The 49127-nt window shown below is 47.2% G+C and carries 48 protein-coding genes, 1 tRNA gene, 1 rRNA gene, 1 other RNA gene and 1 riboswitch; of the genes, 13 read left to right on the top strand and 38 right to left on the bottom strand.

Going from position 1 to position 49127, the window contains the following annotated elements; translation table 11 throughout:
• Positions 1–354 precede the first annotated feature (354 nt).
• From AC3WQ3_RS27365 to rpoE, 14 genes are all read right to left on the bottom strand, one after another.
• Complete coding sequence (locus AC3WQ3_RS27365) at positions 355–624, bottom strand: pro-sigmaK processing inhibitor BofA family protein (protein WP_492474211.1); 270 nt, start codon at positions 622–624, stop codon at positions 355–357.
• Positions 625–653: 29 nt separating this feature from the next.
• Complete coding sequence (locus AC3WQ3_RS27360) at positions 654–881, bottom strand: DUF2508 family protein (protein ID WP_095293491.1); 228 nt, start codon at positions 879–881, stop codon at positions 654–656.
• Between the two features lie 257 nt (positions 882–1138).
• Positions 1139–1738 (bottom strand): recombination mediator RecR, encoded by a 600-nt coding sequence (gene recR / locus AC3WQ3_RS27355; RefSeq protein WP_336784381.1) that lies wholly within the window; start codon positions 1736–1738, stop codon positions 1139–1141.
• Positions 1739–1772: 34 nt separating this feature from the next.
• Positions 1773–2084, bottom strand: coding sequence for a YbaB/EbfC family nucleoid-associated protein (locus tag AC3WQ3_RS27350; RefSeq protein WP_095293487.1), 312 nt, complete (start codon positions 2082–2084; stop codon positions 1773–1775).
• A gap of 54 nt (positions 2085–2138) precedes the next feature.
• Positions 2139–3893, bottom strand: a complete 1755-nt coding sequence (dnaX, locus tag AC3WQ3_RS27345; RefSeq protein ID WP_127541113.1) for a DNA polymerase III subunit gamma/tau — start codon at positions 3891–3893, stop codon at positions 2139–2141.
• Positions 3894–4068: 175 nt separating this feature from the next.
• Positions 4069–4336, bottom strand: an RNA gene (gene ffs / locus AC3WQ3_RS27340) — signal recognition particle sRNA large type.
• Between the two features lie 138 nt (positions 4337–4474).
• Positions 4475–4672 carry a 50S ribosomal protein L31 gene (rpmE, locus tag AC3WQ3_RS27335; RefSeq protein ID WP_095293485.1) on the bottom strand — a complete coding sequence of 66 codons (198 nt, stop codon included), beginning with the start codon at positions 4670–4672 and terminating at the stop codon, positions 4475–4477.
• Between the two features lie 103 nt (positions 4673–4775).
• Positions 4776–6050 (bottom strand): radical SAM family protein, encoded by a 1275-nt coding sequence (locus AC3WQ3_RS27330; protein ID WP_095293484.1) that lies wholly within the window; start codon positions 6048–6050, stop codon positions 4776–4778.
• A 95-nt stretch (positions 6051–6145) separates the two neighbouring features.
• Entirely contained in the window at positions 6146–7468 is a 1323-nt protein-coding gene (gene rho / locus AC3WQ3_RS27325) for a transcription termination factor Rho (protein WP_492474210.1), read from the bottom strand.
• 472 nt (positions 7469–7940) lie between these two features.
• Positions 7941–9194, bottom strand: a complete 1254-nt coding sequence (gene murA / locus AC3WQ3_RS27320; RefSeq protein WP_095293482.1) for a UDP-N-acetylglucosamine 1-carboxyvinyltransferase — start codon at positions 9192–9194, stop codon at positions 7941–7943.
• A 147-nt stretch (positions 9195–9341) separates the two neighbouring features.
• Positions 9342–10196 carry a class II fructose-1,6-bisphosphate aldolase gene (fba, locus tag AC3WQ3_RS27315; protein WP_095293481.1) on the bottom strand — a complete coding sequence of 285 codons (855 nt, stop codon included), beginning with the start codon at positions 10194–10196 and terminating at the stop codon, positions 9342–9344.
• Between the two features lie 260 nt (positions 10197–10456).
• Positions 10457–10843, bottom strand: coding sequence for a response regulator (locus tag AC3WQ3_RS27310; protein ID WP_095293480.1), 387 nt, complete (start codon positions 10841–10843; stop codon positions 10457–10459).
• Between the two features lie 250 nt (positions 10844–11093).
• Positions 11094–12698 (bottom strand): CTP synthase, encoded by a 1605-nt coding sequence (pyrG, locus tag AC3WQ3_RS27305; RefSeq protein WP_095293479.1) that lies wholly within the window; start codon positions 12696–12698, stop codon positions 11094–11096.
• Between the two features lie 490 nt (positions 12699–13188).
• The gene (rpoE, locus tag AC3WQ3_RS27300; protein ID WP_153976472.1) at positions 13189–13761 is read right to left on the bottom strand and encodes a DNA-directed RNA polymerase subunit delta; all 573 of its coding nucleotides are present in this window, start codon (positions 13759–13761) and stop codon (positions 13189–13191) included.
• Positions 13762–14188: 427 nt separating this feature from the next.
• On the opposite strand from rpoE, the gene AC3WQ3_RS27295 reads away from it, so the two are divergent.
• Both AC3WQ3_RS27295 and AC3WQ3_RS27290 read left to right on the top strand, forming a co-directional pair.
• Positions 14189–15343, top strand: a complete 1155-nt coding sequence (locus tag AC3WQ3_RS27295; protein WP_492474209.1) for a S8 family peptidase — start codon at positions 14189–14191, stop codon at positions 15341–15343.
• Positions 15343–15657 carry a hypothetical protein gene (locus AC3WQ3_RS27290; RefSeq protein ID WP_492474208.1) on the top strand — a complete coding sequence of 105 codons (315 nt, stop codon included), beginning with the start codon at positions 15343–15345 and terminating at the stop codon, positions 15655–15657. The genes AC3WQ3_RS27295 and AC3WQ3_RS27290 overlap by 1 nt, the downstream gene beginning before the upstream one ends.
• Here the strand turns inward: AC3WQ3_RS27290 and argS are convergent.
• The 5 genes from argS to AC3WQ3_RS27265 form a co-directional block, all read right to left on the bottom strand.
• Positions 15561–17240: an arginine--tRNA ligase gene (gene argS, locus AC3WQ3_RS27285; protein WP_154896990.1), complete on the bottom strand. Its 1680-nt coding sequence runs from the start codon at positions 17238–17240 to the stop codon at positions 15561–15563. The two genes, AC3WQ3_RS27290 and argS, sit on opposite strands and share 97 nt — an antisense overlap.
• Entirely contained in the window at positions 17237–17662 is a 426-nt protein-coding gene (locus AC3WQ3_RS27280; protein ID WP_095293474.1) for a YwiB family protein, read from the bottom strand. The genes argS and AC3WQ3_RS27280 overlap by 4 nt, the downstream gene beginning before the upstream one ends.
• A gap of 260 nt (positions 17663–17922) precedes the next feature.
• Positions 17923–18222: a DUF6171 family protein gene (locus AC3WQ3_RS27275; protein ID WP_154896991.1), complete on the bottom strand. Its 300-nt coding sequence runs from the start codon at positions 18220–18222 to the stop codon at positions 17923–17925.
• A gap of 4 nt (positions 18223–18226) precedes the next feature.
• On the bottom strand, positions 18227–19708 hold the full coding sequence (locus tag AC3WQ3_RS27270) for an alpha-N-arabinofuranosidase (protein ID WP_336784385.1): 1482 nt from the start codon (positions 19706–19708) through the stop codon (positions 18227–18229).
• Between the two features lie 195 nt (positions 19709–19903).
• Positions 19904–21115 carry a WD40/YVTN/BNR-like repeat-containing protein gene (locus tag AC3WQ3_RS27265; RefSeq protein WP_492474207.1) on the bottom strand — a complete coding sequence of 404 codons (1212 nt, stop codon included), beginning with the start codon at positions 21113–21115 and terminating at the stop codon, positions 19904–19906.
• A 280-nt stretch (positions 21116–21395) separates the two neighbouring features.
• Here AC3WQ3_RS27265 and AC3WQ3_RS27260 point away from each other — a divergent pair, with 280 nt between their 5' ends.
• Positions 21396–21527: a hypothetical protein gene (locus AC3WQ3_RS27260; protein ID WP_260504323.1), complete on the top strand. Its 132-nt coding sequence runs from the start codon at positions 21396–21398 to the stop codon at positions 21525–21527.
• A 389-nt stretch (positions 21528–21916) separates the two neighbouring features.
• On the opposite strand, the gene speB is transcribed toward AC3WQ3_RS27260, so the two are convergent.
• The gene (gene speB / locus AC3WQ3_RS27255; RefSeq protein ID WP_492474206.1) at positions 21917–22786 is read right to left on the bottom strand and encodes an agmatinase; all 870 of its coding nucleotides are present in this window, start codon (positions 22784–22786) and stop codon (positions 21917–21919) included.
• 14 nt (positions 22787–22800) lie between these two features.
• Positions 22801–23628, bottom strand: coding sequence for a polyamine aminopropyltransferase (gene speE / locus AC3WQ3_RS27250; RefSeq protein WP_336784388.1), 828 nt, complete (start codon positions 23626–23628; stop codon positions 22801–22803).
• Positions 23629–24041: 413 nt separating this feature from the next.
• On the opposite strand from speE, the gene AC3WQ3_RS27245 reads away from it, so the two are divergent.
• Positions 24042–26120, top strand: coding sequence for a transglycosylase domain-containing protein (locus tag AC3WQ3_RS27245; protein ID WP_492474205.1), 2079 nt, complete (start codon positions 24042–24044; stop codon positions 26118–26120).
• 183 nt (positions 26121–26303) lie between these two features.
• Here the strand turns inward: AC3WQ3_RS27245 and AC3WQ3_RS27240 are convergent, their stop codons facing one another.
• Positions 26304–26807 carry a YwhD family protein gene (locus AC3WQ3_RS27240; RefSeq protein ID WP_095293467.1) on the bottom strand — a complete coding sequence of 168 codons (504 nt, stop codon included), beginning with the start codon at positions 26805–26807 and terminating at the stop codon, positions 26304–26306.
• A gap of 101 nt (positions 26808–26908) precedes the next feature.
• Here AC3WQ3_RS27240 and AC3WQ3_RS27235 point away from each other — a divergent pair, with 101 nt between their 5' ends.
• The 5 genes from AC3WQ3_RS27235 (at position 26909) to AC3WQ3_RS27215 (ending at position 31940) form a co-directional block, all read left to right on the top strand.
• Entirely contained in the window at positions 26909–28900 is a 1992-nt protein-coding gene (locus AC3WQ3_RS27235; protein ID WP_492474204.1) for a M1 family metallopeptidase, read from the top strand.
• 10 nt (positions 28901–28910) lie between these two features.
• On the top strand, positions 28911–29753 hold the full coding sequence (locus AC3WQ3_RS27230) for a hypothetical protein (RefSeq protein ID WP_492474203.1): 843 nt from the start codon (positions 28911–28913) through the stop codon (positions 29751–29753).
• 260 nt (positions 29754–30013) lie between these two features.
• Positions 30014–30151, top strand: a riboswitch (cyclic di-AMP (ydaO/yuaA leader).
• 3 nt (positions 30152–30154) lie between these two features.
• Entirely contained in the window at positions 30155–30625 is a 471-nt protein-coding gene (locus tag AC3WQ3_RS27225; RefSeq protein WP_095293464.1) for a C40 family peptidase, read from the top strand.
• A gap of 291 nt (positions 30626–30916) precedes the next feature.
• The gene (locus tag AC3WQ3_RS27220; protein ID WP_492474212.1) at positions 30917–31429 is read left to right on the top strand and encodes a GNAT family N-acetyltransferase; all 513 of its coding nucleotides are present in this window, start codon (positions 30917–30919) and stop codon (positions 31427–31429) included.
• A 154-nt stretch (positions 31430–31583) separates the two neighbouring features.
• Positions 31584–31940, top strand: a complete 357-nt coding sequence (locus AC3WQ3_RS27215) for a c-type cytochrome (protein WP_095293462.1) — start codon at positions 31584–31586, stop codon at positions 31938–31940.
• Positions 31941–32012: 72 nt separating this feature from the next.
• On the opposite strand, the gene rbsK is transcribed toward AC3WQ3_RS27215, so the two are convergent.
• The 4 genes from rbsK to AC3WQ3_RS27195 form a co-directional block, all read right to left on the bottom strand.
• Positions 32013–32996: a ribokinase gene (gene rbsK / locus AC3WQ3_RS27210; RefSeq protein ID WP_336784392.1), complete on the bottom strand. Its 984-nt coding sequence runs from the start codon at positions 32994–32996 to the stop codon at positions 32013–32015.
• Positions 32997–33041: 45 nt separating this feature from the next.
• Positions 33042–33338, bottom strand: a complete 297-nt coding sequence (locus tag AC3WQ3_RS27205; protein WP_095293460.1) for a 4a-hydroxytetrahydrobiopterin dehydratase — start codon at positions 33336–33338, stop codon at positions 33042–33044.
• A 98-nt stretch (positions 33339–33436) separates the two neighbouring features.
• Positions 33437–33577, bottom strand: a complete 141-nt coding sequence (locus AC3WQ3_RS27200) for a hypothetical protein (protein WP_336784393.1) — start codon at positions 33575–33577, stop codon at positions 33437–33439.
• A gap of 23 nt (positions 33578–33600) precedes the next feature.
• The gene (locus AC3WQ3_RS27195) at positions 33601–33894 is read right to left on the bottom strand and encodes a hypothetical protein (RefSeq protein WP_095293459.1); all 294 of its coding nucleotides are present in this window, start codon (positions 33892–33894) and stop codon (positions 33601–33603) included.
• Between the two features lie 235 nt (positions 33895–34129).
• On the opposite strand from AC3WQ3_RS27195, the gene motA reads away from it, so the two are divergent.
• On the top strand, positions 34130–34930 hold the full coding sequence (motA, locus tag AC3WQ3_RS27190) for a flagellar motor stator protein MotA (RefSeq protein WP_095293458.1): 801 nt from the start codon (positions 34130–34132) through the stop codon (positions 34928–34930).
• A complete protein-coding gene (gene motB / locus AC3WQ3_RS27185; protein WP_221807746.1) occupies positions 34917–35735 on the top strand; it encodes a flagellar motor protein MotB in 819 nt (272 codons plus the stop codon). Before motA ends, motB begins: the two co-directional genes overlap by 14 nt.
• 147 nt (positions 35736–35882) lie before the next feature.
• Here the strand turns inward: motB and rluF are convergent, their stop codons facing one another.
• Both rluF and AC3WQ3_RS27175 read right to left on the bottom strand, forming a co-directional pair.
• The gene (rluF, locus tag AC3WQ3_RS27180; protein ID WP_095293456.1) at positions 35883–36584 is read right to left on the bottom strand and encodes a 23S rRNA pseudouridine(2604) synthase RluF; all 702 of its coding nucleotides are present in this window, start codon (positions 36582–36584) and stop codon (positions 35883–35885) included.
• Positions 36585–36602: 18 nt separating this feature from the next.
• On the bottom strand, positions 36603–38942 hold the full coding sequence (locus AC3WQ3_RS27175) for an ATP-binding protein (RefSeq protein ID WP_336784394.1): 2340 nt from the start codon (positions 38940–38942) through the stop codon (positions 36603–36605).
• Between the two features lie 331 nt (positions 38943–39273).
• Here AC3WQ3_RS27175 and tadA point away from each other — a divergent pair, with 331 nt between their 5' ends.
• Positions 39274–39774 (top strand): tRNA adenosine(34) deaminase TadA, encoded by a 501-nt coding sequence (tadA, locus tag AC3WQ3_RS27170; RefSeq protein WP_492474202.1) that lies wholly within the window; start codon positions 39274–39276, stop codon positions 39772–39774.
• Positions 39775–39811: 37 nt separating this feature from the next.
• Complete coding sequence (locus tag AC3WQ3_RS27165) at positions 39812–40381, top strand: GNAT family N-acetyltransferase (protein WP_492474201.1); 570 nt, start codon at positions 39812–39814, stop codon at positions 40379–40381.
• 79 nt (positions 40382–40460) lie between these two features.
• Here AC3WQ3_RS27165 and AC3WQ3_RS27160 read toward each other — a convergent pair whose 3' ends face one another.
• From AC3WQ3_RS27160 to rrf, 10 genes are all read right to left on the bottom strand, one after another.
• Positions 40461–41555, bottom strand: a complete 1095-nt coding sequence (locus AC3WQ3_RS27160) for a hypothetical protein (RefSeq protein ID WP_095293453.1) — start codon at positions 41553–41555, stop codon at positions 40461–40463.
• Between the two features lie 268 nt (positions 41556–41823).
• Positions 41824–41976 carry a small acid-soluble spore protein P gene (locus AC3WQ3_RS27155; protein WP_095293452.1) on the bottom strand — a complete coding sequence of 51 codons (153 nt, stop codon included), beginning with the start codon at positions 41974–41976 and terminating at the stop codon, positions 41824–41826.
• A 23-nt stretch (positions 41977–41999) separates the two neighbouring features.
• The gene (locus AC3WQ3_RS27150) at positions 42000–42176 is read right to left on the bottom strand and encodes a hypothetical protein (protein WP_347385086.1); all 177 of its coding nucleotides are present in this window, start codon (positions 42174–42176) and stop codon (positions 42000–42002) included.
• Positions 42177–42199: 23 nt separating this feature from the next.
• On the bottom strand, positions 42200–42541 hold the full coding sequence (locus AC3WQ3_RS27145; RefSeq protein WP_095293451.1) for a hypothetical protein: 342 nt from the start codon (positions 42539–42541) through the stop codon (positions 42200–42202).
• 182 nt (positions 42542–42723) lie between these two features.
• Positions 42724–42812, bottom strand: a tRNA-Ser gene (locus tag AC3WQ3_RS27140).
• A 147-nt stretch (positions 42813–42959) separates the two neighbouring features.
• Positions 42960–44243, bottom strand: a complete 1284-nt coding sequence (serS, locus tag AC3WQ3_RS27135) for a serine--tRNA ligase (RefSeq protein WP_336784398.1) — start codon at positions 44241–44243, stop codon at positions 42960–42962.
• A 276-nt stretch (positions 44244–44519) separates the two neighbouring features.
• Positions 44520–45110, bottom strand: coding sequence for a pyridoxal 5'-phosphate synthase glutaminase subunit PdxT (pdxT, locus tag AC3WQ3_RS27130; RefSeq protein ID WP_127541152.1), 591 nt, complete (start codon positions 45108–45110; stop codon positions 44520–44522).
• A gap of 325 nt (positions 45111–45435) precedes the next feature.
• On the bottom strand, positions 45436–46824 hold the full coding sequence (locus tag AC3WQ3_RS27125; RefSeq protein ID WP_419720077.1) for a D-alanyl-D-alanine carboxypeptidase family protein: 1389 nt from the start codon (positions 46822–46824) through the stop codon (positions 45436–45438).
• A gap of 419 nt (positions 46825–47243) precedes the next feature.
• On the bottom strand, positions 47244–48701 hold the full coding sequence (gene guaB, locus AC3WQ3_RS27120; protein WP_095293447.1) for an IMP dehydrogenase: 1458 nt from the start codon (positions 48699–48701) through the stop codon (positions 47244–47246).
• Between the two features lie 353 nt (positions 48702–49054).
• Positions 49055–49127 (bottom strand): 5S ribosomal RNA (rrf, locus tag AC3WQ3_RS27115); the annotation flags it as partial.

Below are 49127 nucleotides of genomic sequence, written 5' to 3'. Positions count from 1 at the left end.
ATTGAAAAGAGCGATTAGCTCATTTTGAATCTGACGAGATTAAAAATCTCATTGTTGTTCCAGTTTTCATACAGTCAAATGACATGCACCAAAAACCTTCACGTTCATCCTGCAAGCAGGATGATTACTCACTCGTTGTTCAGTTTTCAAAGATCAAACATTCATTCATTGTCGTCACCATTTTCTCTCAGCGGCGACTTTTATAATATACCATACTTCGTTTGTTTTCGTCAAGCACTTTTTTGAAGTTTATTTTCAAAGCTCTTAGCGAACTCTGTTTTATCTTCAAAGTTTCTCGACCAAGCAAGCAAAGCAACGAGATATAATGTACCATAATTCTCTGTACTGAGTCAACTACCCAAACAAAGAAATTTTCAACCCCAGCAAAAGCCCTACTCCTGGCAGGCCCAAAATACTTACTGTACCGATTGTGGCAGGATTCAGCGGTATGTAGGCACCCGTAATCCAACCGGAATAATTGACAACATAGATTCCGATCGCAGCCAAAGCCAGATGTATCCCAAATGATGTTACCCACGACAATCCGATTCGCTTTCTGAACAATATGATCACCAGCGCCAGTAATGAAACCACAAACACGCTTCCTAGAATCACACTTTTCATATTAAGCACCTCCCTGTCTTATTCTTTCATCACACACTCATGCCCCGATCCATTACAGCTGACTTCTTCATTCCTGCCCGTTTCGCCCGCTTCAGATGAATCTGGTACTTACGCTCTGCTGCTTCCAGAACATATATAGCATAATCAATTTCATCTTCCCCCTGCGCTTCTTCAAACTGCCTTACCGCACGCTCCCACTCCGCTTTTGCCTTTTCAATCTCCAAGTAGATCTGTTCTTCTTCAAGCTCCTTCTGCATTTGGGTGCGTTTCTCCACTGCCCGTCCTGCATTTTTCCAGAAAAACATAAGCTCCCCCCCTTTGATTCAGCACAGCATATTCTCATACTTATCAAAGGAAGGACAAACTTAGAACAATGAGCCACAAATTTCCCTGTGGCACTTCGTTCTCTCCAACAAAAAAAAGAGAGCCTCTCGGCTCTCTGGATAAATCCATTCAAATCTCCAACTATCTCACTCTATACCAAGCCATGCTCCTCTTAATCGCACATACACGCTTATCGGATCTCTCTGCGGCCTTCCAGCGCTTTCGATAGTGTCACTTCATCTGCATACTCCAAGTCCCCACCTACAGGCAGTCCATGGGCTATCCGGGTCACTGTAATCTCGAATGGACGAACCAAACGGGAAATATACATCGCCGTCGCCTCGCCCTCAATATTCGGATTCGTTGCCAGAATCAATTCTTGCACCCGCTCATCGCTCAGTCGGGTCAACAGCTCCTTCAGCCGAATATCATCAGGGCCGATTCCCTCCATAGGAGAGATCGCACCTTGCAGCACATGATAGTACCCATCAAACTCTTTGGTACGCTCCATTGCAACAAGGTCCTTGGAATCTTGAACCACACAAATGACAGAACTATCCCGGGACTTATCCTGACAAATGCGGCATGGATCGGTATCTGTGATATTACAGCATACCGAGCAATAATGAAGGTTACGCTTCACACTAACAAGCGCCTTGGCAAAATCAATAACATCATCTTCCTTCATGTTAAGCACATGAAAAGCTAATCTCGCAGCTGTCTTGGGGCCAATACCCGGCAAACGGGTAAAAGCATCAATCAGTTTCGCTATCGGTTCGGGATAATACAATCGATTGTGTCTCCTTTGACAGGATCAATTTTAATTAAAACAATCCCGGAATTTTCATGCCGCCTGTGAATTTGCCCATATCCTGGTTAGCAATTTCATCAGCTTTGCTCATTGCATCATTTACAGCAGTCATAACGAGATCCTGCAGCATTTCCACATCTTCTGGATCTACCGCTTCAGGTTTAATAGTAATGGACAGCAATTTCTTGTGTCCGTTAACCTCAGCTGTAACTACACCGCCACCTGAAGTACCTTGAACCGTTTTGTCAGCCAGTTCCTCTTGTGCCTTCAGCATTTGCTCCTGCATTTTCTTCACTTGCTTCATCATTTGGTTCATGTTATTCATGATTGTTCATCTCCTTTGTTATAGTTAATGATGCGCGCCCTGCGCTAGGTACATCTATTCCTTGATCACTACAAGATCTTCACCGAAGAGCTGGATGGCTTCATCAATCCAAGGTTGCTTGCTGCCTGACCCGCCGTCTTCATGCTCAGGTTCAAGCTTAAAGTCCTCCTTTGGCGCTTCAGCAGCTCCTTCCATGGCTCCCGTCCAGTCCTTAAGCATCATCGTCACCAGACGTGCTGAACGCCCAAGCTGTTCAGACAGCACACGCTCAATTACTTCACGATTAGCCTGCTTCTCTGTCGTTTCACGGTGAATGTTGTTTTTGAAAGCAACCAATACATTGTCTTCCAGCATAGATACAGGCTCACCATCCATAAACCAGGCATGGACCGTAACCTTCTCTTCTTTAACACGCTGCAGGATTTGACTCCACTTTCTGCTGATCTCCACGAATTCTGGAGATCCCTTGCGCGCCACGTATTGATCCAGCTGTGCAGGAAGCTTCGCCGGAGCATTTCCCCTGGATACGGGAGCACGAGTTGCCGGTCGCGAAGGACTGCTTGGTGCAGCCTCTCCACCAGAGAGGCCACTTTTCAGTGCACGATCCAGCTTCTTCTCCAGCTCAGCAAGCTGTTGTTTCAAGCGGTTAATTTCGCCGCTGTCAGCCTGTGAGGACGCCGTTGCTCCTGCTGACACAGCAGCTTGATTCGGAACCTCTCCCTGCGCAGGTATACTGCACAGCTTGAGCAGAGCCACTTCAAATAACGTTTGCGGCTGTACTGCATATTTCATCTCACTCTGGTATCGGTTAAGTGTATCAATCATCTGGAACAGCTGTTCCTTCGTGAAGGATTCTGCCATATCACGGAAAGACTCGGGGTTAAGCACCCGATCTGTCAGTTTATCAGCATCCGGTACCATCTTGATCATAAGTAAATCACGGAAGTAATACAGCAAGTTTTCCATACATTTATCTGCACTCTTGCCTTCATGCATAAATCCTTCGATCATCTGCAAAATATGTCCGACATCACCTTTAAGCAGTGAAGCGGCAAGCTTGGCAAATTGCTCTGAAGGAATTCCTCCGGTCATATCCATAACCTGCTGATATGTTACTCTTCCATCTGTGAAAGATGAGATCTGATCCAGAACACTGAGCGCATCCCGCATTCCCCCGTCCGACAGACGAGCGATGTATTGGAGTGCATCCTGATCAGCCTCCATACCCTCCTGTTCGCAGATCAGCGTAAGTCTTGCCGTCTGCTCCTCTAGGGAAACCCGGCGGAAATCGAATCGCTGACACCTGGAGATAATTGTGGCCGGAAGGCGGTGTGGTTCGGTTGTTGCCAAAATAAACATGACATGCGGAGGAGGTTCCTCCAATGTTTTGAGCAAAGCGTTAAACGCCTCTGTCGTTAACATGTGCACTTCATCAATAATATAGACTTTCTGCCGGACTTCCGTCGGGGCATATTTAACCTTTTCACGAAGATCGCGGATCTCCTCAACACCTCGGTTGGATGCAGCATCAATCTCCTGCACATCCATTACCGAACCGGCTGTGATCCTGCGGCAAGCTTCACATTCGTTACAAGGCTCAGGCGCAGGTCCGCGCTCGCAGTTTACAGCTTTAGCCAAAATCTTGGCGGCACTGGTCTTCCCCGTTCCTCTGGGCCCGTTAAACAAGTAGGCATGGGAAGTCCGCTGTTCACGAATCGCGTTCTGCAAGGTCTGAATAATATGCTGTTGTCCCACCATATCTTGAAACGACTGGGGACGCCAAGCCCGGTATAACGCGATATGCTCCATGATGCGTTACCTTCCTTCCACTTCGCATTCGAGTCCTTTGTCGTTCCCCCATTATACTATATTCCGGGGTGATTCCAAACTTTATCTGACCCAATGATGCGTAGTTTTTTTGTACATATCAAAAAGACCTCTGCATACATACAACTGCAAAGGTCTCTACATTTCAAATAGTAAGCCGTGCACCTGCTATCGATAATTGCGATCCAAGTGGCACCCCTGAACAACAGCTCAGGCTAGGCAACCCTCCGGCACAAGAGTGATCTCACTTATGGCTGCTTCCTTCCGGACCTGACCAGGTTCATGAGTACTCATTGCGGAGGACCCAACCGTCAACACCACGTTCAGGGACCAAACCTCACATCGACAAAACCTCTAGCAGGAATTCAACCTCGCTATAGCGGATTGCGAGTTACAGGGCACCGCTACCTCCCCATCTAGCACGGTAAGAAATAGTATAACGTAAGCTTATCCAAATTGCAACCAGGCGTGAACTGGAACCTTTATCCCTATATAAAAACCCCTGCCAATAGGCAGGGGTGGCTTGGATGCAATTAGCAGACAATTCACAGGGAATTGCTGAATTAGATTCCGTATTTTTTCTTGAAACGATCGACACGGCCGCCAGCATCGATAAACTTCTGTTTACCGGTGAAGAACGGGTGGCAAGCGGAGCAAATCTCTACACGAAGTCCTTCTTTAACTGAACCAGTCTCAAAAGTGTTACCGCAAGCGCAGGTTACTTGACCGATCGTGTATTTAGGATGAATTGCTTCTTTCATTACCTTTCACCTCTTTCCGCCCTGAGCCTCAAGCGGACCCAGAGTAAATGGCACAACTTCAGAGATTATAACACGGCCTCATGCGTGTTGCAATCGAATATTATCAAGAGGTGATGAGTCGTTTCGGACGCGCCATCCCGGCTGGAGGAACATGTGTATACGAACCAATAACGACATCAGGCAGCTCTTCTTCGAAGATCTCAATCATTTGCTTCATTCCGAGAATATCACCTTGAGCTGGAGGGATTAGTTCCAGATAACTCTCCGGGTCAATGTTCAGATTCCGCATTTGAATTAAGCGCAGGTCTGTTCTCCGGGCAAACTCAATCATTGCTTCAATCTCCTCTTCCCGATCCGTGACACCCGGGAAGATCAAATAGTTAATCGATGTGTACACACCTTGTTGAGCCGCATACTTCATTGACTTCTCCACGTTAGCAAGTGTATAACCCCGTGGTTTGTAGTACGCATTATAGTGGTCATCCAGTGCACTAATCGTACTGACACGCATCAAATCCAGCCCTGCATCCACGATGCCCCGAATATGATCATTCAAACCAGCGTTGGTGTTAATGTTTATATATCCCATATCCGTAATGGAACGCACCTCACGGATGGCCTCAATAATCAACTTAGCCTGAGTTGATGGCTCACCTTCACATCCCTGCCCAAAGCTGATAATGGACTCTGGTGTTTTCAGATGTTCCAGCATAACCTCAACAATTTCGTCCACACGAGGCCGGAAATTCATTCGGGTCTGCGGGGAAACAAAGCCACTGTCATCTGGTTGTTCCGAAATACACCCGAAGCAGCCTGCGTTACAGGAGTACGATACCGGAACTCCACCTTCCCAACGATTCAGGAACGTATTTGACGATGTCAAACATTCATACCCGAGTGCACAGTTGGACAAATGGGTATACAGACGATTCTCAGGATACTTTTCAGTCATCCGCGTAACTCCAGCACGTACATCATCACGGTCACAGTTCAGCGGATTCCACTGATCCGGATGATCGGACATCCGGGCTGTAACGTAAAATGCGTCATCTTTCCATACCACTGCGGAGTAGCCGAACAAAGGAAGCTTATACTCTTTATCCGTTTTCACATAACCCGGCAAACACAGCCGAGTAAACCCTTGCGGGAGCAAAGCCCCGACCGCCTGTGTATCACTCGGAAGAGGCATCATCTCGCCGGTGTCTGGATCCATCCCAATGGGACGAGTGCTTGGTAATCCAACCAGAGTTGCACCCTCTGGTAGAGGAATGAGTTCATCCTCCATAATTTCAACGATCATATCTCCACTACGGGCAAGCCCATACAGGGATGGGTGATCAAATACATTTCCTTTTTCATCTGCGTATACTAAATACATGATGTTCTCCTCACATCTAATGGGTTAAACCGAACGACGAGTTTATGGTAAATTCAGCAGCAGAACTGCCAAATTCGAATGTGTAAAAGTACTTTTTATGTTGTTGTTGCTGAGGTAGCCGTCTGTCTCGGCGAACGCCGAGTCGTTGTGGTCCCCGAATTGCTTGTATTGTTGCCCGCAACATCAAACGCAGCCAAAAATTCTGCATTCGTTTTGCTGTTCCGAAGTTTTTTCAGGAAGCTTTCCACAAAATCATGGGAGTCATTCATATTTTTACGAATGGTCCAGATGGTATCCAGCTCTTCCTTGCTTAGCAATACTTCTTCTCGGCGTGTACCCGAACGGCGAATATCGATGGCCGGGAAGATACGGCGTTCCGCCAGCTTGCGGTCCAGATGAAGCTCCATATTGCCCGTACCTTTAAATTCTTCATAGATAATGTCATCCATACGAGATCCCGTATCGATCAACGCTGTTGCCAGAATAGTCAGGCTTCCACCCTCTTCCACATTCCGCGCTGATCCAAAGAAACGTTTTGGGCGATGGAATGCTGCAGGGTCAATACCCCCACTAAGCGTCCGTCCGGATGGTGGGATAACCAGGTTATATGCACGAGCAAGACGCGTAATGCTGTCCAGCAAAATAACTACATCTTTTTTCGCCTCAACCAGACGCAGAGCACGTTCCAGCACCAGTTCCGCAACCTTGATATGATTCTCAGGCAGCTCATCGAACGTAGAAGCCACAACTTCCCCTTTTACCGAACGAGACATATCCGTTACTTCCTCCGGACGTTCATCAATCAACAGGACAAACAGTTCAATTTCTGGATTGTTGGTTGAAATGCTGTTGGCAATTTCTTTGAGGAGAAGCGTCTTACCTGCTTTGGGAGGTGCTACGATCAATCCGCGCTGTCCCAAACCTACAGGAGCCAGCACATCCATAATGCGTGTAGACAAATGGTTGGGGGATGTTTCGAGAACCAGCTTTTTCTGCGGATACAATGGGGTTAATGCCGGGAAGTGAAGTCTTTCCGCAGCAGCTGAAGGATTCTCACCGTTTACCGCATTGACTTGCAGCAAACCGAAATATCTCTCGTTTTCCTTCGGCGTTCTACATTTACCAGATACGAGGTCACCCGTTCTAAGATCGAACTTACGAATCTGCGAGGCTGATATATAAATGTCTTCGGTGCTAGGCAGGTAGTTAATCGGGCGGAGAAAACCGTAACCTTCCGGAAGGATCTCAAGCACACCTTGCATAAACATCAAACCGCTCTGTTCAGCCTGAGCTCGTAGTATGGCAAAAATCAATTCTTTCTTCTTCAGTGTGCCATAGTAGGGAATCTGATATTTTTTGGCCAGTTTGTAGAGGTCCGTTAATTTCATTTCTTCCAAATCGGAAATTTGTAGATCCATATAATAACCACCTATTCAATTAATAAGTCCGTGAAATGGATAGTTTCGCTTGATGATCAGCTATGGGAGAACAACACAAATCAGCTGCGTTCTCTTCTGTCCATTGTACGGAATGTAACCGTTATAATGCAAATACTTGTCGTTGAGTGTAAGTTTCCGGGTGGGATGACCATGATACAGTGTTACACACTTGTAAGTGAACATATAATTCACGAGGCTTTCGATCCGGGTACCCAGTCATGGAGCACAGACAAATCGGGGTTTGGGGAAAAGGAATGATGTCAGTTCATACAGCCATATGATATTTGATCCAAAAAAAGACCCTCCGGTTAAGGAAACTAAAAACCATTTCGTCTTATCCCGGAGAGGCTGAGAACTCTATTAGAATAGGTTTACCCAATTGTTGTAAGGTTATGCAGTTCTGTCAAAATAATAACGTCAAGTCACCAATCTTGCAATATGGTAACTTACGCTATTCCGTTTCACGCCACACATCTGCACCAAGAAGACGCAGGTTGGTGACGAGGTGGTCGTAGCCACGATCAATAAATTCGACGCCTGTCACTTCAGTCACACCTTCTTTAACCGTCAGACCGGCAATGACCAGCGCTGCTCCGGCACGAAGATCCGATGCTTTTACTTTGGCCGCATTCAGTGCACCGCCTTCAATGATGGCTGAACGACCTTCCACTCGAATCTTGGCGCCCATACGCACCAGTTCTGGCACATGCTTAAATCGATTGCTGTATACAAAATCGCTCAGGACACTTACGCCTGTCGCTTGAGTTAATACACTTGTCATCGGAGACTGCAAGTCAGTTGGGAATCCCGGGTACACCAGTGCCTTAACGTCCACATGACTATAGGAAGGTTGTCCAATGACACGAATACTCTCATCCAACTCTTCAATGCCTACACCCATCTCCAGCAATTTGGCAGTTAACGCCTCCAGATGTTTGGGGATGACATTGTCGATCAAAACATTACCGCGCGTTGCCGCTGCGGCAATCATATACGTACCCGCCTGTATGCGGTCCGGGATAATGGAATGTCGGCAGCCTTTGAGCTCCGACACGCCTTCAATACGAATCGTTTCAGTACCCGCACCCTTGATGCTGGCACCCATTGAATTCAAAAGTGTTGCTACATCTATTATCTCAGGCTCTTTAGCCGCGTTTTCAATAATTGTAGAGCCTTTGGCACGTGTTGCCGCCAGCATAATGTTAATGGTTGCACCTACACTGCTTACATCCAGGTAAATCTTAGCTCCACGCAGCTCTTTGGCATGCAGATGGATGGATCCATGTTCGTTCGTTACCGTTGCGCCAAGCGCTTCAAAACCTTTGATGTGTTGGTCAATCGGACGAGGCTCAAAGTTACAGCCTCCAGGCAAACCAATTGTTGCTTCTTTGAATCTTCCAAGCAATGCTCCCATCATATAATACGAAGCACGCAGCTTCTTCACGGGACCATTCGGCATAGGTATAGATTTGATATCGGAAGGATCGATCTTCATCTGACTGCCTTCCCAAAATACACGAGCTCCGAGTTCCTCCAAAATTTCCGCATAAACCGCCACATCACTCAAAAGTGGCAGATTATCCAGCACGACCTCTGATTCGGCAAGCAATGCTGCAGGAATAAGCGCAATGGCGCTGTTCTTGGCGCCGCTTATGGTTACAGTCCCCTGTAACGGACGTCCGCCACTAATCATCAATTTTTCCATAAAGCTTAATGTCCCCCTACGTGTTTTGCAGCCGATGAACGGCATGACGTGCTGATGGCTCCCTACGTGAAATAAGGTGTGAAAATGGAAAGACACCGGCTAGGCGGTGTTCTTTCCACTTCACAGTATGGAACTGGTAAAGATAAATTACGCTTTGTTGTTGGAACCAAACTCGCGGATTTTACCTTTAACGGTTTCTTTGATTGCTTCACGGCCTGGTACGATGAACGTACGTGGATCGTAAGCATCTGGTTTAGCTGCAAGCACTTCACGAACCGCTTTTGTGAACGAAATTTGGTTCTCCGTGTTTACGTTAATTTTGGAAGTACCCAGGGAAATGGCTTTATCGATGTCATGTTTAGGAATACCTGTACCACCGTGCAATACGAGTGGAACTTGTACCGCATCACGAACTTCTTCCATTTCTTTGAAGCCCAGGTTTGGCTCGCCTTGGTAAGGACCGTGTACGGAACCCAGAGCTGGTGCCAATGTGTCGATACCTGTTTCTTTGACGATACGGATACACTCGTTCAGGTCAGCGTATTGGATGCCGCCGATAACGTCATCTTCCTGGCCGCCAACAGTACCTACTTCAGCTTCAACGGAAACGCCTTTAGCGTGTGCATATTCAACGACTTTTTTCGTCATTTCAATGTTCTCGTCGATGGAGTGGTGGGAACCGTCGATCATAACGGAAGTGAATCCGGCATCGATTGCTTCTTTACATTTATCAAAGCTGGAACCGTGGTCCAGGTGAATCGCAACTTCAACGGTGATTTTCATGTCATGAATAAGTCCTTCTACCATTTTAACTACTGTGTAGAAGCCACCCATGTGACGTGCTGCACCTTCGGATACACCAAGGATTACAGGAGATTTCTCTTCTTCTGCAGCTGCAAGAATCGCTTGAGTCCACTCAAGGTTATTGATGTTGTATTGACCAACTGCATATTTTCCTTCAAGTGCTTTGTTCAACATGTTTGTCATAGAAACTAATGGCATGGTTTCAATCCTCCTAGGGGTTTGGGTTGTGTCTATGGTTTTTAGCCGAAATCACATACGGGCTTATTATACCACATCCCATGTCAAATACTAAACAAGCATTTGCAAAAATGCTGTGCTTTGCAGCACAGTTTTCATAGACACCGCATGAAGCCGCTCCCATTTCCAATATTCCCTCGTTAATTGGACGAAATACCCATTGTCCCCAAGAAGTACATGCCCTATAGAGCACAGACAAAAAAATCCTGCATTCACAGGATTCAGCTGCACCTATTCGCCGTATCATTGCGAAGCTGCATGTTGACGGCCACGCGCATTTCATCAATATCGAACGGCTTCGTGAAATGCATAAGTGCACCGAGATCAGTAGCTTCCTTAATCATGTCCAGTTCGCCATAAGCTGTCATCATGATAACTTTGATATCCGGATCAATTTCCTTAATATGCTTCAAAATTTCAAGGCCATCCATGCCAGGAATCTTCATATCGAGCAACACTAGATCAGGTTTATCTGTATTCACAATTTCCAGAGCGATCTTGCCATTGGGAGCCTGGAATGTGTTATATCCCTCACTGCTGAATACTTCCATTAAGAGGATTCGAATCCCGTTCTGGTCATCAACGATTAACACTTTTTTATTTTCCACTCTGTAACCTCCTGGATTTAGGAAAGCATGTATTTCTCCGAATCTGGATAACTATCCCATAGTCGTCATGATAAGTATTCTACCCTTCCCATTAAAATCCTGCCCCACGTACAAATTACAGCAAACATTTTATCCTTGTCACACTTGCATGGGAGCTATTGCCGAAACAAAAAAGAGGTGCTCACCGCACCAGCCTGCAAACACAGGCCACTCGGCAAACACCCCTCTACATTATAGGGTAAATTTGATATTATTTTTCTGCATTTTCCAAAGAAGCTTTTACGAATTCACGGAACAATGGCTGTGGACGGTTCGGACGGGATGTAAATTCCGGATGGAATTGTACAGCCAGGAACCATGGGTGTCCCGGAAGTTCCACGATCTCAACCAAACGGCCATCCGGAGATGTACCGGAGATGACCAGACCTGCTTTTTCAATCGCTTCACGGTACTCATTGTTGAACTCATACCGGTGACGGTGTCTCTCATATACCAACTCGTCATCATAACATGCCATAGCCAAAGAACCTTCTTGCAGCTTACAAGGATATAGACCCAGACGCATTGTACCGCCCAGATTTTCGATATCTTTTTGTTCTGGCAGCAGGTCGATTACCGGGAATTCGGTAGCCGGGTTAATCTCGGAGCTGTTCGCACCATTCAGACCCACAATGGAACGTGCATATTCGATTACGGAAACCTGCATACCCAGGCAAATACCGAAGAATGGAATGTTTTTCTCACGGGCATAACGGATCGCTGACACTTTACCTTCAATACCACGATCTCCGAAACCACCCGGAACAAGGATACCACCAACACCATGCAGCAGGTCGCCTACGTTCTCGTCTGTAATATCTTCGGAATGGATCCAGCGAATCTTCACATCTGCATTGGATGCAAATCCTGCATGAGACAGGGATTCAACAACACTCAGATAAGCATCGTGCAGTGCTACATATTTACCAACAATGGCAATCTCAACGGTACGCTGCAATTTGCTGATGCGGTCAACCAGCCCTTCCCACTCGCTCATATCCGGTGCAGGAGTGGTCAGCTTCAGGTGATTTACCACGATTTCATCCAAACCTTCTTCACGCAGGTTCAAAGGTACTTCATACAACGTGCTTGCATCGCGACATTCAACTACGGCATTTTCATCAATGTCACAGAAGAGAGCGATTTTGGCTTTCATGTCTTTGGACAGCTCGTACTCTGTACGGCATACAATCACATTTGGCTGAATACCGATACTGCGCAATTCTTTCACGCTGTGCTGGGTTGGTTTTGTTTTCACTTCACCAGCTGCCTTGATGTAAGGAATCAGCGTTACATGGATATACATTACGTTGTCACGGCCAACATCACTCTTGATCTGACGAATAGCTTCCAGGAAAGGCAAGCTCTCGATATCGCCTACAGTTCCGCCGATCTCTGTAATAACAACATCCGAACCTGCTTCACGTCCAGCGCGGAATACGCGCTCCTTGATCTCGTTCGTAATGTGCGGAATCACTTGTACTGTGCCGCCGAGGTATTCTCCGCGCCGCTCTTTGCTAATAACGGAGGAATACACTTTACCCGTCGTGACGTTGCTGTTTTTGGAGAGGTTGATATCGATAAAACGTTCATAGTGACCAAGGTCCAAATCCGTTTCCGCGCCATCATCCGTTACAAAAACCTCACCGTGCTGATAAGGACTCATTGTTCCCGGGTCAATGTTGATGTATGGGTCAAATTTTTGAATAGTTACCTTGAGACCTCTGTTTTTCAGCAGTCTGCCCAACGAGGCAGCCGTGATCCCTTTACCCAGGGAGGACACAACTCCGCCCGTCACGAAAATATACTTTGTCACTGTTATTACCCTCCTAATATAAATGCAGAAATTCAGGCGATATATGGTGTTATCGTAACCCGTTTCCCAGGTAATCATCGTTAAAAAGAGCAATGGCAGAAATTCCCTGCATCTGCGTACTGCTCTTTTGTGCGAAGACCGTTTGCAAACCTTGTTCTACAGCTAAGAATGGTGCAAATTTTCCGAAAGCCAAACATCCATGCCTGTCCCCAAGATGGCATCAAACCATCTCTTGTCGACGTTTTTTTATATACAAAAAATGGGCCACGGATGTTTGGCCGGGAGCGTGCGGAAATCAATCATTTTGCAATATTCTGCCTCTAAAAATACAAAAAAAAGTACTCCCGCAGGACGGGGCACTTTTTATAAAAAACATAAATATATTCTCGCTCATTCATAAGCCCATGCAATAGTTTACCCGTTACCCCGTTCGCTGTCAAGGCTGACTATCTGGGGAAAACGGGTAAATTATCGACGTCAAAAATGACGGTTACTTATCGGAATCGTCGTCAAAATCATCCTCGTCTTCGGACTCATCTTCATCGTCTTCATCGAGGTCTTCGTCATCCAAATCATCATCTTCAACCAGAACTTCTTCATCGCTGTCATCTTCATCAAAGATGTCGTCATCGTCATCGTCATCATCGTCATCATCATCTTGATCGTCATCGGCATTGTCGAAGTCTTCGTCACTGTTGTAGCTGTCTTCCTCTTCGCCAAAGTCCTCATCTTCCAGATCATCGTCTTCATCGTTGATGATGCGCGGACGCTTCGCACCCGTCATGGAGTCTTCTGTTCCACCTACTGGATACCAGCGTTTCAATCCCCAAAGACTTGTACCGACGCAGGCAAAACGGCCATCGATATTGATCTCGGTATATAGCTGGGCAATAAACTCGTTGATTTCTTCATCAGTCATTCCGCGCTGCTTCGCTACCTCATTCATCAAATCACGGTAGTAGTACGGCGTATTGGCCGCTTTCAGCACCATAAAGGCAAGGTCAACCAAAGGAATCTCTCTTACCTTCTCTTTATCAATTTTCAAATTGAGCGAGGTACTCACTGACAGACACTTCCTCTCACACATAATTCACTTTATATCCCTACGAGCTGGACTGTTACGTATAACATATCCATTAACAAACCTAAGTAAAACCTATTTAGCGGTAAAAAGCAAGTTTTTATGTAGGCATTTGATATAAATTCAAGGTGCTGTGCTTCCCGTTTGCAAATATGTCGATTCTGTAAAAGTTAGCGAAAAATGAAAAAGACGGAGTCCCCTCCGCCTTCTGACTGTATACCCCTGAAGGATCGCTCCTCGCCAGGGTCCCCGCAAGAGCCCTCTAGCCCTCCATCCATCATATGTCCCTGCGCCCGTTTTGACACGGAGAGAACGTCTTTTTGTAAAAAAAGGGCAAGTTCCCCATGCGGCGGGATGAACGCATTCATAGAATACCTCAGCATGTTCATCCCGAAGGGGGCAGCCCATAATGGACTATACTGGTTTTTTGCATCAATTAGTTGAAGGAATGCAACGTCCTGAACCGGAACAGGCAGGGCGATATCTGATCCGGTTCGCCAAACCTGGACAGTATGAAGCCTGTCTGCTTGAGCTCTCGCGGATGCGGAATGAGCATACTCATCTTAGCGTGGTACGATCCTCACGGCTGGCCCGCTCCATTATCGCTCCGATCCATTGTCCGGAGGTTCTGGATCCATACCGTGATGAGATTACTGTAGAGGAAGATATGCAAATCTCCCTTCATGCAACAGCACTTCACAACAAGCCGGCCACAGCTCAAGGGGTTCCATGGGGAGTGAAGCAGATTCGTGCACCGAAAGTATGGTCTGTCTCCACAGGACACCGGATCAAAATTGGCGTGATCGATACAGGTGCCGATTATCACCACCCTGATCTCAGGTACTCCCTGACTCGCGGGATCAACCTGTTAAACCGCAGTCTGCTTCCTCATGACGACAACGGTCATGGTACCCATATTGCCGGAACGATCGCCGCAGCGAATAGCACGGAAGGCATGATTGGCGTAGCTCCGCGTTCCCTGATCTATCCGGTCAAGGCATTTGACCATAACGGTTCCGCCTATGTCTCTGACATTGTACTGGGCATCGATTGGTGTGTGCGTAACCGTGTCGATATCATCAATATGAGTTTCGGCATGAAAACCCGCAGCAAGGCACTCCTTGATGTGGTTAACCGTGCACATCAGGCTGGCATCGTCATTGTCGCTTCGTCAGGAAATGACGGCAAACGCCGCAGCATCGATTATCCTGCACGTTATCCGCAGACCATTTCGGTGGGAGCCACCGACAAAAATCGGCGGATTGCGTCCTTCAGCAACCGCGGTGCATATGTGGATGTCTATGCCCCTGGCGACAAGATCATCTCTTCCTGGGTGCAGGGCAAACATCATGAGATGAGTGGCACATCCATGGCTACGTCCCATGTGAGCGGCGCTATTGCGCTGCTGCTCGCGAAGCATCCGGGTCTCTCGCCCAGCGAGATCAAGGCGCTGGTCAAGCGCGCAACCGTTCCGCTGCGCGCACGCAAGTCCACCACCGCGAAGAGCAAAGTGCGCGGTGGCGAGATTGACGCACTCCGGCTGATGCAGGAGGGCGGCGGGTGATGGGGCAGCTGCGTTTTGCCGCTGCCCCTGGGGTCTTGCCAGCAGCAGCCTTTGGCAGGCTGGCTGGCTCGGTGCCCGGCTGGTCCGCCAAGCCTTGGCGGGATGGAGCACCGGGCACAGCAAAAAAAGTCTCCATGTCCACGCTGCATAGCAGGCGTGATGCATGGAGACTTTTTGCCATGGGCCAAGCCGCTGCTGCGATGCTTGGCCTTACGGTTTACATTTTGTCTGGTGCGGATACGCCTACCAGACGGAGCGCTGTCGCGATGACGGTGCGAACAGCACCGATCAGCGCCAGACGCGCTTGGGTTTGACCCGCGTCTTCGGTAATGACGCGTTCAGCACGATAGTAGCTGTGGAACAATGAAGCCAGCTCATATACATAACGGATCATGCGATGAGGCGCATATCCGGTAGCTGCTGCGGCAATCTCTTCAGGCAGCTCGCCCATTTTGCGAAGAAGATCGAATTCATGTTCCGTATTCAGCTTGGACAGGTCAATCTGTGCCAGCGGAAGCAGCTCAATACCCTGCTCTTCAGCCTGACGGTATACGCTGCACACGCGGGCATGTGCATATTGTACATAGAATACCGGGTTCTCATTGGACGTCGAAATCGCGAGATCCATATCAAAGTCCAGATGGGAATCCATGCTGCGCATCGTGAAGAAGTAGCGGATCGCATCAATACCCACTTCATCCATCAGATCTTCCATCGTTACCGCTTTACCGGTACGCTTCGACATCTTCACTTTTTCGCCATTCTGGAACAAGCTCACCATCTGTGCAATCAATACCACCAGCTTGGTTGGGTCATTACCCAGTGCCTGCATTGCTGCTTTCATCCGTGGAATATATCCATGGTGGTCAGCTCCCCAAATGTTGATCATCGTGTCATATCCACGGGAATACTTGTCACGGTGATATGCAATATCCGGCGTCAGGTACGTGTACGTGCCATCATTTTTGATCAATACACGTTCTTTGTCGTCACCATATTGCATGGTTTTCAGCCAAGTTGCTCCGTCTTTTTCGTAAATTTCGTCACGATCACGCAATTCGTCAAGGACACGAAGCACTTCCCCATTGTCGTACAAGGAAGTCTCGCTGAACCAGATGTCGAAGTTAACGCGGAAGCGATTCAGGTCGCGCTTGATTTTATCGAGCTCTTTCTCCAGACCATAGTCACGGAAATAAGCAGCACGATCACCTGGATGCATCGACAGCAAGCTGTCTCCCTTTTCGGCTACCAGCTCCTTGGCAAATCCTTTGATATCCTCGCCGTGGTAACCATCTTCCGGCATCTCGGCATCCTGACCGAGCTCCTGCAAATAGCGTGCTTCAATGGAACGTGCCAGGTTAAACACCTGGTTGCCCGCATCATTAATGTAGTATTCACGTGTTACGTCATACCCGGCATAATCAAGGATGTTGCAGAGCGCATCACCCACGGCCGCTCCACGGGCATGTCCCAGATGCAAGCTGCCTGTCGGATTCGCACTGACAAACTCCATCTCGACCTTGCGCCCTTCGCCGACATTGATCCGTCCGTAGTTCTCACCTTGTTCATGAACAAGTTCAAGCACCGGGTAAAGGTAGCTCTTGTCCAATTTGAAGTTGATAAATCCTGGTCCGGCAATCTCTGCCTTCTCGATTCCAGCTTCCACAAGGTTCAGATTCGCAATGATCTCTTCTGCAATCTGGCGTGGATTGCGCTTGGCAATCTTGGTCAGCTGCATGGCTGCATTGGTCGCCAAATCCCCGTGCGACTTGTCACGCGGCACTTCAAGTGTGATGGCTGGCAGTTCCTCTTGCGTAACGAGTCCGGCAGCAACAACAGCATTGCCGATCGCGGTACTTACCCGTTCGTTAATCGTATCTAGTGGATTACGTGTCATGAAATTGGTTCCTCCTGTATGTGCAAACTGATCTCAAAATGTCCGGCTTCTTCGTCAAAGCGGTAAAAGTCATAGCTCCACGCTGCGCGTGCGCTCAATCCCTGTATGGAAAGGTCCAGCTTATGTGTATGCGTGGACAGGGTAAATGACATGTAAGGTGATCGGTAAAAACCTGGGAGCTTGCGATTCATTTCAAACGTTTGCTCCGATTCCACCTCACCATGGCGTATAATCTTGAGGGATTGTCCACCAAGCTTCAATGTTGTTCGAGTAATACCGCCCTCAGGTCCAGCCTGCGGCTCTTCGTAACGAACGTAGAGCACAGAACCCTTCAACACGGCTTCACCCTTCATTTCCTGCAGCACATCTTCGCCTTCATAACGGCTGTGCAGCCGGATCTGAACCGGTCGCATGTTCGACATGAATGTTAACCTCCAATATATTCGAGGCGGCGCAAAATCGGGCAGGACCGGTGAGAACAGCCCTTCCCGAATTCGAGTACCGCTATACGCGCTAATATGACCGGATAGCTCTCTATCCTACACTCTACTGTATAACTATATCCAGTTCACCCGCTCAATTCAAATCCAAATTCAGAGTTTTTGTCCCATATCATCAAAAAAAGCAGAGCTACACCCTAAAAGTGCAGCCCTGCTTAGTTACATTATAATGAAATCAAACGTTAAAGGTTCGACCACCTGGATTCATAAGGGAACGGGCAGATTGATTCTACCAGCTTGGCACGAACCTGGACCAGACAGCCGCAATAGCGGCAGGTAGTGCCATATTGCAGTCCTGGGCAGTCTGCACATGTGGATAATCGCCTCTTATATTCCTCATCCTGAACGACAGGGCGCGAACGCGAGGCAATCTCCACCAATCGGGCCATTTTGGAATCACTGATGTTGACAGCATGTTGATCACTGCATCCCTTACATGACTCCTGCTTAGCCCCAAAATGACTTGAATCAGATGTGCTCATCGCATTACTCCTGGATTGCAAGTACCCCTACAGATGCAGGCGGCAGGACAAAACGCAACTCCTGATTAACCAGGGTAACACCCTTCCAATCGGTCGGCTCAACCTTGCTCGGATCTTCAAATGTATTGAATGCACCAAAATCGGCATGATGCAGAATTCGACCAGATACGGAAGAAGATTCCGCAGCCTCAAGCTGGCATACCACTTCCAGTTCATCTGTGTGACTGAGATTGCATGCCGTTACATGAATCACGCCGTCCTTACTGCGGGAAGCGGACAAGCTAAGCTGAGGAATGGTATCTTCACCAAGCGTATATCCAGGGCTCTCATAGTTCAGCTCCAACCGCTGTGCATCCATATGAACCTGATACATATCAAACACATGATATGTTGGGGTGAGCAGCATACGCTCGCCTTCTGTCAGGACCAAAGCCTGCAGTACATTAACGATCTGTGCCAAATTGGCCATTTGCACCCGTTTATTGTAGCGATTGAACAGGTTCAGGTTAATGCCAGCCACCAGGGCATCCCGCATTGTGTTTTGCTGATAGAGGAATCCCGGATTCGTCCCTGGCTCGACGTTGTACCAGGTTCCCCATTCATCAATAATAAGTCCCACCTTGCCATCCGGGTCATATTTATCCATAATCTCGGAATGCTTCACGATCAATTCTTCCATGCGCAATGTACGCTTCAGGGTCTGGAACCAGGCTTGATCATCAAATCCGGTAGATTCGCCCTTATCATTCCACACTCCCGTCGGCAATGTATAATAATGAAGGCTTAAGCCGTTCATGTGCTGTCCCGCTTCACGCATCAATACTTCTGTCCAGTGGTAGTTGTCCTCGTTGGGCCCGCAGGCAATCTTATAGATCTGATTATCAGAATAATTACGTACATATGTAGCATACCGACGATACTCATCCGCGTAATACTCGGCACGCATGTTACCTCCACATCCCCAGTTTTCATTACCCACACCAAAGTAAGTCAGTTTCCATGGCTTATCCCTACCATTATCCTTGCGCCAGTTGGCCATGGGAGATTCCCCGTCAAACGTAATGTATTCGACCCACTGCTGCATTTCATGGACGGTTCCGCTACCCACATTGCCGCTGATATATGGTTCTGTTCCTAACAGCTCACATAATCTTAGGAATTCATGTGTTCCAAAATGGTTATTCTCTTCCACGCCGCCCCAGTTCGTATTAATCATGCGTGCGCGTTCACTTTTTGGACCTACGCCATCCTTCCAGTGATATTCATCAGCAAAACAACCACCCGGCCAGCGAAGTACCGGAATATTCAGCTTCTGCAGTGCCGCCAGCACGTCATTGCGTATCCCTTCCGTATTCGGTATAGGTGAATCTTCCCCTACCCAAATCCCTTCGTAAATACAACGTCCCAAATGTTCAGAAAAGTGACCGTATATATTGCGATTTATTAATCCTTGATCTGAATTCGCCTTTAAAGTAACACCAACCATGATTTCAACCTCCCAAAATGTGTTGTTATCGCTTACAATAACTTGTTTTCAAACAGGTTTCAACCGTTTTTATTTTTACAAAAACAAGCCCTTTACCAGCATAATTACTCTGGAAAGGGCTTGTTTTTTGGGCAGAATGAACATAGAGCTACGAAATGGTTTTTTTTCGTTTCCACTAATGAATTTGGTTGATTGTTATTTCAAATTAAAGTACCATTTAATCCCGCTCTGAAGGTAACAACATTTTTTGTACCCAAGAAGTTCCCCATCTGTCGTTTGATAGACGGCAGGTGAGTTGTCACTTGTTACAACGAGCCAGCCTGTTTGGGCTGATGGGAATGAGATCCGCGAGCTATAACCCGGATCCTTCAGATCGATATTTTCCCATGTGGAACCTGCATCATACGAACGCCCAATACCCACTTTACCAGCAGCAGGAGATCCACCTGAGAGATAAGCTGCCTGGTCACCGATTAGCGACATGTTCCCAGGATGGCCCCCTGGGTCTGCCGGGCCCTTTCCTTTACCGATATTGCTGCCACCCGGTGCAGGGCCTCCGCCTGCTGTCGACTGAGTAAAAACCTGCCTCCAGCTTCTGCCTTCATTCCCGCTTGCATATAGGGAATATGATTGTTGAGACATGCCTGCATCACCATACAGGACAGCCCATACCTGCTTCCCGTTTGCATATAGATCTGCCCCATTCCATGTAGCCGAAGCGACTTTGAGAGAGGTTGTCCAGTTCTTCCCCCCATCTGTTGTTCGGAGCAGCTGATATCCCGAGCTCGGTACAACTTGTACAGCATAGCCTTGTTTATTTGTAGCGAAAGCCACCGATCTCGTATTTGCGGGGGTATGGATTTTAATCCAGCTTAATCCGCCGTCCTGTGTCCGATACGCGCCATTATAGGTGTAGCCGTAACCTTCGTTTTTATTTTTAAAATCAATTCGCTTGAACTGCATGCCAGGGGTATCAAGTCGGTTCCAGTGTGATCCCCCATCTGTCGTACGAATAAGATACGTCTTGGCAGAATTCATCATATGCGCTAAGGCAAATCCATTTACGTTATTCGGAAAATCAATCTGCATGAACTGCCATTGTCCAGTATAGATGGATTGCCACGTACAACCCGCATTCGAGGTGCCAATCAGGAACCCCTCCCCAGCAGCACGACCCGTTGTGTTGTTCAGGAAATCAATGTCTGTAAACTGCAGATGCTGGTCTTCTACACCGCTGCCTTTCTTCAATGTAGCAGACAATCCATGATCTCCACTTCCACAAGTGGATGAGGCTGCAGCAGCACTTACACCGGACTGTGCATATACTGGCCCCAATCCCCAGGCCAGCGTTAAGGATAATGCCAATGTCCCAATCCGTTTCCATGTGATCGCACTCTTTATTGTCATCGCGACACCTCCTTCTATGTTTTACCCGAATTTGCACGTTCTAAGGTAACAATTGGTCTATCACCAATGACATTACTGCAATAAAAAAGCCACCTTTACCTACGATTGGGATCTTGTAGATAAGGGTGGTCGTTCGTAAACGTATGGAGCGAGGCATTCATGGTATGCAATAAATGGTAGAGTCATGCGAACATACGTGCTATAATTGATGTTAAGGACTCTGAATTACGGTGGATGTTTTCATGACCACGGCGCAGCTTCCCGAGAGGGGGTGACGTCGATGGTCAAGCTTGTGGCGTTGCTTGATGTGATCCGGTGGATTGCTGCGATTCTCAGTCTGGTACTGAGTGTACGAAGGCTATACCGGTGGTTGCGTAAAAAGTTTCGTAACAAGCGAAAACCCACCTCATAGGTTGGAGCCTGACGGTGGGTTTCGCTTGAACTAAGCTATGAAATTTAATGCACGCCGTGGCAGTCCACAGCCCTTCTGGTCCTCAGAGTCTTTGTCGCTACCAACGACAAGGACTCTTTTTATAGTGTATGGCCGAACCAGACCACCATATACTTCCCTGATGTAATACATCAATAATTTGATATATTACCTATTACGTTGTAGACAGTATAACATAGTCGTGGGCCGAGGTTCAATGAAGTGAACACCACCCAATCAAATATTCGACTCGCTAAAACAGGATGGTGGAGCATCCTTTACAAGTGTCCTGATAACGAAAACACCCTCCCCTACGCAAAATTGGATCCGCGCAGAAAGAGAGTGTTATGTTCTCACCATTATTCAGGTTATTACTTCACGAAGCCAAGCAGCATCTCACGGATCAGCTTAGCAGCTACAATCTGTGTCTGTTGTGTTGGATCATAGATTGGCGCTACCTCAACCAGGTCACAGCCAACTACATTTACATCCGATCCGGCAATCATGTGGACGGCTTCAAGCAGTTCTTTGGACGTGATGCCGCCCGCTTCCGCTGTACCTGTTCCTGGAGCAGCCGATGGATCAAGCACATCGATATCAATGGTCACATACACTGGACGATTGCCCATTTTGGGAAGAGCTTCCTTCATTGGAGCTGCGACTTCAAACGGGTAGAAGTTAATGTTATCCCGGCCATACTGGAACTCTTCACGGGAGCCGGAACGGATTCCGAATTGATAAATATTTTTGCCGCCCATCAGCTCAGCTGCTTTGCGTACTGGCGTCGAGTGGGACAACGGCTCACCTTCATAGCTTTCACGAAGGTCTGCATGTGCATCAATATGAATCAGGATGAGGTCCGGATATTTCTTGTACATTTGTTGGATCACTGGCCAAGTGACCAGATGCTCCCCGCCAAGACCGATCGGGAATTTGTCATCAGCCAGCAGGCTGCCGATATACTCGTTGATCACTTCAAGGCTGCGTCCTGCGTTACCGAAAGGCAAGAGCAGATCTCCAGCGTCAAAGTAGGTCATATCGACAATACTCTTGTCGAGGTACGGGCTGTATTCTTCAAGTCCAACCGAGGCTTGGCGGATATGAGAAGGACCGAATCGGGAACCCGGACGGAAGCTGACAGTATAGTCCATTGGCATTCCGTAGATGACCGCTTTGGAATTCTCATAATCCTCGGAACTGCAAATAAATACGTTACCAGAATAAGCTTGATCCAATTTCATTAATGATTTCCCCTTTATTTCGTTAAGTCTTCCACGAATTTAGGAAGTACAAAGGCTGCCTTATGCAAACGTGGTGAGTAATATTTGGTGTCCATCTCTGGAATTTGAGTCTCATCCACTTGAAGTGGATCATGTTTCTTGCTGCCCATTGTGAATGTCCACAGACCGCTTGGGTACGTTGGAATGTTACAGCCGTATACATGTACAATGGGGAAGATTTCTTTCACATCCTTGTTCACCTTTTGAATCAGGTCTGCTTTGAACCAAGGGTTGTCGGTTTGTGCAACAAAGATGCCATCCTCTTTCAGTGCTTCATGGATCCCTTGATAAAAACCACGCTCAAACAGTGGTGCAGCAGGACCTACAGGCTCCGTGGAATCCACGATGATTACATCGTACTCATTTTTATGTTCAATAATATGCATATAGCCGTCATTCACGAGCACTTCAACATTAGGCTCGTCCAGTTTACCGGCAATTTCAGGCAAATATTTTTTGGAATACTCAATAACTTTACCGTCGATTTCGACGAGAATTGCTTTTTCTACTGCAGCGTGTTTGATGACTTCACGGATAACGCCGCCGTCACCACCACCAACAACCAAAACTTTTTTCGGATTCGGGTGAGTATTCAGGGCAGGGTGAGCCGCCATCTCGTGATATACGAACTCGTCTTTCACAGTTGTCATCACCATACCGTCAAGCAGCAGCATGTTACCGAATTCCTCGGTTTCTACCATGGCCAAGTCCTGAAAGTCCGTCTTCTCGCTTACATATGTCTGCTTAATCTTCGCGGTAATCCCGAATGCCGGGGTCTGTTTCTCCGTGAACCACAATTCCATGATCTCTACCTTCTTTCCGTAAAGTTATTGATCAGCCATATCAAGCATGGCGCTGCACGCCGCCCGGTTCGCACAAGCACGCCCAGCGTTCGGCGCCAAAGCATTAGGGTTGCTGGCTGCGGGAAAGGTCCGCGTTCACTTCATTATATAGATTAAATTGACCACAGCGTGCTAAGCGTCTGACCGATCAACGAATCAATGACAATTGGTGCTGTTCGTCTTTCTGTGCCTTTTTGTATGTTGTGCCGAACTGCTACTTTTCATTACCCTTTTGCATTATACGCGATAGATGTTTATCCTGCAAAACGGTTTTTTCTGCAGAAATGCTACATTTTAAACTGTTCCGCGGCAGACTGAATATCCCTGTCCATGAAATCCCATACTGGGAAGAAAAGAAGAAAGGAGCCCGTTCCATGACTCAACATCGCCAGAAAACCCGCAAACGCGGGTTCCGTTTATTAAAATGGATCAAAAGCCTCTCTCTGCTCGCTGTTCTCGGCGTTATTGCAACGACTGCAGGATTGGTCTATCTATATGCGACCAGCCTACCCCTAGCTGATTCGGATCGCAACTCAAGGCTGCTGGATAGCCAAGGCGAAGTCATTGCCACCTTCTCTGCAGGCGGCAAGGATTCCGTGCCTGTGCAGCTTCAGGACATCTCAAAAGACCTGGTCACTGCCACTCTGGCTGTCGAGGATCGAAAATTCTATGACCATTATGGTTTTGACATTCAAGGGGTGGGACGGGCCGTGCTCGTTAACCTGCAGCATATGGAAATGTCCCAAGGTGCCAGCACCCTCACACAACAGCTTGCGCGAAATCTATATCTTTCCCATGAGAAGACCTGGACTCGCAAGGCCAAAGAGGCCATGTACACGGCACAGCTTGAAATGAAATACAGCAAAGATGAAATTCTGCAAATGTATCTCAATGAAATCTATTATGGTCATGGTGCATACGGAATCGAAGCAGCTTCGCGCATGTATTTCGGCAAATCAGCCAAACAGCTCGATTTGGCGGAAAGCGCCATGCTCGCAGGCATTCCAAAAGGCCCCACCTACTATTCTCCATATAACCATATGAAGAACGCGAAGGATCGGCAGAAAATCGTACTGGCCGCCATGGTTGATATCGGCAAGATAACAAAAGCCGAGGCGGACAAGGCTTATGAGGAAATGCTGTCTTTTAAACCGGAAAGTGAACGCAAAACAGTAGAAAGCGCACCTTATTTCCGGGATTACATTCGCAGCCTTGCGGTCAAGGAGCTGGGCATTACTGAAGCCATGCTGGACCATGGAGGACTAAATATATACACCACTCTGGATCTGCGTGTGCAAAAGGCAGCTGAAGACGCTGTAGCCAAAGGCATGGATCCGAGCAGTGAACTGGAGACAGCTCTCGTGTCCATAGACCCTCGTACAGGCTATATCAAGGCTATGGTAGGCGGCAAAAACTACCGGAACAATCAGATCAACCATGTTCTGGCGACGACACGCCAGCCAGGATCTGCATTTAAGCCTATTATGTATCTGGCTGCACTGGAGTCCAAAGAGCTGACAAGCGCCTCTATCTTCAATAGCGAACCAACCCTGTTTCACTATGACAATGATCGCAAGACCTATAAACCGGGCAATTTCGGCGACAAGTATCTGGGGGAAATTGATCTAAGGCAGGCAATTGCCGCTTCAGACAATATCTATGCGGTCAATACAATTATGCAGATCGGGCCTGAGCAGGTCGTGGATATGGCCAAAAGTCTGGGGATTACAAGCAATCTCAGTGCTGTCCCTTCTCTCGCCTTGGGCACCTCACCCGTGAGCCCACTAGAAATGGCTTCGGCCTTCTCCGTCATCGCTGCAGGCGGACAACGGATGCCTCCTGTCGCCATTCTGCAGGTGACGGATGCAGCAGGACGTGTAATCTATGAAGCACCACAAACCAAGGCCGAAAATGTGGTAGAACCTGCCGCCGCATATGTACTGACACGTTTAATGGAAAGTGTGTTCGAAAATGGTGGTACAGGGAATCGGGTAGCTACAACGATTAAGCGCCCCGTAGCAGGCAAAACCGGTACGACCAATACGGATGCCTGGATGGTTGGCTTCACCCCCGAACTCTCTACCGCAGTATGGGTCGGTTATGATCAGGGCAAAGCCATCTCCACGTCGGATGGACGCCGCGCAGCACCGATGTTTGCCCAATTTACAGAACAGGCACTTGCAAGTGTGCCGCCTAAGATCTTCCCTGTTCCCGATCATGTGGTCAGTGTATATATTGATCCCGAGTCCGGAAAACTGGCGGGTAATGGCTGTGAAGAGAAACGGCTTGAGGTTTTCATTGACGGTACTGAACCGACAGAAACCTGCAGCGGGGCAACGGAGAATACGGATCCCAAAAAGAATGAAGGAAGTCGTGAGGTACAGAATCAAGAAGGAATCCAGGAAGAAAAGCATTCGTGGTGGAGAGACTTTAAACGTTGGTGGGTAGAATGACGCAACTACGTAATGACTTAATTGCGTCACTGTGATTGACCGGCTTCAGGTTCTTTCTGCAGGTCAGTCTTGTTCACTATTTCTAATCCTCTTCCCACTTGTAAAGCAAAAGCCCCGAACCGATCATTTCGGTTGCGGGGCTTTTCATGCTCCTTTTAAAGGATACAGCATACAAGGCTTTTATCAGGAAAGTGCTTCTTTTAGTTCATCCGGAGAAGCGTTCCACCACTCTTCATTGTGTGTAATCAACAGCTTCTTGAGAGCTGCACGATCCTCTGGTCCGAGCTCATCCAGCATGAAGCGGCGCTTCATTGCATAATCCATCCGGTTTACATGGTCAGCCAGCAGCTTCCATCCTCGTTTCGCCTCGGTATCAATCCACATCTCGCACGCTGTTGCTCCGCCATATAACTGTCCCTGTTCCGTGCGGTCCACAGCTACCCAAACCAGCCATACCTGGCGACCGTTAGGTACATCTTCCCGATTCGTCGAAAACTTAATTCCACGTTCTACCTTGCTCTTTGCATGCATGGCACCAATATCAATCTTTGCCTCGCCATTATCAATAATAACCGGCGACAGGTTGTTCAGATCAATGGAGCCTGCACCGAAACCTTTATGTTTGCTCTTGGCACTTACGATATTCAAGGCAATCTGTTTTTTGCCGTTTTGCTCGTTTTGATCCATAGTTATAGCCTCCAAGGGTTGATACAAATATTTTAACTAATAATCGCCCCATTGCAAACATATACATGCTGTAGATGCTTGTCAACGGGAGGTATTTAACGATGATTCCACTACGCGCCAAGAGCTGGCTTACTGCAATTCTGGCCCTGTGTGTGTTTACCGGAGCCATATGGATCACTCTGGATCACACTCGTTCTACGACATCCGACTTGCCAACGCTCGCCCCGGAATTGGGCAAGCCTCCGGCAAAGGTCCAAACTCCGGCACCTCCAGAAAGTGTACAGACACCTACTGCTGAGGTGTTCAGCAACCGCGTGGTGGAATATCACATGGATGTGAAGCTGGTAGACGGCAATGTTTTGGAGGGAACGCAGACGCTGACCTGGACTCATCCGGGTAAAAAAACAGTCAGCGAAATTTACTTCCACCTATACCCCAATGCATTCTCTTCTACTGACACCACATTTATGAAGGAATCCGGCGGAAAGCTTCGCGGTGATGTGATGCCAACGGACGGTTACGGCTCCATGAATATTACGGAGATGAAAACAGAGGACGGGCTTTCCCTCCTGCACCGGATGCAGTATGTACAGCCGGATGACGGAAACATGAAAGACAAAACGCTCATAAAAGTGAGATTACCCAAGCCGGTCAAGGGCGGAGAAACCATTACACTGCACACCCGGTTTGAGGTCAAGCTGCCCAAAATCTTTGCCCGTATGGGAACTGCTGAAAACTTCGTTATGGCGGGCCAATGGTTCCCCAAAATCAGTGTATACGAGCCTGCAGGCACGCGAGGACGTACGGCAGAGGGATGGAATCTGCATCAGTACCACGGCAATTCCGAGTTTTATGCGGATTTTGGCATCTATAGTGTGCGTATTCGGGTACCGGAAACATACAAGGTTGCCGCGACCGGGTTTCCAACGAAGCAGGCTGTAATTAAAAATGGCGAGAAGATCTATCAATTCTATGCTGACGATGTACATGACTTCGCTTGGGCAGCCTCACCTGACTTTGTTTATGCAGAAGAACCCTTCTCCACTCCCAACGTGCCAGGTGTACGAATCAAGCTCTATCTGGACCCTGCCCACCAGGATCTGAAGGAACGTTACTTCTATGCGGCCAAAGCAGCTCTTTCGAATTACAGCAAGTGGTTTGGTCCGTATCCGTATTCCACGCTCTCTATCGTTGTCCCACCAAAAACAGGCAATGGAGCAGGCGGCATGGAGTATCCTACCTTAGTTACAGCCTTCGGCGCGGACGACACTACACCAGGCTACGATCTGGAACGCACGGTTGTACACGAGATCGGCCATCAGTACTTCTATGGTATGGTTGCCAGCAATGAATTTGAAGAAGCCTGGCTGGATGAAGGGTTCACCTCTTACGCAGAAGACAAACTGATGGAGCAGGAATACGGACTTATTCCGAATCTTCCCGTTCAATCCGGCTTAATTACTTCGCCTGCCTCACTCACTCAGGAGTCCTGGAAGTTTGATTCGCAGAATCATTACGCAGCCAATGTTTACACAAGGGGCAAGCTTGTGCTGCTGGGCATCGAACAACAAGTAGGCGCTAAAACGATGGAACGCATTCTTTCAACTTATGTCAAAAAATATCGATTCAAACATCCCACTTCGGCCGATTTCCAAAAGGTCGTGGAGCAAGTGACCCGTAAGTCCTGGTCTGATTATTTTAATCAATACGTATATGAAGACGGAATGGCCGACTTCGCAGTGGAGAATATCCAGGTCAAGCCTGTTGAGAAAGACGGTCAAACGTTGTATGAATCATCGGTAACATTAGTAAAGAAAGGCAGCGACTACGAGAAGGTACCCGTTCGCATCGTTTTTGAAGATGGACACATCGTCGCCAAGGAATGGGATGGTAGTAACGGTCAAATTACGTACAAGTTAACGTACAGCTCGCCTGTATCCTGGGCCATGACCGATCCGTTATATACCGTTGTGCTGGAGAACCGTCATATGAATAACTTTTTGAAAGCCGATCTGGATGAACCATCCAAGTTCCGCTGGAGCATGAGTGTAACCAAGCTTATTGAAGCTATATTCGGAGGTCTGTCATGGTGAGGTGGAGACAGTGAAAGCAAAAATACGTGAGGGCTGGTTTCTCGTCCGTCAGCATATGTTCATTGTGGCACTTTTGTTTCTCTATCAGCTGGTGTGGGGTTACTTCATCTATAAAATGGTGCAATCGGCAGTCATTCCCTTGCTGCTGCGCTATCCGGACCCTGACGCCGGGGAGCTGAGTACCATTTTATTTAAAATGGAAAGCCAGCTCAGTCTGTCTACCCATCCCGAGGTGCATCGCTATTTATGGATACTTGGGGCCATGCTCCTGCTCCGCATGCTGATTACCCCTCTCATCCAGGCAGGGCTACTCTATTCATTACAACACTTCAATCATACAGAAGAACGTATTCCTTTTATACGTGGGATCAAGGCAGTGTGGAAACCGATGATGCTTCTTCATTTCATTAAAACGCTATTATTGCTGCTGCCTGCTTACTGGTTGATCCCCAAGCTGTATAGTATCTTTCTGGATGGATTCCACTCGCTGCAGCTGCTGCTGCCAGGCATTCCATATGTAGCCGGATGGATTGTATATGGATGGATCATACATCATGCTTTGTTATATATGCAGTTTGGCGCTACAGCTCCCGAGGATCAGGGCGGGGTAAAAGGTACATTTCTCGGTCTATTGCTCGCTTTGCGTCATATCATTTCTCTCATTGGTATCGCAGTGGTTCTGGGAGGAATTCATCTGCTCATCTTCGGTGCCTTCACATCTGCTTCGTGGTTCCTGACAGGTCTCATGGGTCTGATCCTGCAACAAACCTATCCGCTCGCCAGATGTTTGTTGGATATATGGAAGATATGCGCTCATTTCCGTCTGTGGCAGTCCAAGTCCTCCAAAGGTTAAAAAGTGTAATGAACCGCACGAAAATTGTTACCATCTTCATGTAAACTTATGTCAATGTTAACGCTTCACAAACGCAAACCCCGACCTTTCCCCGTCAAAGGTCGAGGTTTTTTTTGCTAATTTTCTTGTTAAACGTTGCCAAAGGCTTACTCCTCTGTTACAATAATCGCAGTGAGTTTTTAGTAACAACTTTGTAATCTTTACCTTATGAATTGTAACTACTTAAAATTAAATCGTCATTTCTTGATTTCGCAGGTGCACAACTAGCATAGCCAAATTCCTGGCACCTGGGAAGCGGGGGAACCAGTTATGGGTGAATTGATCTTGCTACAGAGGGATCATAGGGGACCTTCAACCGAATCCTTAAGCTAACCTCGCAGGCGTTGGAAGGGGTATATCTCTTGTTCAAAAAGAAATTAACAGCAGCTGTCCTTAGCTTAACATTTGCACTATCACTTGGAGCAGGCAGCGCATTCGCAGATTCAAAAATGGATAAAGTAATTGATTCAGCAATGGGAACTACATACAAAAGTGGTGGAACAACGCTTAACGGCTTTGACTGCTCTGGATTCACACGGTATGTATTCGAAAAGCTGGGCATCGATTTGGCTCGTCAATCCAGTTCCCAATTCGACATGGGTGACTCGGTATCCCGCATGGAAATGAGACCAGGCGATCTGGTTTTCTTCAATACAACGGGTAAAGGGGTTTCACACGTAGGGATTTTCGTGGGAGAAGGAAAGTTTGCACACTCCTCGTCTTCCAAAGGAGTTACCATTAGTTCTTTGAGTGAGAACTACTGGGCCAACCGCTATGTTGGCGCTAAACGGATTATGAGCACGGACGCATATGAATCACTGGCCCTCGACTAGGGACAAGCTGAGCAACATCATACTGTAACGAAGCATAAATCAACCGCCCGGTACATTCTCCGCAGGAATGTATCCGGCGGTTTTTTTGTGCTTGTTCGTCCGTGCCCTTATGATGTTTTTACCCATCCTGCTATAATATAAACGAAATTCCAGGAACTTTTGTTTCACTTTTTTTCAAGGGAGCAAAACCTTGCCAAATGCCCTCCTCTTTTGTAGAGTGAAATCAGGATTAAATATGAAATGACATATGTTATAAACGATTAGCGTATGACTAAAAGTAGCTTGTTCACAATGAAAGGAGCGTGCAGTGGTGTGGATGAAGCTTCTGTAACGTTTCACGTTGTGCCGATGCAGGAAGAACATGCAGCATTGATCTGCAGCTGGACATATGAACCACCCTATAACATCTATACCTGGCTGCCCTGGGAACAGATGAAGGCGCTGGAGGTTGAATTCGGCGATGAGCAGCTTCGAAAAGAGCAATATGCAGTTGTACTCGGAGAGCAGGACCAACTTTGCGGATTCGTTCAATTCTTTCCTCTTGAAGGCGTGACGCGGATTGGGCTTGGTATGCACCCCGAACAGTGTGGACAAGGTCGCGGTACTGCCTTCGTCTCTGCGATCGTGAAGGAAGCCATTCGGCGGAACCCTAGTCATGAGATTGATCTCGAAGTACTCACCTGGAATACGCGAGCTATGCGGGTTTATCTCAAGGCCGGATTTGTCACCAAGGATACGTATGAACGACAGACACCAAGCGGTTTGAAGCCTTTTTATTGCATGGTCTATGAAGGACCTCGTTAACCGTTAAACCGCATAACCAAAAGAAATTCATGCCCGTTTATGTGATTAGTTCAAAAAATTACCACAAAATGCTATGATGTCTTAACAGGTTCCGTTATAATGATATGGACAGTTTCAGTTTAGATGATCTTTCATTCTGGAGGGGACATAACGGATGCACAAATGGATCATGAGCGGGGTATTTTTTGCAGCATGCGCATTGGCTATTGTATTAATGTTTACGCTTCCAGGGAAAGAGGAAGTGGCTGAAGAAGCGAAACCAACCATGCCGGAAGTGGCAATGGATGCCGGACAGGCTGAAGCACTGGTCAAAGCCAATTGTATAACGTGTCACGGAGATCAGCTTCAAGGTGGCGTAGGACCTGCTCTCGCAAACATCGGCAGCAAGGATGATGTGGAGAAGATCTACTCTACCATTATCAAAGGTAAAGGCGGCATGCCTTCCTTCAAAGACAAGCTGAAGGACGAGGAAATTGCCAATATCGCGATGTGGCTGGCCGAGAAGAAATAAGGTTCATGATATACAGCAAAGAGGCCCCTGCCTTCCCTCTCGGGAATGGTACGGGCCTCTTCGTCATATCGTTCAGCCTCTGGCTGCGTGTTCTGCCAAAAAGGCTTCCACTTCACGTGCATAGGGCATCCCCGACTGGGCGCCGAGCTTCGTTACGGATAACGCGGCCGCTCCCATGGCATAGCCTACTGCCGCGTCCAGTGTTTCCCCGCGCGCGAGGGCTACCGCCAGCGCGCCGTTGAAACAATCGCCAGCGCCGGTCGTATCGACGGCGCTTACGGCGTAGCCCGGCGCACGGCAAGCGCCGGCACGCCCTGCCTGTACGCGGCCGCCTGGCGCTGCCGCGTACACAGCCCCCTCGGGGCCGAGCGTCGTGACGACAGCGGCCCCGAGCGATGCGGCGAGCTCTGCGACCGCCGCATCCACGTCTTCCGGCCGGAGATCATCCCGGCCGGTAAGCACGGCAAGCTCGCTGCGGTTCGGCGTGACCACGTCGACGCACCGCAGGAGCTCCTGGGGCAGACCCGGCACCGCTGGGGCCGGGTTGAGCACCACCAGTGCGCTGCCTTCTGCCGCCAGTTCGGCGGCGCGGGTGACCGCTGGCAGCGGGATCTCCAGCTGCAGCAGCACCGCTGCGGCTGCAGTCAGGCTTTTTACCGTGTCCGCCTCTTCCAGCATCTCCGGCACCACTTGTCCATTCGCTCCAGGAATAACGATAATCCGGTTGTCTCCCTTGGAGAGCCAGATGGATGCTGTACCTGTTACAGTGTCTTCCAATACACGAACCTGCGAGGCATCTGCCCCACTATCCGTCAGACTGTGCAGCAAGCGCTCCCCAAAACCGTCTGAACCCACTGCTCCAATCATCGTGGTCTGTCCACCCAGACGTGCAGCAGCAACGGCTTGGTTAGCCCCCTTGCCGCCCGCCAGATAGTGAAGCTCCTCACCGCTTACCGTTTCTCCCTCTTCCGGGATGATATCGGTCTTCACCACGAGGTCCATATTGAGACTGCCTACAACCGCGATCAGAGGCTTATTCTGATTCATGTCTGACATGTATGCTTCCTCATTTCTTGGCAGCACAACGATAACCGTTCCCGGCTATGTCGTCCTCATTTTCTCAAACGTTTCGTTAAACTGCTCTGCTTCCTTAATATCTACAGATGTAATTCCACCCTCATCCCACGACGTGAGACGCAGCGTAACCGTTGTATAATCAATCGTAATAAAAGGGTGATGATTAAATGCTTCCGAGATCGCGGCGACCTCATCCACGAATGCAATCCCTTTCATGTAGTTGGAAAATACGAACTTGCGGACAATCCACCGTCCCTCTTCCAGTTCCCAGCCTTCCAGCCTTCCCAGATGAGCTTCGACTTCTTCTTGCGTAAAAACCATACGTTATCTTCCTCCCCATAAAGACGGCACAAAGGTTGTCTCTAACCCTCTCCCTCATGCCATCCGAAACCTTGGTGCTACCACAGTAACCCCAACCGTCATAGGTTAGCCGCTCTGCGGCTCGCCCGTTTCATGACTCTCATCTTACCACGTACAGAACTCAAAATCCAATACTGTAAAATGGCGTTAGAGCCAATAGCCGTGAGGCTTCCAGGCGTTTCCCCTCTCGGCTTCGACACTAGAATTCTCCTTAAATTCGGCCCTAGATTAGGGGTACAAATGTCAATTCTTCTTCCCCAATCAAAATATGAATGCGATGCTGCTCCTTGTCATGGATAACCACACCACTCCCTACAGGAATCACCGACTCGGTGCCCAGCGCATAGAACAAATCCTCTGCCAGAGCTTCGTCTACTTCGAGCTGCTCGTTTTCACCCAAACGGGACCAATCCTCTGCATCCATTTCGAAAAAAACATAACGATCCGGAATGCGGCCGATCGCCTGTGTCAAATCTGTCAATATTCCTTCATAATCCCGTCCATGCTTTACGCCCATTGGCTTTTTCACTCCTGTTTGGCCCTTAAAGAGCTGATTTGTTCTTATTATACCTGAAAATAACCCTTAAAAAAAAAGGGCATCTGGTCGATAAATACTATACATGACCGTTTCAGCTGTTACAGCATTTCTAAAAAATGCCATAGGTTAAACGGATTGCGGCCAAACATTCGCCCGGAAGCCCGAATACAGCCGCTTGAAAGGATTCAATTTTATCTCATGGATGAGGTGTATGATGGAAATTTCAACGATTATCGGACTAGTTTTAGGGCTGGTTTCACTTGTTCTCGGGATGTTCCTGAAGGGTGCTCCCCTGATCAATCTGGTTAACAACCCGGCAGCCTACGTTATTATCTTTGTTGGTACAGCAGCAACAATCTTCATGGCATTTCCAATGTCTGAAGTTAAAAAAATCCCCAAGCTTTTCGGGGTACTCTTCAAAAAGCAGCAACTGATTGACCGTGTTTCACTGATCGGCACATTTATGGAATGGGCTTCCACTACCCGTCGTGAAGGTTTGCTGGCACTGGAATCAAAAGTCGAAGAGATTGACGATCAATTCCTTCGCAGCGGTATGCGCATGATTATTGACGGCAACGACCAGGAATTTGTTAGTGATGTTTTGATGGAAGATATCCATGCCACCGAAGAGCGTCACCGCGGCGGAGCATTGATCTTCGCACAAGCGGGGATGTACGCTCCAACACTCGGGGTTCTCGGGGCCGTTGTAGGTCTGATTGCAGCCCTGGCCGACCTTAGTGATATGGAAAAGCTATCTCACGCGATTGCGGCTGCGTTCATCGCTACACTCCTTGGTATTTTTAGTGGTTACGTGTTGTGGCACCCGATGTCCAACAAGTTGAAGCGGATGTCCAAGAAAGAGATGGAGATCAAGCTGATGATGGTTGAAGGATTGTTATCCATTCAATCCGGTGTATCCACCATTGCCATCAACCAAAAATTATCTGTATTCCTGACACCTTCCGAACGTAGACAGCTGGAAGAGAAGGAGGGATCATCAGGTGAAAAAGGCTAAAAAACATGAGCCGCATGAAGAACATATAGACGAGAGCTGGTTGCTCCCGTATTCTGACTTGATGACACTGTTGCTTGCCCTGTTTATTACGTTGTTCTCCATGAGTTCTCTCGATGCAGCCAAGTTCGAGCAGATGGCCTCGGCACTGAGCAGTGCACTGAATGGCGGCGCAGGTGTATTGGATCATACATCCATGAATCCTACGGAAGCCACAACCGACCTGGGCAAAAACAAACAGGTGCCTGAAGAGATCACCAAGAACAAGTCTGCTCAGATTACAGATGCACAGATGGCACAAAAAGAGCAGGAAGATCTGGAAAAACTCAAGAAACAATTGGACCAATACATTAGCAAAAACGGGCTATCTGACCAACTCAACACCAAGCTGAATCAATCTGAACTGAAGATCACCATCAGTGATAACGCTCTGTTTTCTTCAGGGCGAGCAGATGTGAAGCCTGAATCGCGATCATTGGCAAAAGCCATTTCCAACATGCTGCAGGAGTTCCCGCAATATGAAGTGGTTGTATCTGGCCATACTGATAATATTCCCATCTCGAACAGCCAATATAAGGATAACTGGGATCTAAGTGCGGATCGCGCACTGAACTTCCTCAAAATCCTCTTGTTGAACGATGCGCTGGACCCTGCGAAGTTCACACCTAGCGGGTATGGTGAGTATCACCCGGTTGCCAGTAACAAGACCAATGTTGGACGGGCTCAGAATCGCCGTGTAGAGGTTTCTATTATCCGGAAGTATCAAAGCAACAATTCGACTGTGAAAGCAGTTAATCCAGCAAACTAGAAGTGAATGCAAGTTCAAAAGGACGTTTTTCTCTCCAGTAGAGGAAAACGTCTTTTTGATGTGTAAATGTTTATTACCGTGATATCAAAAAAGCTCTGCTTTCTTTTCTTCAGAAAAGATATGCAGAGCTTTCATGAATTAAACGATTTATTCCAGAGAGTAGTTCAGCAGGCTGCCCAATTCCGACTTCTCCGCAGCTGTCAGCTCTCTCCACTTCCCTGTAGCCTGTTCACCCAGATGAATATTCATGATACGTACACGCTTCAATTTACGCACCTCGTAACCAAAGGCACTGCACATTCTGCGAATCTGCCGATTCTTCCCTTCGGTCAGTATAATCCGGAATACTCGCTCAGAGATTCGAGTGACGGTGCAGGGCAGCGTCATTTCACCGAGAATTTTGACGCCCGTGCTCATCCCCTTCAGAAAACTCGGCGTGACAGGGCGGTCAACCGTAACGATGTACTCTTTCTCATGGCGTCCCTCTGCTCTAAGTATCCGGTTAACGATATCTCCATCATTGGTCATCAGAATGAGCCCTTCGGAATCCTTATCCAAGCGGCCAATTGGAAAAATGCGCTCCTTGTGCCCCACAAAGTCAACGATGTTGCCCTTGATATGCTGCTCGGTTGTACTCGTAATACCGACCGGTTTATTCAGTGCAATATATACATGTTTTCTTTTTTCCTTGATAGGCTGACCGTTGATCCGTACGTCGTCGCCTTCTTCCGCCTGGCTTCCCAGTTCGGCGGTTACACCATTAATGGTCACTTTCCCGCTCTCCACTAATTTGTCGGCTTCACGCCGGGAACAATAGCCTGTCTCACTAATAAATTTATTAATACGCAAAAGGTAATCTCACCTCATCTAGTTCTCTTCGTCTGTAAACGCATCTTCCGCCCGATCGTCCTCTTCCACGCTCTCCGGGAGCTGTTTGGTAGCAGGAAGATCAATGATAACGGTCGTGCCCTTGTTCATGACGCTTTTAATATCCATCATGCCCTTATGTGATTGAATGATGCGCTGACTGACCATTAAACCAAGTCCTGTTCCAGACTCCTTATTGGTGAAGAACGGCTCGCCAAGCTTCGGCATCATCTCTTCCGGAATTCCGATACCCTCATCCTTAATTTCAATCCGCACCCGGTTTAATTCCTCATCATGGTCAAGGCGAATCCGAATGCTGCCTCCGTTCGGCATGGCTTCCATACCATTCTTAAGCAGATTGATGAACACTTGCTTCAACTGATTCTCTTCACAGTGTACCATAGCTGAATCCGATGATGCATTTAATACAAATTCAACCCCATGCAGATGTGCCTGGCTATCCAGCAGCGAGATCACATCGCCGAGAATAAAGCGGATATCCCGCTCCTGGAAGTGAACAGCCTGTGGTTTGGCCAAAATCAGGAATTCGCCTACGATCAGATTAATGCGGTCCAGTTCCGACAGCATCAAGTCGAGATGTCGATGATTCAGTTTGTTCGTCTCCTGCTGCAGCTGCAGGAAACCACGCAGCGTTGTAAGCGGGTTACGGATTTCATGCGCAACACCTGCAGCCAGTTGGCCTACGGTTGTGAGCTTCTCTGAGCGTCTGAGCAGCTCTTCCATCCGGTTGCGGCTCGTGATATCCCTCGACACACTAATCAGTGCGGTAATTTCGCCTAATTCATCGCGCACAGGCGCTGTACTGACACTAACTTCAACCCGTGTGCCATCTTTTTTCATCCATATAGTTTCATTCGAGGTAATGGATAGCCCTTCTATGAGCTGGGCATGCTGCTGCTTCATTTCCTCTTCCGCTTCAGGCGGGATGATCTTCAGCCTGCGGTTTTCGACCTCTCGGCTTCGCCAGCCATATAGTTGTTCAAATGCCCGGTTTACACGCAAGACCTTACCATCTAGATCCGTAATATGAATGGCATCGGCGGTTTGATTAATGATGGACTCCAGATGCTCCTTAACTGCCCTGTTCTCCTCATACATCTGTTTTAACCGGTTGGTATAGTGGCCCAGATTGCGAATCATGGCATTAATCCGATTGGCCAGCTGACCCAGCTCGTCCTTCCTTCTTACTTTCAGACGGAAGTCGAAATGTCCATCCGCTACATCATTCACTTTGCCCAGGATGGATTGAATAGGACGTGTTATATATCCTGCTAACAGATAGCTGCCAAAGATTACGATTTCCAGCAGCACCAACGATATGGAAGCATGACTGACCAATTGTTCCGATACCATGGAGGATATTTGTTTATAGTCCATGACAATACTGATGACATATGATGCTTCATTCGGCGTGAAGATGGGAATGAAGCTTTTTAACACCTTCTGCTCATGTGTTTCACTGACAAACGATACATTTTGCCCGGTTCGGATCGCCCTCACGACTGCCCGGTGGTCCTCATCTGCGGTACCATACTGATACGTACCAAAACGAATCGGTCTATTATTCAACTTGCTGTAGTTGCTATCCCTTCCATCGTCACTCATATTGGGACTGCCAAAAGTCAATGGATTGATACCCGTGATCTCCAAGATGGAAGGATTCACTTCACGAATTTTGTTCAATATCTCATCCGGACCAGAGATCTTCACATAGTCATCAACTTCAGCATTATTATAGAAGGGATTGATTATGTAGTTCCTCTTGCCATCATGATAATAACCCCAGATATCAATGTCCGATGGACTGGACGTCGAGTACTCGAAACCATCGGACCAAAAGTGATCCAATTTTTGCCCTTGAGTGATGGTAACCTGATGTTTTTCGAACAATTGCTTAAAGGCTTGATACCAATAGGTCATTTTCTTTGTGGATAAACCAACTTCGCGCGGATCGGAAGAGCGGGTTACAACGATATCATCCTCGGTTTGTTCCATGAGAGAGATATGCGATACCCCCACTTTTTTGCTTAAACGTACAAGTTCCTCATTTGTGATATTATTAATATCCGGGTCGAGTTCTTCTGCAGCCATGACTGAAGCAAGCCATAGATTATTACCAATCTGGCGTTTTACATAATCCAAACTATTTTGATTCTGTTCGACAGAAATTGCAATCTGTTTGGCCGTTAGGACCATCTTGGTTTCACTGTCCTGCCTAAGATTTTCCTCGGTAGTATAATAACTCAGCGCGATATTCAGAATCAAAATAACAAGCACCGAGCACGACATAATCATGGATAATTTCGTTTTAATAGACAACTTTTTTAGTTCACCTCTCGGCTTGTACCCTTTGGCGATATATGGCAAAACCTATCTCCATCATAACGGTTGTGTGTGATTTTGAAAAGGATAAATGCCCCTAGTCCAAAAGTTACCGCTTGGCTAAAAAGCTCGAATTTCATTGTTTTTTGTCTTTGCCGTGCCTACAATGAGATTAATCACTAAAACTATACACAAATCCACAGGCTTGTGGATATCCTGTTCATAACTATGTGAGCAACTCGGTAGTTATCCACAGACTTATGCACATCATGTTAACAAACGAATATTTGTTCGCCGAATAAATGCTTTGGAAGGAGCTTTAACTGTAATGAACGAACACCCAATCCCGGTAGATCTTTCGCATCTTACGGAGGAACAGCAGCACGAATTCTGGATGCGTGAAGCCATTGCTGAGGCGCTAAAAGCTGAGGCACTTGGGGAAGTCCCTATCGGAGCCGTTATTGTGCAAAATAACCAGATTGTCGGACGAGGATATAATTTGCGCGAGACCACTCTTGATTCCACTGCACATGCGGAGATGGTCGCTATTCGTCAGGCAAGCGAAACGATCGGAGCCTGGCGCCTGCTTGATTGCAGCCTGTATGTGACACTGGAACCTTGCCCTATGTGCGCAGGTGCCATTGTACAGTCCCGAGTGCCCCGCGTTATATATGGCACTGCTGACCCCAAAGCCGGGTGTGCAGGAACCTTGATGAACTTGCTGCAGGAGCCGCGGTTCAATCATCGTACTGAGATTATTCCTGATGTCCTTCAACCGGAATGCTCCACGATGTTGACCCAATTCTTCCGTCGGTTACGCAAGAAGTAATACTTATACTTTTGATCTTGAGAGGATGTGCACTGCTATGGCATTAACACTGTATGATACTCCCAACGGAATTAGCCTCCGGTTACTCACCACCGGCGATACGCAAGCTTATCTTGAGCTGATCCAGGTTACTCGCGTTCCCTACCAAGCTGTAGAGCCTCTTCGAGATGATGAGTTCTACACACTGGATGCTCAAACAAGGCGGATTCAGGACCGTCTAAAAGCGGCTGAAGAAGGTACAGGTTATCAGTTTGGCATCTACACCATCAAAGACGACCTGCTTATTGGACAAATCAGCCTGAATAACGTCTCCTATGGCGTTGCCAATTATGCTGATATGGGTTATTTTATCCATCCAGACTATCAGGGTGGTGGACGTATGACAGCAGCTGTTAAACTGGCTGTTGCCTATGCTTTCCGCGCCTTGAAGTTGAATCGTGTTCAGGCCGCAATCCTGCCCACTAATGCCGGCTCCCAGCGTGTACTGGAGAAGAATGGATTTCAGGCAGAAGGCATTGCCCGTAAATATCTGAAAATCAACGGAAGCTATCAGGATCACCGAATTTATGCTGTTCTTGCTGAAGATTTATCGGAATCCCTGCAATAACAGATTTAAACTATAAAACAACAAAAAGCCGCCCGACATAAAGTCGAGGCGGCTTTTTTCACTTATTGCTTGGAATGGCTTAGTATCCGTAAGAAGAATTCATCAGTTCTTCGAATTCTTGCATTGTAATTACATTTTCACCTGTAGGGATATTGATTTTGAAGGCAGCCTTCTCATTGATTTTGGTGTAGGTGTTGGATCCAGTAAAGGCCAACTTCACTTCATCTTTGGTATCCACTGGTTTGATCAGCAGATCAGCTGCAATCTTTTGATAAACCGGGAAATCCTGCTTATCGAGTGCGAAATCAATGTTGAATTTGTTGATGGTCAACGTCTCTTTCAACTGATCCAGATCCTTAGACATTTCAGTCTGATCAGCTTCCGTGATGTTCAGATCTTCTTTGGCTTGATCAATATCAGCCTGATCCAGTTGCAGCATATCGCGGTATTCTTCTTTGGACAAGATGTCCAGCACTTTAGGCAGTGCTTTAGTCACCAGTACAGTAACTGCTTCTTTAACGTTGTCGTTAGTAACGGAGAATTGCACTACCTGCTTGGCATCTACACCTTCTGGCAGCTGTGCATCCTTAACATCTACATTTTTGAAGAATTTGTCTTGGTCGTACTCACTAAGAACAGCATCCATAACTTCATTGCTCAGTTTTTGCGTTTTGGCTGCGTCCATAGCATCAGGGTTCCATTCCGTACCCTCTTGCTCAGCCAATTCTTTCAGATCAAGCTCCAGGAACTTGCCAACCACCGTCTCGGGAATTGGGAAGAACGGAATGCTTGGCACTTTAACGTAAAGCTTCTCAGCTGTCATCACCATTGGAATGGTGAATGTCATACCCATATCACCTTTGAGCTCAAGGCTAACTGTCATTTCTGTTTGCATTGGCTCGCTTTGATATACGCCAGTTACGTTAAACTGAGCATCCTTCAACATGCTCATAAACTGAGTCATCGTTGGATCTTGTTGTGACTCGTCTGCAGGTTTATAGCTCAATTCATTAATTGTGAAATTGGAACTCATCTCATACGAAGTCAGTTTAGAAGCATTGGCCGCAGCCGTCTTCAGTGCCTCTTTCGGTTCTTGTTTGCTGCTACATGCTGTCAAAGCCAAAGATACCGTCAACAGCAACGTTAGAAGCAACGCCCCCATACGTTTAGTCATTTGTTTCTCTCCTCTCGTGATAACCCCAAAAAAATAATTCAACATCAATGATATACCATTTATTCTGAAACGGAAACACGATTTGGGAAATTTGTGATCTTCCCACACTAAAATGGCTACAAAGACCTACGTTAGCTTTTCAATTTCTATCATCATTGGTCATTATTTATGTATGAATACGCAAAAACCCCCTGTTAGGTAACAGGAGGTCTCATTATGCATCGATATATATCTCATAATACGATACTGAAATGGATGGGTATTCTTCTTACCCTTGTGGGTTGTTATGATCCACATGATTTTGATTTTTCACTTTTTTGGACCCCGACAACGGTTCCTGCCCAGATGAATGCTTTTCCGGACGGCGATGCTGCTCAGCAGCTTGAACTTCCGGTACAGGTATCGCTTTTGGTTTGCTCATGCCAATACCCCCTCTTCATGATTTTAGGAATGGGATGGGTCCATATCTTCCGTTTTGTCATGATTCAACGAATCCTGATGACGACGATCATTGGTATCTTGCTGAATTTGCTGTGCATGATGGCTGTTCACGGCTGGTTGCTCCAGATCAGCAACAACATTCTGCAAATTTTTATCGATGCCTGCCTTGGCTTTGCTCACTCGAATCACTCCTTCAATTGGGGCTATGTTCTTGTCTTGGACTGTAACGACTGGGCACATTCATGAATATGCCGTGTATAATCCTGAGCCAGCTCCTGGATGGGTTCTGTACGCTCATCTGTCGTTTGTCCATCCCGTTCTACATCAATCAGTTGTACACTGACCTCACGGGAGTCCACATACGCGCATTTGAAATCGAATGAGTACATTTGGTGTCCTGCAGTCGCGATATGAATACGAATAGCCTTCTGATCGGCTTCATCCGCCATTACCTGTGCCTGATCGCCGACATTCAGTACTTCCGGCAAACGCTCCTGCCATGCGCCTACAAGCTCTGTCTGATCTATATTTAACTCGCGGTTCATCTAACCACCTCCACTCCTATAAAGTGCGGCGAACAAGATGATTTTATACATGCATATGGAGTCAATTAGAGCCTGTTGATGCCTTTAATAAACGAACCATGGCAGATAGCTCGATTGAGGGAAATGTGATATGCAAAAAAGGACCCGAGCTTATCGCTCGAGTCCTGTTATAGGTGTTGTTATGGCGGAGAGGGTGGGATTCGAACCCACGTGGAGTTGCCCCCTAACGGTTTTCAAGACCGCCCCGTTATGACCGCTTCGGTACCTCTCCAAAATTTGAAGTTTTATAAACTTGCCACGAAATAGATCATACCATATATACAATTAAAAAAGCAAGCTTTAGAATAAAAAAACCCGTCATAAATAATTGACGGGCTTTTTGGGTTGGCTTTATCATAATAAAACCCTATTCGCTATGTTAGGATCGACGTGCAATCACACTGATTCCACCCATGTATGGACGCAATGCTTCAGGAATAACTACAGTCCCATCTTCTTGCTGATAGTTCTCCAGAATAGCTGCGACTGTACGTCCAACTGCCAGTCCGGATCCGTTCAGGGTGTGGACGAACTCTGGCTTAGCCTTCGGCTCTCTACGGAAACGAATGTTGGCACGGCGCGCCTGGAAGTCTTCACAGTTCGAGCAGGAAGAGATTTCACGATATGTATTGCTTTCTGGCAACCATACCTCGAGATCATAGGTTTTCGCGGAAGTGAAGCCCATATCCGCTGTACACAGCGCCAAAACACGGTATGGCAATTCCAACAGTTGAAGCACACGTTCTGCATTTTGCGTCATTTTCTCCAATTCCTCGTAAGAAGTTTCAGGAGAAGACAATTTCAACAACTCAACCTTATTGAATTGATGCTGACGGATTAATCCACGTGTATCCCTTCCAGCAGAGCCGGCTTCAGATCGGAAACATGAGCTGTATGCCACGAAATGCTTCGGCAGATCCTCCGCATTCAAAATCTCTTCGCGATGATAGTTCGTTACTGGAACTTCTGCGGTAGGGATCAGATAATACTCCGTATCCTTAAGCTTGAACAGATCTTCTTCGAACTTCGGCAATTGGCCTGTTCCGAAGAGGCTGTCGCGGTTGACGATATATGGAGGCAAAATCTCCTCATATCCATGCTGATCACTGTGCAGATCCATCATGAAGTTAATCAGAGCTCGCTCTAGACGTGCGCCAAGTCCTTTGTAGAACGTAAAACGGGAACCTGTTACTTTGGCAGCAGCCTCAAAATCAAGGATATCCAGATCCTGCGCAATCTCCCAATGTGCTTTCGGTGTAAAACCGAACGACTTCGGTTCAGACCAGCGGCGAACCTCTACATTATCATCCTCAGAGGCACCAACAGGTACACTTTCGTTTGGAATGTTAGGGATGGCCATCGTCAGATCATTGATCTTCGCTTCCAGTTCCCGGACCTCTTCATCCATCGCTTTGATGCGATCAGACACTTCGCGCATCTCCACAATCAAATCATCTGCGTTCTCGCGGTTCTTTTTCAGCCTAGCAACTTCACCGGATACTGTATTCCGGCGGTTCTTCAACGTTTCGCTCTCTTGCAGCAGTTCCCGGCGCTTTGCGTCCATCTCGGAAAATCCAGCAATGAGATCGAGTGACTTGCCACGGTTCGTTAACGCTTCTTCTACACGGGCGTATTCATTCCGCAATATCTTTACATCAAGCATTATATACTCCTCCTAAATGACCTCACAGAAAACATATCAATAAACCTAAGCCTATCACATAGCCTTTGTGGAGTCGCGTATAACTTCATCTTAATCATTTTCAACAATAAAAAAACAACTATGAACCCCTGTGACACCCTACGCTGCGATTCCCGCTGTGTAAAGCAGATACGGGCAACATCAGGCATTCGACCAGATACAGCTCCTCCAGCAGTCTTACAGATTGCAGAAGGAGTGTTCCAATCCACCGGGGTATCATAAGTTGTCTAATATGCACTATTGGTTCTGTAGCGACTGCTTATAGGATTGGGCCATATCTACAAAATAAGAATGCAAACGGTAGTCATCGGTCAATTCAGGATGATATGAGCAGGCCAGCAAGTTTCCTTGGCGCGCGGTAACGATCTCACCTTTATAAGTGGAAAGAACTTCAACCTGTTCTCCAACACTCTCAATCAAAGGTGCACGAATAAACACTGCTCTTACCGTTTCATCGATTCCTTTGACAGGCAGGTCTGTTTCAAAACTTTCCCGCTGCCGCCCGAATGCATTTCTGGAGACAGTCATATCCATTAATTCCAAATGGGCTTCTTCCTGTCCTGAAATACGCTCAGCCATTACGATCAGGCCTGCACATGTGCCGAATACCGGTTTACCCTTGGCAGCAAAGTCCCGAATAGGCTGCATGAAACCATATTTGCGCATCAATTTACCAATAGTGGTGCTCTCACCGCCAGGAAGAATCAGACCATCCAGTTCATCTAACTGCTCAACCTGTTTCACAGCCAGTCCCTCTGCACCAGCTCGCTCAACACTGCGAATATGCTCTGTAACCGCACCTTGAAGTGCTAACACACCTATCTTCATTTGCGTTCCCCTCTCCTACCAGCCGCGATCCTGTTATACGTCTAGAAGCCGTAATTAAGGAGATCCGTGTCCAGAGGTATATGGACACTACAGCAATCCATTTATCGTCCATGTAATGCGTTGTCGCTCCCACTATAACATGTGCAACTAACAAGGTTGTCCTTAGACTTTTGAGCTGAGTTATACGTAGAATTCTAACTTGATATTTTACCGGAAAAATTGTAAATACACAATGCATCCAGTCGCAATTTGGTGCTTATTGTCCTTATTCAAGTGAGTTAGATCGGAAACTTCTATTATCTGTAGTTATGGCCTATAGCATCAATTAGAACAGGTTTTTGATACCGTCAAACAGATCAACGAAGAAGTCCTTTACTGCACGGAAGAACAAACGGAACCATCCGCCTTTTTCAGCCTCTTCTGCGGTGATCAGGTTCACTGTTTTCTCCTGTGGTTCAATACCGTCAGCCTTATAGGTGTAGGTCACCGTTCCGACTTTCGTACCTGCTTTGATTGGAGCAACCAGCTTGTCTGCTTCCGTTACGTTTGCCTTAAAGGTAACATCCAGGTTTTGAGTGCCTTTGGGAACTACAAAGCTAACTGCATTGTCGGTCACTACGGGCACATTCGTTTCTTTACCTTTTTTCAGCGGAACAGCTTCCCAACCAGTCACTTTGGTTTTACCAGCGACAGCTTGCTTCACTTCGAAGTTGTTATAACCATAATCCAGTACTTTTTTCGTCTCTCTGAAGCGTGCAGGCTCGGAATCGGTACCCATAACAACACTGATCAGGCGCATACCATCACGTTCAGCCGTTCCTGTGAAGTTATTCCCTGCATTTGTGGTATGGCCCGTTTTCATTCCATCCAGGCCTTCATAGGCGTAGCTTTTGAAATTGGTTATATCTTTATTCGCTTCCAGCATCCAGTTGTAGTTGATAATTGGAGCTTTGTCATTGGGACGGAATTTATAAGATTGAATTGTTGTAAAGTCTGTGTAGTCGGGGTGATCCTGAATAATATATCTGCACAGAATTGCTGCATCCAATGCAGACATAACTGTCTCTTTATCTTCGGCCGGTTGGAAGTCGGCAGGCATATCCGCACGATCAAGACCTGTGGAGTTAATAAAGAACGTATCCTTCATGCCCATTCGCTTTGCTTCTTCATTCATCATTTTCACAAAAGCTTCTTCCGATCCGGCAACATATTCTGCCAATGCCACTGTTGCATCATTTGCAGATCCAACGGCCATAGCGATGTACAGCTCTTTAACCGTATGTTGGTCGCCTTCAGCCAGAAAAATACGTGAGCCTATGCTCTCCGCTGCATTTCTTTTAACCGTAACTACATCATCCCAGCCAAACTTCCCTTGCTTGACCTGCTCAGCCACAATGTACTCGGTCATCATCTTCGTCATGCTGGCAGGCGGCATGGCTTTGTCCGCATTCACATTAAGCAGAATCTGGCCTGTCGAAGCCTCCATGAGTACCGCAGATCTAACTTCAAGTCCAAGTGAGTCTACAGAAGGAACCTGCACGGCTTTTTCGGTCTTCGTTGTTGTCGCAGCAGCAGTCAGCACCTGACCCGAATCATTCGCAGCAGCCATCACCGGCATTACTGCAGACATGCAGAGCATATTGACCAGCATAACCGAGGCTACGCTTTTTTTGAGCATTTGGCGTTTCTTTTTGTTCATTTGTTTAGCTTTCAATGATAATACTCCCTTCGTTCCGAAGCTTCGCTTAATTGATGCTTCAGTGCAGCTTGAGCTGCATTTTTCTTGGTCCTTAACGATCGTAGAATATGTGGTGAAAAGTAGCTTTTTATGCGCTGTATCGAAAGAGCAATATCATTGCTCCATAAGTTTCATTATCGATTGTCACTTAGTTAGCATTAACCAATGCTTATGTAAAAGGACGTCCGCGCTTCTATATAGCTGGGCAACCTTTCGTGGCATTTGTTCCATGTGAAACAAGATTCATAGATTCACGTCAAAAAGCCGCCGCAACGCCCTAATCCGATAAAGGATCGTCACCGCTTTTTCTATTCTATCACAGGGGTATCCGCAAAAAAAGACAGGCCCGGCGAAAATCGCCAAGCCTGTCCTGGAAATGATTAACTCTCTTCAGATTACAACGAGTAGTTAGGTGCTTCTTTTGTAATTTGAACATCATGCGGATGACTTTCACGAAGTCCCGCACCAGTAATACGGATAAAGCCAGTATCATTGCGGAGCTGCTCAAGGTTGCTTGTTCCGCAATAACCCATACCCGAACGCAGACCACCAATCAACTGATGAATGGTATCTGACAATGGACCTTTATAAGCCACACGTCCCTCGATGCCTTCCGGAACGAGTTTTTTGTCATCATCCTGGAAGTAACGATCTTTACTTCCTTGTTTCATTGCAGCCATTGAGCCCATACCGCGGTAAACTTTGTAGCTACGTCCTTGGAAGATTTCAGTTTCTCCCGGGCTTTCAGCAGTTCCCGCAAACAAGCTTCCGAGCATAACTGCATGTGCACCTGCAGCCAATGCCTTTGTAATCTCACCTGAATATTTGATCCCGCCGTCCGCGATGATTGGAACTCCATACTCGCGTGCGACAGTTGCACAATCGTAAACAGCAGTTACTTGAGGTACACCGATACCAGCAATAACGCGTGTTGTACAAATGGAACCTGGACCGATACCCACTTTGACAACCGAAGCACCTGCCTCGATCAGATCACGAGTAGCTTCACCAGTAGCAACATTACCTGCAATAATAGTCAAGTTCGGGAAACGCTCACGCAATTGACGAACAGCTTCAATAATGTTGATGTGATGTCCATGTGCAGAGTCTACAGTAATCAAGTCTACACCAGCTTGTACCAATGCATCTGCGCGTTCAAAAGTATCTTTGGAGATACCAATTGCGGCACCAACCAGGAGACGACCTTGCGCATCCTTGGCTGCATTAGGGAACTGGATAGCTTTTTCGATATCTTTAATCGTAATGAGACCTTTCAGCGTATTGGACTCATCCACCAAAGGAAGCTTCTCAATTTTGTGCTTTTGAAGAATTCCTTCTGCTTCTTGCAGGGTTGTACCTACAGGAGCAGTAACCAGATTTTCACGAGTCATGACTTCACTAATTTTGATACCGTAGTCATGGATGAAACGCAAGTCACGGTTAGTCAAGATACCAACCAGCTTCTGATCACCTTCGACAATCGGTACACCGGAGATACGATATTTAGCCATAACTTCTTCAGCATCCGATACCAGGTGCTCAGCAGTCAGTGAGAACGGATTGGTAATAACGCCGCTCTCCGAACGTTTAACCCGATCTACTTCTTCCGCTTGCTGTTCAACTGACATGTTTTTGTGGATAATTCCAATACCACCCTCACGTGCGATGGCAATGGCCAGAGTTGCTTCAGTAACGGTATCCATACCAGCACTGATCAGAGGGATATTCAGTTTTACACTATCGCTCAAACGAACCGATACATCCACTTCTTTAGGCAGTGTCTCGGATTTCCGTGGCACTAGCAATACATCATCAAAGGTCAAACCTTCCTTACCAAACTTATCTTCCCACACGCAGGTGTTCCTCCTTATGTTTGCTCAGCTTTACGGTCCAAAACCCGAAGATCTCAGGCAGTATTTATGCCGAAAATACGTTTTCTGAAAAATTTATTATTGCCATCTTAGCAAAGCGATATTTAGACTGTCAAGGAAAAGTGCCTGGTTATATCAGGTGTACTGTCTGATGCATACAACTGTATTTCTTGAGCGGACAACTGCCGAGTATGCCAAAAACACCATCCGTTTTTAAATGGCGTTTATCCTCGAAATTTTTTAACTTTGTTTCAACTAAAACTACATAGCTTCCATATATTTACCTTTAAAAACAAATAAAAACCACCACCGAATTTCATCGGCAGTGGTCCTTTGCTTGGCAGCGTCCTACTCTCCCAGGACCCTTCGGTCCAAGTACCATCGGCGCTAGAGGGCTTAACGGTCGTG

The organism is Paenibacillus sp. FW104-T2, assembly GCF_058789975.1.
This window is presented reverse-complemented; position numbering and strand designations above follow the sequence as displayed.

Coding starts and splice junctions, on each gene's coding strand:
- rbsK (WP_336784392.1), bottom strand. CDS start 32,996: ATGTCAGACATGAATCAGAATAAGCCTCTGATCGCGGTTGTAGGCAGT.
- AC3WQ3_RS27365 (WP_492474211.1), bottom strand. CDS start 624: ATGAAAAGTGTGATTCTAGGAAGCGTGTTTGTGGTTTCATTACTGGCG.
- speB (WP_492474206.1), bottom strand. CDS start 22,786: ATGAAATTGGATCAAGCTTATTCTGGTAACGTATTTATTTGCAGTTCC.
- AC3WQ3_RS27360 (WP_095293491.1), bottom strand. CDS start 881: ATGCAGAAGGAGCTTGAAGAAGAACAGATCTACTTGGAGATTGAAAAG.
- AC3WQ3_RS27215 (WP_095293462.1), top strand. CDS start 31,584: ATGCACAAATGGATCATGAGCGGGGTATTTTTTGCAGCATGCGCATTG.
- AC3WQ3_RS27220 (WP_492474212.1), top strand. CDS start 30,917: ATGAAAGGAGCGTGCAGTGGTGTGGATGAAGCTTCTGTAACGTTTCAC.
- AC3WQ3_RS27280 (WP_095293474.1), bottom strand. CDS start 17,662: ATGTCGAACATGCGACCGGTTCAGATCCGGCTGCACAGCCGTTATGAA.
- AC3WQ3_RS27205 (WP_095293460.1), bottom strand. CDS start 33,338: ATGGTTTTTACGCAAGAAGAAGTCGAAGCTCATCTGGGAAGGCTGGAA.
- argS (WP_154896990.1), bottom strand. CDS start 17,240: ATGACACGTAATCCACTAGATACGATTAACGAACGGGTAAGTACCGCG.
- rho (WP_492474210.1), bottom strand. CDS start 7,468: ATGGATCTACAAATTTCCGATTTGGAAGAAATGAAATTAACGGACCTC.
- AC3WQ3_RS27235 (WP_492474204.1), top strand. CDS start 26,909: ATGATTCCACTACGCGCCAAGAGCTGGCTTACTGCAATTCTGGCCCTG.
- AC3WQ3_RS27330 (WP_095293484.1), bottom strand. CDS start 6,050: ATGTATTTAGTATACGCAGATGAAAAAGGAAATGTATTTGATCACCCA.
- motA (WP_095293458.1), top strand. CDS start 34,130: ATGGAAATTTCAACGATTATCGGACTAGTTTTAGGGCTGGTTTCACTT.
- rpmE (WP_095293485.1), bottom strand. CDS start 4,672: ATGAAAGAAGCAATTCATCCTAAATACACGATCGGTCAAGTAACCTGC.
- speE (WP_336784388.1), bottom strand. CDS start 23,628: ATGGAATTGTGGTTCACGGAGAAACAGACCCCGGCATTCGGGATTACC.
- AC3WQ3_RS27275 (WP_154896991.1), bottom strand. CDS start 18,222: ATGAGCACATCTGATTCAAGTCATTTTGGGGCTAAGCAGGAGTCATGT.
- pdxT (WP_127541152.1), bottom strand. CDS start 45,110: ATGAAGATAGGTGTGTTAGCACTTCAAGGTGCGGTTACAGAGCATATT.
- fba (WP_095293481.1), bottom strand. CDS start 10,196: ATGCCATTAGTTTCTATGACAAACATGTTGAACAAAGCACTTGAAGGA.
- AC3WQ3_RS27160 (WP_095293453.1), bottom strand. CDS start 41,555: ATGACTAAACGTATGGGGGCGTTGCTTCTAACGTTGCTGTTGACGGTA.
- AC3WQ3_RS27245 (WP_492474205.1), top strand. CDS start 24,042: ATGACTCAACATCGCCAGAAAACCCGCAAACGCGGGTTCCGTTTATTA.
- AC3WQ3_RS27155 (WP_095293452.1), bottom strand. CDS start 41,976: ATGAGCAAACCAAAAGCGATACCTGTACCGGAAGTTCAAGCTGCTGAG.
- tadA (WP_492474202.1), top strand. CDS start 39,274: ATGAACGAACACCCAATCCCGGTAGATCTTTCGCATCTTACGGAGGAA.
- AC3WQ3_RS27240 (WP_095293467.1), bottom strand. CDS start 26,807: ATGGATCAAAACGAGCAAAACGGCAAAAAACAGATTGCCTTGAATATC.
- AC3WQ3_RS27295 (WP_492474209.1), top strand. CDS start 14,189: ATGGACTATACTGGTTTTTTGCATCAATTAGTTGAAGGAATGCAACGT.
- dnaX (WP_127541113.1), bottom strand. CDS start 3,893: ATGGAGCATATCGCGTTATACCGGGCTTGGCGTCCCCAGTCGTTTCAA.
- AC3WQ3_RS27270 (WP_336784385.1), bottom strand. CDS start 19,708: ATGGTTGGTGTTACTTTAAAGGCGAATTCAGATCAAGGATTAATAAAT.
- serS (WP_336784398.1), bottom strand. CDS start 44,243: ATGCTTGATGTAAAGATATTGCGGAATGAATACGCCCGTGTAGAAGAA.
- murA (WP_095293482.1), bottom strand. CDS start 9,194: ATGGAAAAATTGATGATTAGTGGCGGACGTCCGTTACAGGGGACTGTA.
- AC3WQ3_RS27195 (WP_095293459.1), bottom strand. CDS start 33,894: ATGGGCGTAAAGCATGGACGGGATTATGAAGGAATATTGACAGATTTG.
- AC3WQ3_RS27145 (WP_095293451.1), bottom strand. CDS start 42,541: ATGAACCGCGAGTTAAATATAGATCAGACAGAGCTTGTAGGCGCATGG.
- AC3WQ3_RS27350 (WP_095293487.1), bottom strand. CDS start 2,084: ATGAATAACATGAACCAAATGATGAAGCAAGTGAAGAAAATGCAGGAG.
- AC3WQ3_RS27260 (WP_260504323.1), top strand. CDS start 21,396: ATGGTCAAGCTTGTGGCGTTGCTTGATGTGATCCGGTGGATTGCTGCG.
- AC3WQ3_RS27165 (WP_492474201.1), top strand. CDS start 39,812: ATGGCATTAACACTGTATGATACTCCCAACGGAATTAGCCTCCGGTTA.
- AC3WQ3_RS27290 (WP_492474208.1), top strand. CDS start 15,343: ATGGGGCAGCTGCGTTTTGCCGCTGCCCCTGGGGTCTTGCCAGCAGCA.
- AC3WQ3_RS27265 (WP_492474207.1), bottom strand. CDS start 21,115: ATGACAATAAAGAGTGCGATCACATGGAAACGGATTGGGACATTGGCA.